Source organism: Amycolatopsis sp. QT-25 (genome assembly GCF_029369745.1).
Lineage (GTDB): Bacteria > Actinomycetota > Actinomycetes > Mycobacteriales > Pseudonocardiaceae > Amycolatopsis.
The window spans coordinates 4,403,566-4,459,318 of sequence record NZ_CP120210.1; the positions used below are offsets into that span (position 1 = coordinate 4,403,566).

58 protein-coding genes (2 of these 58 running past the window's edge) are annotated in these 55,753 nt (G+C 68.7%); 32 read left to right on the top strand and 26 right to left on the bottom strand.

Annotated features, from left to right (window positions below; translation table 11 throughout):
* Positions 1-122: the 3' portion of a hypothetical protein gene (locus P3102_RS20280; RefSeq protein ID WP_276360880.1), read on the top strand. The gene continues 100 nt to the left of window position 1, outside the view; only the last 122 of its 222 coding nucleotides appear in the window; its start codon lies off the left edge, out of view; it ends in the stop codon at positions 120-122.
* A gap of 3 nt (positions 123-125) precedes the next feature.
* Here the strand turns inward: P3102_RS20280 and P3102_RS20285 are convergent, their stop codons facing one another.
* Both P3102_RS20285 and P3102_RS20290 read right to left on the bottom strand, forming a co-directional pair.
* Entirely contained in the window at positions 126-1,061 is a 936-nt protein-coding gene (locus tag P3102_RS20285) for an alpha/beta hydrolase (protein ID WP_276360881.1), read from the bottom strand.
* A 127-nt stretch (positions 1,062-1,188) separates the two neighbouring features.
* Complete coding sequence (locus P3102_RS20290) at positions 1,189-1,542, bottom strand: WGxxGxxG family protein (RefSeq protein ID WP_276360883.1); 354 nt, start codon at positions 1,540-1,542, stop codon at positions 1,189-1,191.
* A gap of 187 nt (positions 1,543-1,729) precedes the next feature.
* Here P3102_RS20290 and P3102_RS20295 point away from each other — a divergent pair, with 187 nt between their 5' ends.
* The 7 genes from P3102_RS20295 to P3102_RS20325 all read left to right on the top strand — a co-directional run bounded on the left by P3102_RS20295 (position 1,730) and on the right by P3102_RS20325 (position 10,396).
* Complete coding sequence (locus P3102_RS20295; protein ID WP_276360885.1) at positions 1,730-2,560, top strand: hypothetical protein; 831 nt, start codon at positions 1,730-1,732, stop codon at positions 2,558-2,560.
* Positions 2,561-2,825: 265 nt separating this feature from the next.
* Complete coding sequence (locus P3102_RS20300; protein ID WP_276360886.1) at positions 2,826-5,708, top strand: type 2 lanthipeptide synthetase LanM family protein; 2,883 nt, start codon at positions 2,826-2,828, stop codon at positions 5,706-5,708.
* A 13-nt stretch (positions 5,709-5,721) separates the two neighbouring features.
* A complete protein-coding gene (locus tag P3102_RS20305) occupies positions 5,722-5,916 on the top strand; it encodes a hypothetical protein (protein ID WP_276360887.1) in 195 nt (64 codons plus the stop codon).
* A 91-nt stretch (positions 5,917-6,007) separates the two neighbouring features.
* A complete protein-coding gene (locus tag P3102_RS20310; RefSeq protein WP_276360889.1) occupies positions 6,008-8,899 on the top strand; it encodes a LuxR family transcriptional regulator in 2,892 nt (963 codons plus the stop codon).
* A gap of 3 nt (positions 8,900-8,902) precedes the next feature.
* Positions 8,903-9,142: a glutaredoxin domain-containing protein gene (locus tag P3102_RS20315; protein WP_276360890.1), complete on the top strand. Its 240-nt coding sequence runs from the start codon at positions 8,903-8,905 to the stop codon at positions 9,140-9,142.
* Entirely contained in the window at positions 9,139-9,351 is a 213-nt protein-coding gene (locus tag P3102_RS20320; RefSeq protein WP_276360892.1) for a ferrous iron transport protein A, read from the top strand. Before P3102_RS20315 ends, P3102_RS20320 begins: the two co-directional genes overlap by 4 nt.
* 58 nt (positions 9,352-9,409) lie before the next feature.
* A complete protein-coding gene (locus tag P3102_RS20325; protein ID WP_276360894.1) occupies positions 9,410-10,396 on the top strand; it encodes a YihY/virulence factor BrkB family protein in 987 nt (328 codons plus the stop codon).
* A gap of 542 nt (positions 10,397-10,938) precedes the next feature.
* On the opposite strand, the gene P3102_RS20330 is transcribed toward P3102_RS20325, so the two are convergent.
* Both P3102_RS20330 and P3102_RS20335 read right to left on the bottom strand, forming a co-directional pair.
* The gene (locus P3102_RS20330) at positions 10,939-11,820 is read right to left on the bottom strand and encodes a manganese catalase family protein (protein ID WP_276360895.1); all 882 of its coding nucleotides are present in this window, start codon (positions 11,818-11,820) and stop codon (positions 10,939-10,941) included.
* Between the two features lie 36 nt (positions 11,821-11,856).
* Complete coding sequence (locus P3102_RS20335; RefSeq protein WP_276360897.1) at positions 11,857-12,312, bottom strand: DUF4383 domain-containing protein; 456 nt, start codon at positions 12,310-12,312, stop codon at positions 11,857-11,859.
* A gap of 173 nt (positions 12,313-12,485) precedes the next feature.
* On the opposite strand from P3102_RS20335, the gene P3102_RS20340 reads away from it, so the two are divergent.
* A complete protein-coding gene (locus P3102_RS20340) occupies positions 12,486-13,166 on the top strand; it encodes a hypothetical protein (RefSeq protein ID WP_276360898.1) in 681 nt (226 codons plus the stop codon).
* On the opposite strand, the gene P3102_RS20345 is transcribed toward P3102_RS20340, so the two are convergent.
* Positions 13,167-14,525, bottom strand: coding sequence for an aldehyde dehydrogenase family protein (locus P3102_RS20345; protein WP_276371266.1), 1,359 nt, complete (start codon positions 14,523-14,525; stop codon positions 13,167-13,169). It lies immediately after the preceding gene.
* A gap of 116 nt (positions 14,526-14,641) precedes the next feature.
* Here P3102_RS20345 and P3102_RS20350 point away from each other — a divergent pair, with 116 nt between their 5' ends.
* Entirely contained in the window at positions 14,642-14,800 is a 159-nt protein-coding gene (locus P3102_RS20350) for a hypothetical protein (protein ID WP_276360900.1), read from the top strand.
* On the opposite strand, the gene P3102_RS20355 is transcribed toward P3102_RS20350, so the two are convergent.
* Positions 14,779-15,234 (bottom strand): hypothetical protein, encoded by a 456-nt coding sequence (locus P3102_RS20355; protein ID WP_276360901.1) that lies wholly within the window; start codon positions 15,232-15,234, stop codon positions 14,779-14,781. The genes P3102_RS20350 and P3102_RS20355 overlap by 22 nt on opposite strands.
* A gap of 163 nt (positions 15,235-15,397) precedes the next feature.
* On the opposite strand from P3102_RS20355, the gene P3102_RS20360 reads away from it, so the two are divergent.
* The 3 genes from P3102_RS20360 to P3102_RS20370 all read left to right on the top strand — a co-directional run bounded on the left by P3102_RS20360 (position 15,398) and on the right by P3102_RS20370 (position 17,802).
* Positions 15,398-16,228, top strand: coding sequence for a peptidoglycan-binding protein (locus tag P3102_RS20360; protein WP_276360903.1), 831 nt, complete (start codon positions 15,398-15,400; stop codon positions 16,226-16,228).
* 120 nt (positions 16,229-16,348) lie between these two features.
* Positions 16,349-16,972 carry a cyclodeaminase/cyclohydrolase family protein gene (locus P3102_RS20365; protein ID WP_276360905.1) on the top strand — a complete coding sequence of 208 codons (624 nt, stop codon included), beginning with the start codon at positions 16,349-16,351 and terminating at the stop codon, positions 16,970-16,972.
* Positions 16,969-17,802, top strand: a complete 834-nt coding sequence (locus tag P3102_RS20370; RefSeq protein ID WP_276360906.1) for a bifunctional 5,10-methylenetetrahydrofolate dehydrogenase/5,10-methenyltetrahydrofolate cyclohydrolase — start codon at positions 16,969-16,971, stop codon at positions 17,800-17,802. Before P3102_RS20365 ends, P3102_RS20370 begins: the two co-directional genes overlap by 4 nt.
* A gap of 79 nt (positions 17,803-17,881) precedes the next feature.
* Here the strand turns inward: P3102_RS20370 and P3102_RS20375 are convergent, their stop codons facing one another.
* From P3102_RS20375 to P3102_RS20395, 5 genes are all read right to left on the bottom strand, one after another.
* The gene (locus tag P3102_RS20375; protein WP_276360908.1) at positions 17,882-19,330 is read right to left on the bottom strand and encodes a cellulose binding domain-containing protein; all 1,449 of its coding nucleotides are present in this window, start codon (positions 19,328-19,330) and stop codon (positions 17,882-17,884) included.
* The gene (locus P3102_RS20380; protein ID WP_276360909.1) at positions 19,327-21,636 is read right to left on the bottom strand and encodes a cellulose binding domain-containing protein; all 2,310 of its coding nucleotides are present in this window, start codon (positions 21,634-21,636) and stop codon (positions 19,327-19,329) included. Before P3102_RS20380 ends, P3102_RS20375 begins: the two co-directional genes overlap by 4 nt.
* 128 nt (positions 21,637-21,764) lie before the next feature.
* The gene (locus P3102_RS20385) at positions 21,765-22,130 is read right to left on the bottom strand and encodes a S4 domain-containing protein (protein ID WP_276360911.1); all 366 of its coding nucleotides are present in this window, start codon (positions 22,128-22,130) and stop codon (positions 21,765-21,767) included.
* Positions 22,131-22,375: 245 nt separating this feature from the next.
* On the bottom strand, positions 22,376-22,744 hold the full coding sequence (locus P3102_RS20390; protein WP_276360912.1) for a carboxymuconolactone decarboxylase family protein: 369 nt from the start codon (positions 22,742-22,744) through the stop codon (positions 22,376-22,378).
* A 123-nt stretch (positions 22,745-22,867) separates the two neighbouring features.
* Positions 22,868-23,197 (bottom strand): hypothetical protein, encoded by a 330-nt coding sequence (locus tag P3102_RS20395; protein ID WP_276360914.1) that lies wholly within the window; start codon positions 23,195-23,197, stop codon positions 22,868-22,870.
* Positions 23,198-23,854: 657 nt separating this feature from the next.
* Here P3102_RS20395 and P3102_RS20400 point away from each other — a divergent pair.
* Positions 23,855-25,000: a Cmx/CmrA family chloramphenicol efflux MFS transporter gene (locus P3102_RS20400; RefSeq protein ID WP_276360916.1), complete on the top strand. Its 1,146-nt coding sequence runs from the start codon at positions 23,855-23,857 to the stop codon at positions 24,998-25,000.
* A gap of 123 nt (positions 25,001-25,123) precedes the next feature.
* Here P3102_RS20400 and P3102_RS20405 read toward each other — a convergent pair whose 3' ends face one another.
* Complete coding sequence (locus tag P3102_RS20405; protein ID WP_276360917.1) at positions 25,124-25,465, bottom strand: hypothetical protein; 342 nt, start codon at positions 25,463-25,465, stop codon at positions 25,124-25,126.
* A gap of 51 nt (positions 25,466-25,516) precedes the next feature.
* Here P3102_RS20405 and P3102_RS20410 point away from each other — a divergent pair, with 51 nt between their 5' ends.
* Both P3102_RS20410 and P3102_RS20415 read left to right on the top strand, forming a co-directional pair.
* Positions 25,517-26,113 carry a formylglycine-generating enzyme family protein gene (locus P3102_RS20410; protein WP_276360919.1) on the top strand — a complete coding sequence of 199 codons (597 nt, stop codon included), beginning with the start codon at positions 25,517-25,519 and terminating at the stop codon, positions 26,111-26,113.
* Between the two features lie 93 nt (positions 26,114-26,206).
* Positions 26,207-26,470, top strand: a complete 264-nt coding sequence (locus P3102_RS20415) for an amphi-Trp domain-containing protein (RefSeq protein WP_276360920.1) — start codon at positions 26,207-26,209, stop codon at positions 26,468-26,470.
* A gap of 197 nt (positions 26,471-26,667) precedes the next feature.
* Here P3102_RS20415 and P3102_RS20420 read toward each other — a convergent pair whose 3' ends face one another.
* Both P3102_RS20420 and P3102_RS20425 read right to left on the bottom strand, forming a co-directional pair.
* Positions 26,668-27,525 carry a fructosamine kinase family protein gene (locus P3102_RS20420; protein ID WP_276360922.1) on the bottom strand — a complete coding sequence of 286 codons (858 nt, stop codon included), beginning with the start codon at positions 27,523-27,525 and terminating at the stop codon, positions 26,668-26,670.
* 113 nt (positions 27,526-27,638) lie between these two features.
* The gene (locus P3102_RS20425; protein ID WP_276360923.1) at positions 27,639-28,463 is read right to left on the bottom strand and encodes a helix-turn-helix domain-containing protein; all 825 of its coding nucleotides are present in this window, start codon (positions 28,461-28,463) and stop codon (positions 27,639-27,641) included.
* Between the two features lie 57 nt (positions 28,464-28,520).
* Here P3102_RS20425 and P3102_RS20430 point away from each other — a divergent pair, with 57 nt between their 5' ends.
* Complete coding sequence (locus P3102_RS20430) at positions 28,521-29,405, top strand: alpha/beta hydrolase (RefSeq protein ID WP_276360925.1); 885 nt, start codon at positions 28,521-28,523, stop codon at positions 29,403-29,405.
* Here P3102_RS20430 and P3102_RS20435 read toward each other — a convergent pair.
* The gene (locus P3102_RS20435; RefSeq protein WP_276360927.1) at positions 29,381-29,758 is read right to left on the bottom strand and encodes a hypothetical protein; all 378 of its coding nucleotides are present in this window, start codon (positions 29,756-29,758) and stop codon (positions 29,381-29,383) included. The two genes, P3102_RS20430 and P3102_RS20435, sit on opposite strands and share 25 nt — an antisense overlap.
* A 161-nt stretch (positions 29,759-29,919) precedes the next feature.
* Here P3102_RS20435 and P3102_RS20440 point away from each other — a divergent pair, with 161 nt between their 5' ends.
* On the top strand, positions 29,920-30,675 hold the full coding sequence (locus tag P3102_RS20440; protein WP_276360929.1) for an alpha/beta fold hydrolase: 756 nt from the start codon (positions 29,920-29,922) through the stop codon (positions 30,673-30,675).
* 138 nt (positions 30,676-30,813) lie between these two features.
* Here P3102_RS20440 and xylA read toward each other — a convergent pair whose 3' ends face one another.
* Positions 30,814-31,983 carry a xylose isomerase gene (xylA, locus tag P3102_RS20445; protein WP_276360931.1) on the bottom strand — a complete coding sequence of 390 codons (1,170 nt, stop codon included), beginning with the start codon at positions 31,981-31,983 and terminating at the stop codon, positions 30,814-30,816.
* 95 nt (positions 31,984-32,078) lie between these two features.
* On the opposite strand from xylA, the gene P3102_RS20450 reads away from it, so the two are divergent.
* Entirely contained in the window at positions 32,079-33,254 is a 1,176-nt protein-coding gene (locus P3102_RS20450; protein WP_276360932.1) for an ROK family transcriptional regulator, read from the top strand.
* Here P3102_RS20450 and P3102_RS20455 read toward each other — a convergent pair.
* The gene (locus tag P3102_RS20455) at positions 33,211-33,672 is read right to left on the bottom strand and encodes a hypothetical protein (RefSeq protein WP_276360934.1); all 462 of its coding nucleotides are present in this window, start codon (positions 33,670-33,672) and stop codon (positions 33,211-33,213) included. The genes P3102_RS20450 and P3102_RS20455 overlap by 44 nt on opposite strands.
* 242 nt (positions 33,673-33,914) lie before the next feature.
* Entirely contained in the window at positions 33,915-34,412 is a 498-nt protein-coding gene (locus tag P3102_RS20460; protein WP_346660197.1) for an Lrp/AsnC family transcriptional regulator, read from the bottom strand.
* Positions 34,413-34,547: 135 nt separating this feature from the next.
* On the opposite strand from P3102_RS20460, the gene pdhA reads away from it, so the two are divergent.
* From pdhA to P3102_RS20500, 8 genes are all read left to right on the top strand, one after another.
* The gene (pdhA, locus tag P3102_RS20465; RefSeq protein WP_276360937.1) at positions 34,548-35,636 is read left to right on the top strand and encodes a pyruvate dehydrogenase (acetyl-transferring) E1 component subunit alpha; all 1,089 of its coding nucleotides are present in this window, start codon (positions 34,548-34,550) and stop codon (positions 35,634-35,636) included.
* Positions 35,636-36,634, top strand: coding sequence for an alpha-ketoacid dehydrogenase subunit beta (locus P3102_RS20470; protein ID WP_276360939.1), 999 nt, complete (start codon positions 35,636-35,638; stop codon positions 36,632-36,634). The genes pdhA and P3102_RS20470 overlap by 1 nt, the downstream gene beginning before the upstream one ends.
* On the top strand, positions 36,627-37,820 hold the full coding sequence (locus tag P3102_RS20475) for a dihydrolipoamide acetyltransferase family protein (RefSeq protein WP_276360941.1): 1,194 nt from the start codon (positions 36,627-36,629) through the stop codon (positions 37,818-37,820). Before P3102_RS20470 ends, P3102_RS20475 begins: the two co-directional genes overlap by 8 nt.
* Before the next feature lie 80 nt (positions 37,821-37,900).
* Positions 37,901-39,289 carry an MFS transporter gene (locus P3102_RS20480; protein WP_276360943.1) on the top strand — a complete coding sequence of 463 codons (1,389 nt, stop codon included), beginning with the start codon at positions 37,901-37,903 and terminating at the stop codon, positions 39,287-39,289.
* Positions 39,195-39,473 carry a VOC family protein gene (locus P3102_RS20485; RefSeq protein ID WP_276360944.1) on the top strand — a complete coding sequence of 93 codons (279 nt, stop codon included), beginning with the start codon at positions 39,195-39,197 and terminating at the stop codon, positions 39,471-39,473. The genes P3102_RS20480 and P3102_RS20485 overlap by 95 nt, the downstream gene beginning before the upstream one ends.
* A 71-nt stretch (positions 39,474-39,544) precedes the next feature.
* Positions 39,545-40,318 carry a PE-PPE domain-containing protein gene (locus P3102_RS20490; protein WP_276360946.1) on the top strand — a complete coding sequence of 258 codons (774 nt, stop codon included), beginning with the start codon at positions 39,545-39,547 and terminating at the stop codon, positions 40,316-40,318.
* Between the two features lie 417 nt (positions 40,319-40,735).
* Positions 40,736-41,755 carry a sigma-70 family RNA polymerase sigma factor gene (locus P3102_RS20495; protein WP_276360948.1) on the top strand — a complete coding sequence of 340 codons (1,020 nt, stop codon included), beginning with the start codon at positions 40,736-40,738 and terminating at the stop codon, positions 41,753-41,755.
* Positions 41,756-41,953: 198 nt separating this feature from the next.
* Positions 41,954-42,091 carry a hypothetical protein gene (locus tag P3102_RS20500; RefSeq protein ID WP_276360949.1) on the top strand — a complete coding sequence of 46 codons (138 nt, stop codon included), beginning with the start codon at positions 41,954-41,956 and terminating at the stop codon, positions 42,089-42,091.
* A gap of 390 nt (positions 42,092-42,481) precedes the next feature.
* On the opposite strand, the gene P3102_RS20505 is transcribed toward P3102_RS20500, so the two are convergent.
* Positions 42,482-43,618: a serine hydrolase domain-containing protein gene (locus P3102_RS20505; RefSeq protein ID WP_276360951.1), complete on the bottom strand. Its 1,137-nt coding sequence runs from the start codon at positions 43,616-43,618 to the stop codon at positions 42,482-42,484.
* Positions 43,619-43,839: 221 nt separating this feature from the next.
* Between P3102_RS20505 and P3102_RS20510 the strand changes: the two genes are divergently transcribed.
* Positions 43,840-44,334, top strand: a complete 495-nt coding sequence (locus P3102_RS20510) for a hypothetical protein (protein WP_276360953.1) — start codon at positions 43,840-43,842, stop codon at positions 44,332-44,334.
* Here the strand turns inward: P3102_RS20510 and P3102_RS20515 are convergent.
* Complete coding sequence (locus tag P3102_RS20515) at positions 44,331-44,465, bottom strand: hypothetical protein (protein ID WP_276360954.1); 135 nt, start codon at positions 44,463-44,465, stop codon at positions 44,331-44,333. The two genes, P3102_RS20510 and P3102_RS20515, sit on opposite strands and share 4 nt — an antisense overlap.
* Before the next feature lie 202 nt (positions 44,466-44,667).
* Here P3102_RS20515 and P3102_RS20520 point away from each other — a divergent pair, with 202 nt between their 5' ends.
* Positions 44,668-45,045 carry a DUF5997 family protein gene (locus tag P3102_RS20520; protein ID WP_276360955.1) on the top strand — a complete coding sequence of 126 codons (378 nt, stop codon included), beginning with the start codon at positions 44,668-44,670 and terminating at the stop codon, positions 45,043-45,045.
* On the opposite strand, the gene P3102_RS20525 is transcribed toward P3102_RS20520, so the two are convergent.
* On the bottom strand, positions 45,042-45,785 hold the full coding sequence (locus P3102_RS20525) for a LysR substrate-binding domain-containing protein (protein WP_276360957.1): 744 nt from the start codon (positions 45,783-45,785) through the stop codon (positions 45,042-45,044). The genes P3102_RS20520 and P3102_RS20525 overlap by 4 nt on opposite strands.
* Positions 45,786-45,951: 166 nt before the next feature.
* Here P3102_RS20525 and P3102_RS20530 point away from each other — a divergent pair, with 166 nt between their 5' ends.
* Positions 45,952-46,176, top strand: coding sequence for a substrate-binding domain-containing protein (locus P3102_RS20530; protein WP_276360958.1), 225 nt, complete (start codon positions 45,952-45,954; stop codon positions 46,174-46,176).
* Positions 46,177-46,355: 179 nt separating this feature from the next.
* Here the strand turns inward: P3102_RS20530 and P3102_RS20535 are convergent, their stop codons facing one another.
* The gene (locus P3102_RS20535) at positions 46,356-46,709 is read right to left on the bottom strand and encodes an antibiotic biosynthesis monooxygenase (RefSeq protein ID WP_276360959.1); all 354 of its coding nucleotides are present in this window, start codon (positions 46,707-46,709) and stop codon (positions 46,356-46,358) included.
* Positions 46,710-46,758: 49 nt separating this feature from the next.
* On the opposite strand from P3102_RS20535, the gene P3102_RS20540 reads away from it, so the two are divergent.
* Together P3102_RS20540 and P3102_RS20545 are read left to right on the top strand one after the other, a co-directional pair.
* Positions 46,759-47,616 carry a DUF1206 domain-containing protein gene (locus P3102_RS20540; protein WP_276360960.1) on the top strand — a complete coding sequence of 286 codons (858 nt, stop codon included), beginning with the start codon at positions 46,759-46,761 and terminating at the stop codon, positions 47,614-47,616.
* 51 nt (positions 47,617-47,667) lie between these two features.
* Complete coding sequence (locus P3102_RS20545) at positions 47,668-49,017, top strand: DUF2252 domain-containing protein (protein WP_276360962.1); 1,350 nt, start codon at positions 47,668-47,670, stop codon at positions 49,015-49,017.
* An 18-nt stretch (positions 49,018-49,035) separates the two neighbouring features.
* On the opposite strand, the gene P3102_RS20550 is transcribed toward P3102_RS20545, so the two are convergent.
* From P3102_RS20550 to P3102_RS20565, 4 genes are all read right to left on the bottom strand, one after another.
* Positions 49,036-51,606, bottom strand: a complete 2,571-nt coding sequence (locus P3102_RS20550; protein WP_276360963.1) for an FtsX family ABC transporter permease — start codon at positions 51,604-51,606, stop codon at positions 49,036-49,038.
* Positions 51,607-51,610: 4 nt separating this feature from the next.
* Complete coding sequence (locus tag P3102_RS20555; protein ID WP_276360964.1) at positions 51,611-52,351, bottom strand: ABC transporter ATP-binding protein; 741 nt, start codon at positions 52,349-52,351, stop codon at positions 51,611-51,613.
* A gap of 948 nt (positions 52,352-53,299) precedes the next feature.
* Positions 53,300-53,707, bottom strand: coding sequence for a hypothetical protein (locus tag P3102_RS20560; RefSeq protein WP_276360965.1), 408 nt, complete (start codon positions 53,705-53,707; stop codon positions 53,300-53,302).
* Between the two features lie 203 nt (positions 53,708-53,910).
* Positions 53,911-55,753 carry the end of a SpvB/TcaC N-terminal domain-containing protein gene (locus tag P3102_RS20565; protein WP_276360966.1) on the bottom strand. The gene runs 6,569 nt beyond the window's last position, so only the last 1,843 of its 8,412 coding nucleotides appear in the window; the start codon falls outside the window, past its right edge; it ends in the stop codon at positions 53,911-53,913.

A 55,753-nucleotide genomic window follows, 5' to 3' on the forward strand; every position in this document is an offset into this window, starting at 1 on the left:
AGGACAGCGGCTTCCTGTGGTTGTGGGCAGCGGTGTGCGTCGGCATCGTCGGATTCAACCTCTGGGCGGCTTTCTCCAAACAAGGCTCCTCGGAGGTCGTCGAGAAGCGGAACGCCGAGTAAGGACTACGAACACACCGAGGCGAGATGGGCGAGTAGCAGGGTGGTCGTGGTCTCGGCGGCCTGTTCGGGGATGTTGTGCCCGATGCCCTCGAGGATTTCCAGCCGGTACGGTCCCGTGACCCAGTTCCTGGTCGCTTCCACCCCCGAGGGAGCGACCATGGGATCGTCCGTGCTCGCGATGAAGAGCGTCGGTACCGCGACTCGCTGTTCGTGACCGGCGAAGTCGTTGGCCCGGTACCAATTCAGTGCCGCGGTCAGGGCACCCGGCTCGGAAAGCCGCCGGAAGTACTCCGCACACTTCTCCGGCGGAACGCCCGGCAGCTCGGGTGGGCCCGAAGCGAGTATCTCGTTCTCGGGGAGCGGAGCGGGCTGCCGGAAGAAGTCCATGTACTTGGACGCCTCCTGCTGAGCGGGATCGGTCCGCAGGGCCTCGGCGAAGGCACCGACATGCGGCACCGAAACAGCGGTCAGCGACCGTACCCGGTGGGCATGCTTCGCCGCGGCGATCCAGGCCACCGCGGCGCCCCAGTCGTGTCCGACCAGGTCGAACCTGTGCCAGCCGAGTGCGTCGGCCACCGCCCGGACGTCCCCGACGGCATGGTCCAACCGGTAGTTCCCGATCCCGGTGGGCCGTACGTCGGGCGAGTAGCCCCGTTGGTCGGGCGCCACCGCGCGGTAACCGGCGGCGGCGAGAGCGCGCAACTGATGCTCCCATTCGATGCCGAATTCGGGAAAGCCGTGCAGTAACAGCACCTTTCGGCCATGCCGCGGCCCGGCGGCGACAGCGTCGAAAGTGCCGGCGGGGGTGGGGATCCGTAGCCGCGTGATCCGTGACGGCTCAGCGGCGGAAGCCGTACCCGCGCTGCCGAGAGAGGTGGCACCGACGACGGCCGTGGCACCCAGCTTGAGGAAAGTACGGCGAGAGGGAGAGGTCCACATTCCGCCAGCCTGTCGGCCAGGCGGCACGAAGGCCATCGGGTGCGCCCCCGTTGTCTTGCGGGGGCCGACCCCACCTGAAGATGAGCCCGAGGGGGACCGAGGAGCGGATCTCCGGTGGCGCGGGTGCTCAGGCGCCCGGCGGGTTACGTCGCGGTTCGGCAGGCGGATAGGTGTTCACCGGCGGCGCCTCGGCACCCGCGGCCGGGTAGCCGTTCATCGCGCCCGGCTTCGGTCCACGACGGGCCAGACCCGCCAAGCCCAATAGCCCGACCAGGCCCAGAAGACCCCACAGACCGTTGTCCCCGTCGGAATCGTTCCCGGCATTCCTGTCGTTCAGGTCGTTGGGGTCGTTGTCGGCCTGGTGCCATGCCTGCGTCGCGACGGCGGGCCCGGGCATGGCGGACGCCGGAACCGCTCCGGTCAGGGCGATGGCGCCGGAAATCACGAACGCGGAGACGACTTTCGCTCCCCTGTGCCGCATTTGATCATCCTTTCCTTCGATGGCAAACGATCATCGGCCTCTGCATACCCGCGTCGAGGATGTCCACACTCGGGTCGCCTCGAAGTCACCCACACGGATGTCTTACGGGTGAAATGACCGCCCACCGGTCACCCAATGACAATCGGCCACTAGGGAAGCGAGGACGACTATGACGGCGTGGTGGGGTTTGACCGGCCTACTCGGCCTGCTGGGGATCTACGGACTCGTCCGGATCCGGCATCGAGCCGAAGTCCGGGCCGAATCGGGGGCCGCGGACGCCTTCGCCCGGTATCCTGCCGCCCAGGGACCCGCGGTGCCCAACGCCGATACCGCGCACACTCCGCTCATGACCCCGGTGGTCACCCCGGAGATGATCAACGGCCCGCGTCGTTGGCGAGCTTCCCGGCCGAGCCGGGTTCGCGCTCAGACCCGGCCCCCGATGCCCCAGCACGGTCTCACCGGAACGCAGGCCGTCGCGGAGCCGATCGTCGATGCCGGCGCTGTTCCGGCCCAAGCGAGCCCGCCGCTACCGGAGACCCAGCCGGTCGCGGTACCGGAAACCCAGCCGGCGGCGGCATCGGGGACCCGGTCGGCGGCGGCGGAGGCCCAGCCGGTCGCGGTACCGGAAACCCGGCCGGCGGCGGAATCGGAGGCCCAGCCGGTCGTGCTACCGGAGACCCAGCCCGTCGCGGCGGTGCCGGAAACCCGGCCCGTCGCGGTACCGGAGACACAGCCGGCGGCGGTACCCGAAACCCACGGAACCCAGTCCGTCGCGGCGGTACCGGAGCCGCGCCCGATGGAGGAAGGCACGCTTACCGGGGAGCTCGTCGCCGACCGGCCCGATCCCGCGGAAGCCCCCAAGAAGGTGGAAGCCCCCAAGAAGGTGGAAGCCAAAGCGGCAGAGGTACCCGAACCGGCGAAACCCGGGGAAACCACGGACCGGTTCCGGCCGCGCCGTGCCCTCGAAACGGCCGTCCGGAAGGCCAAGGAAACCAAGGGGCTCCTGCGGCGGAACTGACCACAGGATTCGAGGGGGCGCGGGCCGGACCCCCAGCACCGGCCCGCGCCCGGCGGTCGCGGCACTTTTCTCGGCCGCCGAGAGACCTGTACCACCTGACCATCGTGCGGCGGGGACGGGTCCCGCGCATGGGTGCAGGGCCCCCATATTCGGCGTGGCGGGTGACCGATCGCGGGAGAGCCGATCGTCACTCTCCGGGCATCTTCGTGCGTGCGCTGAATGTGGGTGTGCCGCCCCCATGTGCGGTCCGTGCCGAACTGAAAGCATGACTGCCGTGACGCCCCAGCCCACGGCGACGTCCCTGCCGCCGAAGTGGTGGGTGCACGGCCGGACCCCGCGCGAACGCACGGCGATGACCAAGCCCGCATGGGCGGACTTCGCCGAACACGCCGTCACCGCGCTTCTGCCGAAGCGTCCCCCAGTCGGTGACTGGCGTGCCGCGTTCGCCGGGGTCTTCAGGTCGTTCGTCGACGCCGCCACTCGTGCAGCGGTCCCGAATGATCTCGCCGGCGCCGACGTCGAAGCACTCCGCCGGGGTTTCGCGGCCCAACTCGACCAGCATCTGCTCAAACTCTCGATCCGTACGCTCGTGCTGGAACTCCACCGCGCCCGCAAGGCCGGGATCCTTCAGGGCGAGACACCCGAAGAGCGCTTCGCGGACTTCGTACGACAACAGTCCACCCCCGCCGGGCTCGTCCGGCTGTTCAGCGAATACCCGGTCCTGGCCCGGCTCCTGGCCCAGGCCTGCCTCCACGCCGCCGAGGCCCACGCCGAAACACTGGCTCGCTTCTCGGCCGACGCCGCCGCATTGCCCTGCTCGGTGGTGGACGGCGAAGTCGGCACGCTGGTCGAGGTCGCGGGCGGGATCGGCGACTCGCACGCACGCGGGCGTTCGGTCAAACTGCTCCGCTTCTCCAGCGGTGCCAAGGTGATCTACAAACCCCGTCCGCTGATCCTGCACGAACGGTTCACCGACGTCGTCGAGCAGCTCAACAAACGACTGCCCGGCCTCCATCTCCGCACCGCCGACGCACTCCAGCGCGACGGGTACGGCTGGCTCCGGTTCGTCGAGCACCGGCCGTGCGCCGACATCGCCGACGTGGACCGCTTCTACCGCCGTCAGGGCATCCTGCTGGCGCTCCTGCACGCGCTCGACGCCACCGACGTCCATTACGAGAACATCATCGCCTGCGGTGACCAGCCGGTGCTGATCGACATCGAGACGCTGTTCCAGCCGTCGCCCCCCGATCCGCCGGCGGGCGACCCGGCCGCGGTGATGCTGGCGCGGTCGGTGCAGCGCACGCTCCTGCTCCCCCAGTTGTTCGCCGGCGAGCACGGCGCCGTCGACATCTCCGGCCTGGCGGGCCGCGGTGGCAAGCTGCCGACCGACCGGGTCGATTGGGCGGATCCGGGCACCGACCACATGCGGCTGATCCGGGTCCCCGGTGAACTCGCGGGCGGGAACAATCTCCCGCGCCTCGACGGCCGCGATGTCACCCCCGCCGAGCACAGCGCGGCGCTGCTGGCCGGGTTCCGGCTCGGCTACGACGCGATCTCCACCGGACGGGACGAACTCGCCGAGCTTCTCCGGCGCTGCGCCGAGGATCCCATCCGGGTGCTCATCCGGCCGACGAACTTCTATTTCCGCCTGCTCGACGAGACCACGCACCCCGACCTCCTGCGGGACGCCGCCGACCGCGACCACGCGTTCGACCTGCTCGAAGAGGACTCGGCGGACGAGGAGAAACTGCTCCGGCTCGTCCCGCACGAGCGGGCCGACCTGTGGGCGGGTGACGTGCCGATGTTCACCTCGAACCCCGGCTCGACGTCGCTGCTGGATTCGCGCGGTGACAGCATCGACGGAGTGGTCGACCGGGCGTCGCTGGACACCGTGCTGGCCAAGATCGCCGACATGGATCCGCTCGACCAGCGCGACCAGGAATGGCTGATCTCGGCCACCCTCGCGATCAGCACGGCGAGCGAGGACCACCACGGCGGCGGCGAGACCGCGGAAACGGCGGTGCCGAACCAGGCACCCGACCCGGAACGCCTGCTGCTCACCGCGTGCGGGATCGCCGACCACATCGTCGCCAACGCCTTCTCCGACGAGCACCGCTCGAACTGGCTCGGGATCGAACTCGTCGACGACCGCTATTGGACCGTGTTGCCGATGGGGGCGGGACTCGGCGAGGGCTATTGCGGGGTCGCGTTGTTCCTCGCCCAGCTCGCCGAGCTGACCGGGATCGCGCGATACCGCGATCTGGCCGCGTACGCGATCAGCCCGCTCCCCGGCCTTTTCTCCACTCTTCGCGCCGATCCCGGACTGACCGCCGCCGCCGGCTGCGGCGGGCTTCTCGGGCTCGGCGGTGTCGCGTACACGATCGCCCGGCTCAGCACCCTGGTCGGCCTTCCCGCTGGCGACCTCATCGAGCAGGCCGTCGACCTGATGCCCGAAGCCACCCCCGAGACGCCGTCCGGTTTCACGACGGGGCTGGCGGGCGGGGTCGCGTCGATGCGCTCGGTGTATGTCCAAACAGGACTGGAGGCGGCACTGAAGCGGGCGGACCGCTACACCGGGCAGCTACTGGAGCGCGACCGTCCACATGAGACGGGTTTCGCCCGCGGTCCGGCCGGGATCGACTGGGTCCTGCGGGCACACGACCGGTCCGGCGAAGAACCACCCCGAAAGGCGGACGTTCGGGCGGAAAGCACCGGCGGCTGGTGCGAAGGTCTCGCGGGTGCGGCGCTCGGCCAGGCCGCCCACCTGGCGGATCCCGGATACGCCCGTGACCTGGACCGGACGATCAACCGGCTGGCCGACGGGGCACCGCTGAAGGATCTCAGCCTCTGCCACGGCGAATCCGGAGTACTGGAAGTGTTGTGCGTGCTGGCGGAGAACGGGCACACTGGCGCCGCAGCCGCGGTACGCCGCCGTACCGGTCATCTGCTCGCCGCCATCGATCAGCGCGGTGCCCGCTGCGGCACCCCGGGCGCGGTCCCCGCGCCAGGGCTGCTGAACGGTCTGGCGGGGATCGGCTACGGCCTGCTGCGGCTGGGCTTCGGCGACCGGGTCCCGTCCGCGCTGCTGCTCCGCCCCGACCGGCCGCATCCCGCGGCCACCGTTGTCCCGCCGGTAAACCGAGTATGAGGAGAAGAACCGAATGTACGAAAGAGATCTGTCCGCCACCGAAGACGTCCTCGGCGCCGTGAACCTGCCCCGCGCCCTCGAGGTCGGCTCGCGCAACCACGCGCTGGCGGGCAGCAAACCGCGGCTGAGCGCCAACCCGCTCGCCACCCTGTCCACGGACCCCGGTTCGCCGTCCGTCGTCAGCCTTCTCGCCGGCGGTTGGATCTGAGGTTCGCCGAAGCTCACGAAGGCGGGTTCGCGCCGCCCGCCTTCGTGATCGCTTCTCCCCGTGACCGCGGAATCCGCTCGCTATAGTCACGATGGTGGGATTCCGTTCGTCGCGGGTGATCGGTCGCGACGCCGAGCTGAACGAGCTTTCCGAAGCTCTCGATCGCGCCATCGCGGGTCGCGGCGGCGCGATCTTCCTCGTCGGCGAAGGCGGCATCGGCAAATCCCGCCTGGCCATCGAAGCCGCCTCCCGAGCGGTCGCCGCCGACATCCCGGTTCTGCAGGGAAGGGCGGGTTCGATCGGTCCGCTCGTCCCGTTCCGGCCGCTGACCCAGGCACTGTTGTCGCACTTCCGCGGCGGCGGCCCGCCGGCGGCAGCCGAACTCGACCCGTTCATCCCGGTACTCGCCCAGCTCGTTCCCGACTGGAGCCAAGGCGACCGGCCACGGGAATCGGGCTCCCTGCTGGTCCTCGCCGAAGCGGTGTTCCGGCTGCTGGCCGTCACCAGCCGTGACCGCGGGGCGCTCCTGGTCCTCGACGACCTCCAGGACGCCGACGCCGAAACGCTGTTCATCCTCGAATACCTCGTCGACAACCTGCCCGCGGCGCAGACCCTGTTCGTCGGCACGCTCCGCAACGAACCCTCCGACGCCCTCCACCTCGCGACCTCCGGTGCCCAGCGAATGAGCTGCACCGTCGTCGAACTCGGCAGGCTCGGTCTCGCCGACACCCGCGCACTCGCCGCGGCCTGTCTGGACACGGAACCGGGGAACCTTCCGTCGCCCGCGGCGGAACTGTTGTGGCGCAACAGCGCCGGCCTGCCGTTCATCGTGGAGGAACTGCTGCACGGTATGGTGAACGAGGGGCTGCTGGTCGAGGGCCGGGACGGCTGGCGGGTCATCGGCGAACTCCGCGCCCGCGTACCCGCCGCCCTGGTCACCAGTATCGGCGTCCGGATGGAGCAACTCGGCGAGCAGGCGGGCGAACTGCTGTCGGTCGCCGCGGTCATCGGCCGCCGTTTCCCGCTGACGGTGGTGCAGACGGTCACCGGCACCAACGACCGGACGCTGCACAACCACTTGAGCGCCGCGGTCTCGGCGAACCTGGTGACCACCGACGAGACGACGCCGGGCTGGTACGCCTTCCGTCATCCGTTGACCGCGGAAGCGTTGCTGGCACGCCAGTCACCGGCCCGGAAGGCGGCGCTCGCCCGTCAAGCCGCCGACGTGGTCGAGAAGCTGTACCCGGGTTTGCCGGGCGATCTGTGCGCGCTCGTCGCGTCGCTCCGGCTGACCGCGATGGACGAACGGGCCGCGGGCCACCTGTTCGCGCGGACCGGCCGTCGCGCCCTCGACGCCGGTGCCGCGGATTCCGCGGTCACGATGCTCACCAAAGCCGTCGACCTGCTCGCCGGGGCCGACGCGGGTGACCGGGCCGAGGTGCTGGAGACACTGTTGTACGCGCTCGGGCAGACCGGCCAATTCGACCGCGCCGTCGAACTTTCGGCGGGCTTCGGCGAGATCGGCACGCTCGAACGGGCAGCCAAACTGCACACTCAGCTCGCCTGGGCCGCCTACATCGCCGGACGGCACGACGAATGCCTCGGTCAGATCGAACGCGCCCGCGCTCCGCTCGGTTCGGCGATCTCGCCCGCTCAGCGGGCCGCGCTCGACGCCGTCGAAGCGAATCTCTGGCTCGACGTCCCCGGCAAGACCGGCACGGCGGAACGGCTCGCGCGTCAGGCGTGGAAGGTGGCCGAGAAGACCGAACAGCCGTTCGTCGTATGTCAGGCACTGCAGGTGCTCGGCATGCTCGCGCTGTCGCGGGACCTCTCCGAATCCGAGCAGTACATGCAGCTCGCGCGGCGAACCGCGGAGGACAACCACCTGCACCACCTCCGCACCCAGGCGCTGGTCCGGCTCGGCGGGCATCGCGTGCTGATGAACGGTGACGAGCAGACCCTGCTGCTCGCCCGCGCGGACGCCCAGCGGACCGGGTCGATCACCCTGCACTGCGCGGTCGATTCGGTGCGCACCATGCACGCGATCCTGCGCTGCGAGTTCGACACCGCGCACGCACTGCTGGAAGAGAATCTCGCCGTGCTCGGCAGGCTCCGGCTGACCGCGTTGCTCCAGTACGCGCATATGACCAGGGCGATGTCGGCCGGGCACCGCGCCGACCGCCCGGCGATGGAGCGGGCACTCGACGACTTCCGGAAGAGCGGTGGCGAGAACGCGCAGGAGATGGTGCTGAGCATCGGGCTGGCACGGGTCTTCTGTTCGCTGCTCGAGGAGGATTTCGAACGGGCTCGCCGCGAACTCGACCAGGTCATCGAACTGGAGGACCGGCGGCCGAGCCGATTCCACCTCGCCGGACAGCACGGGCTCCGGACGCTCGTCGACACCCTCGGCGGTGCTCGCTGTCCGGAGGCGGGCTCCGCCGTGAGCGGGATGCGATGGAACCGGCAGTTCGTCGAGTTCGCGCACGCCGTCGAGCACGGCAGGCGCGGCGACACGGTGGAAGCCGAACGGTCGGTGGCCGCCGCGCTGGAGACGTCGGTGCCCTATCCCCTCGCCCGGCACCTCGGGCTCCGGCTGATCGCCGAACCGGCCGCCGCCGACGGCTGGGGGGATCCGGCAGGCTGGCTCAACGAGGCCGAGCAGTACTTCCACGGCAGGAACATCCAGGCGGTCGCCGCCGCCTGCCGGAGCCTGCTGCGCAAGCTCGGCGCCCCCGTGCGACAGCGCCGGTCCGGGGTCGACCGGGTCCCCGGTGACCTGCGCGCGTCCGGGGTCACCGTCCGCGAATACGAGGTGCTGGTGCTGCTCGCCGAGCGCATGGGCAACAAGGACATCGGCGCCCGGCTGCACATCTCGCCCCGCACGGTCGAGAAGCACGTCGCGAGCCTGCTCGCCAAGACCGGCCTCGCCGATCGTTCGGCCCTCGCCGAACACGTCGCCGGGCCACGACCTGGCATGCTGTGAACCATGAGCGACCTCACCGTCTACGGCGCCGGCTGGTGCCCCGACGTCGAACGCAGCCGTGCCCTGCTGGACGCGAAAGGCATCGAGTACGACTACATCGACGTCGAAGCGAACACCACCGCCGAGGAAACCGTACGAGCGCTGCAAAACGGTGAACGCCGGATCCCGACCATCGTCTGGCCGGACGGCACCCACCTGGTCGAACCGAGCGACCACGAACTCACCACGCACCTGAACCGATGACCCTTCCGGACGTCCCGGTGGGCACGAGGGTCGTCGTGCGACACCGGATCGAAGGCGGATTCACCGACGCGCTCGGCTACCTGCGCTCCCGTGACGACGCGGAATGCACGGTGGAGACCAAACGCGGGCTCGTGACGATCCCGCTGGCGGACATCGTGCTGGCGAAGACCGTTCCTCCTCCCCCGCGACCGCGTCCTCGCCCGGCCTGATCACTGTTTCGTCCCGGCGCTTCCGGGTAAGTGAGGGAATCCCCTTCAGGAGGTCCCCTTGGCTGCCACAACAGAAGACCCGGACGGTCCCACGGAATTGTCCCGCCGATCGTGGTGGGCGGTGCTCAAACGGACGTTCACCCAGTTCAACCACGACAACATGCTGGACTGGGCGGCCGCCCTCACTTATTACGGCGTCCTCTCGCTCTTCCCCGGGCTGCTGGTCCTCACCGCGATCCTCGGTCTACTCGGCCCGTCCGCGACCCAGAGCCTGATCGACAACGTCGGCCGGATCGCCCCCGGCCAGGGCCGGGACATCCTGGTCGGCGCGATCGAGGAGCTGTCCAAGTCCGGCGGACTGGCCGGAACGGCGGCGATCATCGGCTTCGTGGGCGCGTTGTGGTCGGCGTCCGGCTACATCGGCGCGTTCATGCGTGCGTCCAACGTCATCTACTCGATGCCCGAAGGCCGCCCGATCTGGAAGACCGTGCCCTTGCGGGTCGGACTCACCATCGCCGTCCTGATCGTCCTCGCCCTGTGTGCCGCCGGCGTGGTGGCGACCGGCGGGGTCGCACGCTACCTCGGAGATCTGATCGGCCTCGGTTCGACCGGTGTCCTGGTCTGGGACATCGCGAAATGGCCGGTGATCGCTTTGCTGGCGGGCTTGGCGTTCGCGATGCTCTACTGGGTGAGCCCCAACGTGCGGCAGCCGAAGTTCCGCTGGCTGACGCCGGGCGGGCTCGTGGCCGTGGTGCTCTGGGCCGCCGCCACCGCCGGATTCGCCTTCTACGTGAGCAATTTCGGCTCGTACAACAAGGTCTACGGTTCGCTCGCCGGGGTCATCGTGTTCCTGATCTGGCTGTGGATCTCGAACATCGCCGTCCTCCTCGGCGCCGAGCTGGACGCCGAACTCACGCGGGGCAAGGAGCGTGCCTCCGGACGCCCCGCCGAAAGCGAGCCGTTCCTCCCGCCGCGTGACACCAGGGCGATGGACGACGACGAAGCGGCCGCCGTCGCCGAAGCCGAAGCGAAGGCCGCCGACTGATTCCTTCGGCCGACACCGCACATGTCGAGGGCAAGGCAACCGTGTCCGGACGTCGAAGCCTTGCCTGGCGTGATCGCCACCGGGATCGAGTGCTTTGCGTAGCCTCGCGCCGGGGTCGTGAGGGTGAGGACGGCTAGGGCCAAGAGTGTCTCGGATACCTACTGCATTCGAGCTTCGGCTGATCGCAGATCTGTGAGGGCCTCCTTCCCCGGCTGAAAGCCCGGGAAGGAAGCCCTCACGTACTTCAACAGGGTGTGGGTCGGGTTTCGTCGGCCGTGCCGGTGCGCCTGAGGTACATGAAGGCCCCCTTCCTTGCGCCCAGCGCAAGGAAGGGGGCCTTCATGTACCTCCGTGAGAGAGAACCACGACGGCGGCATAGCGGGTGCGGGGGCGTGATGTTCCTTGTGGATTGTTGAAAGCCACGCAAGGCCCTTCAGCGATTTCGCGCCTGCTTCCGACTTCAGTACGCCAAGTTCGCCTTACCCCTCAATAAGAGGAGCCCTTCCCCGGCAATACTGGGGAAGGGCTCCGTCAGTTCTCTACTAGCTCTTGCTCGACTTCGTGGCCTTCTTCTTCGCGTCCTTGACCTTACCCTTTACCGTCCCGATCGCGTCCTGGATCGGCGCGTAGGTGCCATAGAGCGCGGGGTCGGGCTTCGGAGCGGTGCCGGGGCCGCCGAGGGCCTCGGGCTCCATCAGATACTCGATCCCGTCCTCGCCGAAGCTCCAGCCACCCTTCGCACCGTCCGGGCCGTCGGAGAGATGCCAGATGGTGTTGTTGTGCTCCTGGTTCTCCTCGTCGAACAACGCCGTCGGCGCGATGTCGCTTTCCAGGCCGTCGGCCTTGAGCTCCTCGATCGCGGCGAGCCACTGCTTCTGGTGGACCGTGTCCCGCGCGAGGTTGAACTGCAGCATGGCCTTCACGCCCGGGTCGTCGGTCATGTTGTACAACCTGGCCGTCTGCAACCGGCCCTGCGCCTCGGCCGCGACGTTCGCCCGGAAATCGGCCAGCAGGTTGCCCGACGCCACGACGTAGCGACCGTTCCAGGGATAGCCCTGGCTGTCGCTCGGCGTGGCGCCACCACCGGAGATGATCGCCTGCTGGGGATCCATCCCGCCCAGGATCGCCGCGGTGGCCGGATCCTTCGCGGCCTCGGCCACCGTGGTGGCGGGAGCACCTTCGAGCAGCCGGGCGACCATCGTCGCGAGCATTTCGACGTGACCGATCTCCTCGGTCGCCGTGTCCATGATCAGGTCCTTGTACTTGCCCTCGATGCGGCAATTCCAGCCCTGGAACAGGTACTGCATGGTGACGGTCATTTCACCGTAGGCGCCACCGATGAGCTCCTGCAGCTTGCGCGCGTACAGGGCGTCGGGCTTTTCCGGCTTGGCCTCGAACTGGAGCGATTTGGTATGACGGAACACTGAGAAACCTCCGAAGAATTCAAGAATAAACAGGTACTAGCGCGAGTCGGCGATCGGCGCCTTCGAACTGGAGAGCGGGATGAGCCCGAGGGCGAGCATCCCGACGGCGAGCCCGAGGTGCAGCCAGTTGTCCGCGTTGTTGACCGGCACGAAATTGGCCGCCGAGCCGTGGTCGATCAGCAACCCGTACAGCCAGAGCACGAGGTAGATCACCCCGCCACCGACGAGGAACGCCTTCGCGCCGCTCACCGTCCGGGCCAACAGGATCCCCGCGACGCCGAACGCCAAGTGGACGATGTTGTGCAGAATCGACACCTGGAACACGCCCAGCAGCAACGCGCCGGACTCGTGACCGGCGCCGCTCAGCTGTTCGTAGTTCGTCGTGATGCCGGGGATGAAACCGAGGATGCCGACGAGCAGGAAGACCGCGCCCACGCCGAGGGCGATGAGTTGACGCGGAGCCCGCCGAACCGTGGCCGGCGATGCAGTCATGTTTTCCTCCGATCCAGGTGAATGGGGAACTGTGCGAACATCGTGTCGAGTACCCGGACGAAGGCCGTTCACACCGGAGATCCGGCTTTAGTGATTTCGTGCGAATTCCCGTGTAACCCGGCCGGACGGGGGTAGCCAGCGCGGAGCACGTACGTCACAAGGAGGTCGGAATCGTGGCTGAGGACGCCGCAACGCAGGCCGGGCTCGGCGGCAAGCTCTTCCGTGCCGGATTCCGCGCTCTCGCGGCCCTGCGCGGGGCGCGAGCCTTCCACCCGGATGGGCTACTGCTTACAGGCGAATTTCGCGGCCTGAATTGTGACGACCTCGTCCTGCCGGAGGAGCCGGTGGCCGTCATCGTACGGATGTCCAAAGGGGTGGGTCTTCCGGGACGGGTGCCGGACGCGCTGGGACTGGCGGTGCGGATCCCCTCCATCGACGGTCTTCCCTGGGATCTGACGCTGACCACCTCGGGCACCGGACTGGTCGGCCGCGTTCTGCCGCGGCCGGCGCGGGCCTGGACCACCGGGCGATACAGCACGCTGCTGCCCTATCGCACGGAAGGCGAACTGGTCTGGCTTTCGGCCCGCGCGGAGACGTCACGGCACGCCGAAGCGTCCTTGGACGCCTTGAGGCGCCTGGTGGTGGAAGAGCCGGTGACCTATCTCTTCGAGACCGTCCGCGCGAACGGGCGCCGGAAGCCTTGTGCGACGCTGACCCTGCACGAGGTGGCCGAAGACTCGGCCCGCCTCGCTTTCGATCCGATGCTGCACCATCCGCGAGGGTGGGAGCCGCGGCCCGGCTGGCTCACCGGGCTTCGCGAGCGGGCCTACGAAGGCAGCCGTGAGGGCCGCTGATCAGCCGGCGAGGGGCTTGTCCAGCACGGCCTTCACGTGGCTGAAGTTGTCGATGGAGTAGCGGCCGTGATAGCGGCCCATCCCGCTCTCGCCCACCCCGCCGAACGGCAACTCCGGCGCCGCGAGGTGGATGATCGCCGCGCCGAACACCAAGCCACCTGAGGACGTCTCCGCCTCGATCCTGCGCTTGGTTTCGGCCGATTCGGTGAAGGCGTACAACGCCAGCGGCTTGTCCCGTTCGTTGACGAACGCCAGCGCCGCGTCGACGTCGGGCACCTCGATGATCGGCAGGATCGGGCCGAAGATCTCGTCACGCATCACCGGGGCATCCGGGGAAACACCGGTGAGCACGGTGGGGGCGATGTACTTCTCGTCGCGGTCGGCCTGACCGCCGACGACCGCGGTTCCGTCGCCCAGCAACGCGGTGAGCCGGTCGTGATGTCGTGTGGAGATGATGCGGCCGTAGGAGTCGCTGGTGGCGGGGTCCTCGCCGAACATCGCTTCGACGGTCGCGGCCAGCTGCTCGGCGAGTTTCGGGCCGGTGTCACCGATCGCGAGGACGTAGTCGGGCGCGACGCAGGTCTGGCCGGCGTTGGCGAACTTGCCGTACGCGAGCCGTTGCGCGGTCACCGCGAGATCCGCGCCCGGCTCGACGATCGCCGGACTCTTCCCGCCCAGTTCCAGCGTGACCGGCGTGAGATGCTTCGCGGCCGCGGCCATGACGATCCGGCCGACCGTCCCGTTCCCGGTGTAGAAGATGATGTCGAACTTCTGCTCCAGCAGCGCCGTCGTCTCCGGGATCGCACCCTCGACGACCCGGACGCCCTCGACGTAGTCCGGCAGATGCTCGGCGATCGCGGCCGACGTGTTCGGGGACAGCTCACTCGGCTTCACGACCGCGCAGTTCCCCGCCGCCAGTGCTCCGACCAGCGGCGCGAGCGCCAGCTGCAGCGGATAGTTCCACGGACCGATGATCAACGCGACCCCGAGCGGTTCACGTACGACGCGGCCGCTCCCCGGCCGCAGCGGATACGGCAGCTCGGCGGGCTCCGGCGCCAGCCAGGAGTCGAGGTGCTCCAGCGTGTGGTCGATCTCATTGCGCACCAGTGCGATCTCCGCGCGCTTCGCTTCGGCGGTGTTCTTGCGCAGATCGGCATAGAGCGCTTCGAGGAACACGTCGGCCCGCTCGGACAGGAGCTTCCGCAGGCCCATGAGCTGCGTTCGGCGCCAATCCATCGGTTTCGTGGCGCCGGAACGGAAGAAGTCACGTAGTTCTTCGACTACGGCGGAGGCATCACTGCTGGTCATGGATCCGAGCCTAGCGACGTCGTGAAGAAGCTGTTCGACGCCGAGCGGTATAGGGCGTTATACACAAGCGACTGAAGAGCGCTTTCCCCGCGAGACATGCGGGGAAAGCGCCTGAGATGTGGGCAAAGTCCCCTTCAGCCCTCCGGCGTCACGGCTAGCTCACCACGTTGCTCGGAGCCGTCCCCGGTGGCGTCACCGCCCCGGTGGCGTCGATGACGTGGGTGATGGCCCCCCTGTGGTTCGGCGAGACCGTCACCATGTTGTGGAACCGGACGCCGGAGCGGTTCGGCACCTCGGGTGCCGGTCAGCGGTCCGGGACGACGTAGAGCGTCGAAGCTTCCCCGCCGTGCATGGCGGCCAGGCTGGTCCGGCAGGCCATGAGCACCTCGCGGTTCGCGGCCGTGTCCGGCGGGACGCCGCAGCCGTCACAGAAGAGCTCGACCGAGCCCGGGAAGGTCTCGTCGACCTCGACGTCCACCGTGCGATCGCAGCGACGGCACCACCGGTGCCCGGTGACGACGAGGATGTGCATCGGATCGGAGATGCATTGGTGCACCCAGCGGCGGTGGACGTAACAGGTCGTCCGGACGTGCGCGCTCAGCCCGTGTTCCTCCGCCACGTCTTCCGCGGCGAGGATCGCGGCCAGCCGTCGGTCGGCGAGCTCGCCGTACCGGTCCCGCCGACGGCCTGGCGGGGACGCGTCCGCCGCCGCGAGCAGCCTGAGATGAGCCTTCGAGGGTGGCGGGGTACGTAGCACCATGTGGGTCTCGACCTTTCGGCGTCCACCGGAAGTCTTATCAGGTCATCCCCGATTTCGCCGGAGTGACACCCGACCGGGTGACAAGCCGCTGGTCGTTTGTACGGCCCTTGTATTCGCGCCGCCCATGCTGACCGGACGACCGAATCCGTTCAGGAGGCAGGAATTGTTGACCAAGGTAGCCGTGCTCGCGACAGCGACCGCGCTCTCCTTCGGCGTGGCCGCACCGGCCGGCGCCGAAGTGGCTGTGACCGCGTTGCCCGCGGCCGGCATGGAAGCGGTGCTGAAGGCCGCGCAGATCGACCCGCGCCGCGCTGACAGCGCAGTGACCCCGGGCGCCAAGGACAGCGTGCTGCTGGTGGAACAGGCGCTGGCAGCCAAGGGACTGCTCGATCAGCAGTATGTCGACGGCCACTTCGGCACGTCGACGATCAACGCGTACTCCAGCTATCAGAAGTCGCTGGGATACACGGGGATCGACGCCTCCGGCCTGCCGGGCAAGACCTCGCTCGAGAAGCTGGGCGAGGGCCGGTACACCGTCACCGCGGTGGTCTCCGCGGGAAGCCGCCTGACCTACCACGGCAAGACGATGAACACCCGGACCAAGGCGATGCTGGTGAAGGCCGAGGCGCTGCTCGGCAGGCAGCTCACCATCACGCAGGGCTCGTACAACCCCGGCGGCGTCGGTGCTTCGGCCGGGACGCACGACGGTGGCGGCGCGCTCGACATCGGCGTCGAGGGCATGTCCTCGGCCACGCGGACCGACGTCGCGCGGAAGCTGCGTCAGGTGGGCTTCGCGGCTTGGGTCCGGACCCCGGCCCAGGGCTTCGCTTACCACATCCACGCCATCGCCCTGTCCGATCCGGACCTGTCCTCCGGTGCGCAGCACCAGGCCGGTGACTACTACCTCGGCTACAACGGCCTCGCCGGCCGCGGTGCCGACGACGGCCCCGCCGTCTCGCCGAAGCTCACTTGGGAGGAGTACCAGCGGGCGTGATCCCGCCGGCCGAAGGTCACCTTCGCCGAGGCCGATCGCCGCGAAGGTGGCCTCGGACTGTCCCGGAACCCCCAGGTAGGCTTCCCCGCGACGGCAAAACCAGCGGGAAGGGAACATCGCGTGGAGGCTCAACCGGTCGGTCAGTGGCTCGACGAGCTGGCTTCGAAGGCCTCGACGCCCGGTGGTGGAGCGGGTGCCGCGATGAACGCCGCGGTCGGTGCCGCCCTGGTCTCCATGGTGTGCAACCTGACCATCGGCAAGCCGAAGTACGCCGAGCACGAGGCCGCCATGACCGAGGCGCTGGGCAAGGCCGAGGACCTCCGCCGCCGCGCGCTCGGGCTCGCCGCCGACGACGCCGCCGCCTTCGACGCCGTCGTCTCGGCCTACAAGCTCCCGAAGGTCACCGACGAGGAGAAGCAGGCCCGCTCGGCCGCGATCCAGGCCGCGCTGGTCGGCGCCGCCGACGTCCCGCTGCGCACCGCCGCCCTCGCCGCCGACGTCATCGACGTCGCCGCCTCGATCCTCGACGGTGCCAACACGAACGTCATCTCCGACATCGCGGTCGCCGCATCGTCCGCCAAATCCGCGCTCGAATCGGGCGTGGTCAACGTCGAGGTCAACCTCGCGTCCATGTCGGACGAGCAACTCCGCGAGCAGACCGAGGCCCGGCTCACCGAATACACCCCCGCCGCCGGCCGCGCCGACGCCCTCATCGCCCAGGTACGCGAAAGGCTCGCCCGATGACGCTGATCGACGGGCGCGCGATCGCCGCCGCCATCACCGCCGAGGTCACCGAGACCGCCGCCGGACTACGCGAATCGGGCACCGTCCCGACGCTGGCCGTGCTCGTGCCGACCGACGACGACGCCACCGCCTGGTACGTGCGCTCGATCGAACGCGCGGCGAAGAAGGTCGGCGTCGGCTGCCGGGTGGTCCAGCTCGAAAAGCCGACCGGCGAGGACGTCACCCGCGAACTCGACAAGCTCTCCGCGGACCCGTCGGTCCACGGCATCATCTGCCAGACCCCGCTGCCCGAAGGCGTGACGCTCGACGACGTCGGCGCGCACATCGATCCGCGCAAGGACGTCGACGGCGCCAACCCGGTCAGTCTCGGCAGGCTCACCGCGGGCCTCCCGACCTACGCTCCCGCCACCGCCGCGGCAGTGCTGGAGATCCTGAAGCGCGAGCAGGTCGCCCTGTCCGGTGCCCAGGTCGCCGTCGTCGGCCGCTCCACCGTGGTCGGCAAACCCGCCGCGCTGCTGCTGCTCGCCGAGAACGCGACGGTCACCGTCTGCCACTCGCGCACCAAGGATCTCGCGTCGGTCACCAAGACCGCCGACGTCCTGGTCGTGGCCGTCGGCCGCGCGCACTTCGTCGGCGCGGACCACGTCAAGCCCGGTGCCGTGGTCATCGACGTCGGCACGAACCCGACGCCTGAAGGCGGGCTCGTCGGCGACGTCGACCAGGCGGCCGTCGAGGAGATCGCGGGATCGATCACGCCGGTCCCCGGCGGTGTCGGCCCGGTCACGACGTCGCTGCTGCTGCGGCATACCGTCACCGCCGCGCAGTCCTGAGCCACCGGAAGCGGCGGCGAGTCCACTGAGGACTCGCCGCCTTTTCCGGTCGGCAACGCTTTCGTACTCGAGCGAGCAGTCAGGGTGTGACGGGGATGTTGGTCAGCCCCCTCACCGCCCTCGACACGGTGTTGGACGCGCGGACGACGTTGGGCCGGTCCGCGCACTTCGACGTCGACGTGATCTTGATGGCGTACTGGCCGACGCCGCCGAGATCGGACTTGTTGTCCCGCCACACGTTCCCGCAGCCATTCGGGAACGACGGGGTGGTGGCGGGGTTGTGCGTCTCGTAGCCGTTCGCGAACGTTCCTGGCGAAGCGAAGGTGCCGGTGTTGCCTTCGATCACGTACCCGGTTCCCTTGACGTCGACCCAGGAATCGGCCGAGTTCTGCCCGGAAACCCCTTGGCCGTCGAAGATATTGCCCCGGATCACGCCGTCCGCGGTGCCCTCCTTGACATCGATGGCCTCCGCGGCGACGTATGGTCCGATGTGATTGCCGAGCACCTGGATCCGGTCACCGCGGTCGACTCCGCCGGAGTTCCCGTGGCATGCCCAGTTCGAGTTCGCCGAGCCGAGGTAGACGCCCTCGCCGTAACCGGCCTGCCCGAGACCGGTGTGGCTGATCGTCGAGTCGCGGATGACGCTGTCGGCCGAGGAACGGCGGAAGTGCACGGCCTCCTCGTCGATCCGGTGCACCCGCACCCCCTCGATCAGCGTGTGGTGCGAGTTGTCGGCGACGATGCCCTTCTTCGACTCCTGCACGGTGAAACCCTTGAGCTGCCAGTACGGTGCGCCGTAGAGCCAGAACCCGTACCCGGAGTCCCAGCCCGCGGCCGGAGCCGGACAGGAGGGCGCCTCCCCGGACGGGCCGTCGTTGATCAGCACCGCGGTCGACGGTCCGGTCACCGTGATCGGCGCGACCGCCGTCCCCGGTGTCGTGCCGACGAACGAACCCCGGTAAATTCCGGCCGCCAGCCGGATGGTCTGGCCGGGGCTCGCCTCCGCCAGCGCGGCCTGCAACTCGGCCGCGGTGCCCACGTCGACGACGTCACCCGCCGGGACCGTGGTGATGGTCGTCGGCGGTTCGCTCGTGGTCGTGGTGGCCGGCACCGTGGTCGTGCTCGGTGCTCCTCCCCCGCACGGGCTGCCGTCGATCGTGCAGGCGGTCGGCAGGCCCGGTCCGGAGGTGGTGAAGCCGAAGCTCGCCGACCCGCCCGGTTCGATCGTGCCGTTGAAACCCGCGTTGGTGACCTTGTAGTGCTGTCCGGTGCGGGTGAGCACCGAACTCCACGACGTGCTGACCGCGGTGCCTGCGGGAAGATCGAATTCGATCGTCCACCGCGTACTGTTCGCGTCCCCCGCGTTGGTCAGCGTGTACTTGCCGCCGTATCCGCTGTTCCAGACCGAACTCTGGGTGAAGGCGGCGGACAGGCTCGGCGCGGCGGCCTCGGCGGTGACGACGGCGCCGAACAGGACCACCGCCGACGCCGTGGCCGCGAGCGCGGCGAGCAGTCGTTTCCTCGTCATTCCGTGCCTCCGCATTTCGTTCCGGCGATCGTGCACGCGACCGGGAGTCCCTGACCGGCGGCGTTGAAGCCGAACGTCGCCGTGCCACCGGGTTTGACGCTTCCGTTGTGGGTCGCGTTCCCGAATCGGTGGTGCTGCCCGGTCTTGGTCAGCACCGAACTCCAAGAACCGGTGACCGTCGTCCCGGCGGGCAGATCGAACTCGACCGCCCACGAGCCCACCGCGTCGGGGCAGCTGTTGGTGACGGTGAAACCGCCGCCGTAACCACCGCCCCACACCGATTTACGAATGAACGCCGCGTTCAGGCACGCACCGGGAGCCGGACTGGTCGTGGTCGTGGTGGAGGGCTGGCTTGTCGGCGAGGACGGCGGAGTCCCGTCGACGGACTTCAGGAACAGCGACGACGTGGCGTCGGTCCTGGTCGCGTCGACCCCGTGTCCACCGGTGTAGTCCCGTTGCTCGTTCTTCGCCCAGTCGGTGATCGGTGTGCCGTTGACGTCGAGGTGCTTGTACGCGGTGCCGTCCCAGCCGAAGACATGGATACGGTGCCGGTCGGCGTAGAAGTCGTTATACGGTCCGTTGTCCGTGAGCTGCTTGGTCATGGCGTTGTTGAAGAACACGTTGCGGTAGCCGGTGGCACCGGACCATTTGACGGCCTTCTTGCCCGCGCCCCACCAGATCGGGAACCAGTTCGAGTCGTCGGGACCGCCTCCGCCCTCTTCACCGCAGTGGGCCCGGCAGTTCCCCGAACGGTGCGCGTACGGGACCTTGACCGTGTTCAGCTCGAAGAGGTTGTTGCGCTCCCAGCCTCCGTGCAGGTTCAGGTCGGAGTCGAACGAGTTGCCGATCACCACGTTGCCCGAGGCGGACCACTGGAAGGTGAAATGCCGCAACAGGGTCGAGGTGTTGCCGGCATAGAGCGAGTCCCAGACCCGGGAGCCGCGGAAGTAGCCGTTGCCGCCCTTGCCCTTGTTCCACGAGCCGTCGAGTTCGTTGTCGACGATCTGGAGGTTCTTGGCCTCCTCGGTGACGATCGGATGCGAACCGGTCATCTCCGCGCGGATACCGCGGACCCAGGAGTTCGCCGCCCACTTGAACACGATCCCGTGCATCTCCGCGGCGGGCGCCATGTTCCCGTAGTTGTTGTTCGCCTCGGCGGGGTTCAGCCCCGGCATGTCCTGGGTGAAGCCGAAATTCTCGAAGCCGACGCCGACCACCGGGTCGACCAGCGGCGCCGCCTTCGAGTCGTAGACGGCGCCGTCGATCGGGGCCGAGCCGTCCGAAGTGGAGTTCACCGGGACGTCGTACTCGAGTGGCTTGTCCAGGGTGATGGTGCGCGCCGTGGGATCGAGCGCGGCGATCGTGAAGATCTGCTGGCGGATGTGCGTGTTCAGCAACGGGAACGTGGTCGGTGTGGCCTGCTGCTGCTCGTAGAACCTCTGCGAGTTGGCCGCCCGGATGTTGACCAGGTTCCCCGCGGCGAACGAGGTCAGGGCACCGCCGCTCCCCAGGTGGACGACCTTGTCCCCCATCCGCGCGGCGAAGGCGGTGTCACCCGGCTTGCCCCGCAGCTTCACCCCGGCCTTCCAATGGACGTTGATCGTGCCCTCGAAGATGTCCTTGCGGTTCGCGGGCGCCGAAGCGTGATCACTCGCGTAGGAGGTGTGCACTCCCCTGGACTGGACGCGGAACAGCCCGCGCCCCGGCCACAGCCAGCCGCCTTTGCCCGCACCCGAGGTCATCCCGTCCTCGTCCCAGTCGGAACCGTCCGGGGTGAGCGAGTCGTAGAGGGTGTTCGTGTCGGGTCTGTAGACGAACCTGGTGACGTCCTTGCCCGCGCCCCGCAGGATCAGGTAGTCGGCGTCGACGTGGATCTCGTGCGTGACGTCGAACCGGCCAGCCGGGAAGGTGATCGTGCTCAGCTTGGTGTAGCCGCCGGACGGCGAGCACGCGCTCTTGATTCCGTCGATCGCCGCCTGGATCCCGGTGGTGTCGTCGGTGCCGTCGTCGGGCTTGACGTTGTACTGGCTCGCCAGTTCCGCCGCGGTGACCTGACAGGTGGCGTTCGGATTCACTTCACCGGAGCTTGGCAGCGCGGCACCACCCCGGTACCCGGCCTTGGACCAGTCGTAGAGCCCGGCGACCGGCGTGCGGCGCTTGGCGGCGCCGACGTCGAGACCGGTCAGCGAACCGGGCCCCGGCGCCGCGTCCGCCGCGTCCGGCGGTACCTGCAGTAACGCGGCGGTGGCGACCACCGCGGCGAACGCCGGGAGGACGGCACGACGAAGAGGACTTTTTCGGGACACCCGAAACCTCCGTGACGGACTGACGGAAGGTGTTGCGGCGTGTACACCCGGACCCCGTCTTTATAGTTCACGTCACTGTCACCCGTCAATGGATGTGAATCAGGTCCATATATGTGAATGCCGCACGATCACTGTTCTCCTGAGCGGAACCGGTCGAGCACACGGCGTTCCCGCTTGGTCGGACGGCCGGCCCCCCGCTCCCGTCGCGCGACCGGCGTGGCGGCTTCGGGCGGCGGCGGGGGTGTCCGGTCGATGAAACAGGTTGCGGCGTCGGCGGCACCGACCCGTTTCTGGATCACCCGGGTCACCTCCAAGATCCGCGTCGTGTCGCTGACGCGTGCACGGACCTCGTCGCCGGCCACGACCGTGGTCGCGGGTTTGGCCGGTTTGCCGTTCACGCGGACATGGCCGCCACGACACGCCGCCGCGGCGTCCGGACGCGTCTTGGTCAGCCGGACGGCCCACAGCCAGCGATCAACTCGAGTGGACTCCACAGCAGTACATAGTGGCCCATTCGCCGTCGCGATGCCCGCGTGCCCGGCCCAAGCACGCGGGAAGAAGCACCACCTTCGTTGCCACCCGACATAGCCACAGGCATAACCTGTTCTAAGACATCAACGGCGAGGAAGATCAAGTGCGCGACGAAATCATACGGAGAAGCGCTTCTGGTCAGTTGTCCCGCCGCCTCTTATAACTGGAACTGGTTCTATCCTTGGGGCCGCGGCTCTCGGGGGACCGTTTACGCGAGAAGTTCGATCGCCGACGCCGCCCGAATCCCGGCGCTCGTCATCGGTTCCGGATACGGCGGCTGCGTCACCGCGCTCCGGCCGGCCGAGTCGAACGCGTCGGTGGTGCGCCATTCGGTCACCGCGTCGATGGACTCCGCCTCGACCTTCACACCGTCGCGTTCGGTCCGCCAGTCCAAGCAGAAGACGCAACCGTTGAGCTGCGCGATCCGCAGCCGGGCCGCCTCGAACTCGCGGAGCCCCAGCGTGGTGTGCGAGTAGACCGCCAGGGAGAGATTCGAGGCCGCGACACCGGTACCGGGCACCATCTCGCCCCACACGTAGCCGATCGGGTCCTTGCCCTCGGGAATGCCGATGCTCATCGCGCGCTCCTTCCGAGCTTGCCGGTCGCCGGTCGCAAGGGGACGTCAAGTGCGTCGTAGAGGCGCGGTTCGGCGTCCACGAGCCAATCGATGGCGCCGACCAGCCTGCCGACCACGGTCGCCTTACCGCCGGCGGACCGGTTCTCGCCCTCGTCGGTGGCCTCGACCGAAGACTTCGATCCTGGGGCGGCCTTCGATGATCACCCCGTGCGCCCCGTCGCCACTGGACGGCATCGGCCAGTCCGGCGCGCACGACGTGTGGATGCGGGTGACGTGCTCGATGACGATGCGCGGCTCGCCGCCCATGATCCCCTGTATCTCGAACCGGAACGCGCCCTGCGTGCCCGCTTCGAACTCGCCCATCGCCCGCGTGGTCACGGTCTTCTCGAGCGGACGGCGATCGAGCGGCTCGCGGGTCTCGTCCAGATCGCCCCCGAGGCCGCGGGCGATCACCGCACCTGCCCGCCCCAGACCCTCGTGGGCACCGGGGGGCCGGCATCGGCGGCTGACAGTCCATCGGCCGGCCCACCCCGACCAGACAGCGGACGGAATCCGGCTGGTCGTAAGTGGTGTAGCCGAAGATCTCCTGGCAGCGAACCGCGTCCACGGTGGTGCCGAGCCCGCTGATCAGCAGCGGCAGGATGTCGTTGCCCCATCCGGATGCGCGTCGACGGCCCGGATAGAGGCGCGACCGACGTTGCCTGTGCCCCACACAACCGTGGAAATCATGAAGTCGAGGTTAACCGAATCCAAGTTCGCTCCCAGTACCGAAACGATCACGAAACCGCAGGTCAGAACGCATTAATCCGCATCATTCGAGTGGGCGACGAAAAGCGTTCCGGCACGTGGAACGGGCCCCGTTTTCTTCGGTGACCGGCAAACCGGGTTGAAGCCCGCTGGCGGCCGTGTGTAATGTGCGCTCTCGTGACGAGCCCCGAGTCGGACAGAACCCCGCCGCCGGTCATCCGGCGGCGAGTCGTCGTGTCCGGCCGTTAGGCGTCGGCCCTCTCGCTTCCCGGTGACCGGAGCGCTGTTCCGTGCGTCCGGCCGGGTTTCTCCCTGTCTCGCGCGCGGCTTCCTCCTGCTCACTTTCTCTCTGGGAGTCGTCCGTTGCCCCTGTTCGTTCATGTCCTCGGCCTTGCCGTCTTCGCGCAAGGCACTTCTGAATTCATGGCTTCCGGTCTCGTTCCGGGAATCGCCGGTGAACTGTCCGTCCCAGTGGGCGCGGCCGCCGCGCTGACGTCCGCCTACGCCGTCGGAATGATCGTCGGCGCCCCGGCCATGGCCGTGCTCAGCGCGCGCTGGCCTCGCCGCCGGGCCTTGGCCGGGTTCCTGACCGCCTTCGTCGTGGTGCACGTCATCGGCGCCGTGACGACGAGCTTTCCGCTGCTGTTCGGCACCCGGGTCGTCGCGGCGGTCGTCAACGCGGGTTTCCTCGCCGTGGCCATGCCTGTCGCGGTCGCTCTGGCGCCACAGGGAAAGCAGGCGCGGGCGACCGCTGTCCTGTTGGCGGGGATCACGCTGTCGTGTGTCGCCGGGGTGCCGGCCGGAGCAGTGCTCGGTGAGTTCGCGGGCTGGCGTTCCGCGTTCTGGGCCGTCGCCGCGTTGTGCCTTCCCGCGCTGGTGTTGGTGTTCCGTTCCGCGCCCGCCGACGCGGCAGACCCGCAGGAAGTCTCGATCAGGCGCGAAGCTCGGGAGTTGAGAAGGCCTCCGGTGCGGCAGACGATGGTCCTTGCCGCTTTGGTCAACGGCGCCACCTTCGCGACTTTCGCCTTCCTGGCGGTCATCGCGACGGATGTCGCCCACCTCTCGGCCGGGGCGGTTTCCGGCCTGCTCGCGGCCTTCGGCGTCGGGGCGTTCCTCGGCGTCACCGTGGCGGGCCGTACGGGCGACGGTGAACTCCGGCGCGGCTTGGTACTCGCGTTGGCCGTCCTGCCGGTGGGTTGGGCGGTGTTGGCGGCGACCGGCGCGCAGCCCGTCGCCTTGTTCGTCCTGACGACCGTCCAAGGTGGACTTTCGTTCGGCTGCGGTTCCGCACTCGTGGCGCGGGTGATGCACGTGACTCCCGGGGCGCCGACGCTCGGTGGTTCGTTCGCGACGGTCGCGCTCAACGCCGGCGCGTTCCTCGGGCCGGTGCTCGCCGGTTTCGTCACGGGGCCGACCGGGGACTATCGGCACGCCATCTGGATCAGCGCGGCGATCGCTCTGGTCCCGCTTCCGGTCGTCCTGCGGAGAAAGGTGCTGATTCGCCCCTGAGCCGCGCGTGCGGGTGGGGCGTCGTGCCACCCGTCCGCGTGCGACGCGGCAAAGAGGTGGCGTTCGCGGTGGAACGCAGGAGGAACAACCGGTGCGGCCGGACGATTTCGAACGCCCACCGCGTCAACGCCGCCACCGCGCCTTCCGCGATTCCCGCACCGCGGAAGGCTGGCAGACCCAGCAGGACAGTTGTGCGGAAGCCTCGAAAAGCGAGAGCGCGCGAAGACCGACCTGCCCGACCGGCCGGTCTTCGCGCGCTTCGACCACCGCCCAGCTCGCGTCCGCTCCGTCGACACGACGGACGTGCCGACGCTGGATGACGGGACAGGCGAAGGCGGCTTCGACGTCCTTCGCGTCGTCAACGCACCACGGTCGCGGCACCAGCCTGTCGCCGACGATCAGGCACGATTGCCGTGGCGATCGGAACGTATCGGCGGACAGGGCGGGCTCGATGAGCAGGGGCACGCGCCCATCATGGCGTGCCGACGGCCTGACCTGGGTAACATCGGCCGGACCATGAAGATGATCACCGTGCCGGCGGGCGAAGTAACGCTTTCGGACCGGCGCACACGGCGGAGCTGGGCGGTCGAGGTCGCCTCGTTCCTGCTCGCCCCGGTTCCGGTCACCCACGAGCCCGGCCGGTTCCCCCTCGTCGACGTCTCGTGGCCGAACGCCCTCCGTATCTGCAACACCTTGTCGGAACGCGAAGGTCTCACTCCCGCTTACGAGCCGGATTCGCCGACCTGGGACCGGTCCGCGAACGGCTACCGCCTCCCCACCGAGGCGGAATGGGAACACGCCTGTCGCGCCGGCACGACCGGTCCTCGCTACGGACCACTCGACGAGATCGCCTGGTACCGCGAGAACTCGGCGGAGTCCGTGCACGAGGTCGGCGGGAAGGTGCCCAACGCGTGGGGCCTGCACGACATGCTGGGCAACGTCTGGGAATGGTGCTGGGACGTGTACGACGCCGAGGTGTACGGCGAGTACCGGGTCCTTCGGGGCGGTGGCTGGTTCGACGAGCACTGGAGCTGCCGGGCTTCGGTGCGGCGTCGTAGTCACCCGACCTTCCGTGTCGACGACGTCGGCTTCCGTCTCGCCCGGTCACTGTGACCCCGCCGACGACCCCGCCGACCGGACGCGATGATCACACGATTGAATGACGCCACGGACACCCGGCCAGGGTGTCGGACCTTGGAGGACACCGTGACCGGAACCGCTCCCCGAGACGTCGAACGCGTTTACTCCACCGCCGACGTCGTCGCGAAACTTCGCCGCCTCGCCGACGCTCTCGAGTCCGAAACCTCGTTCCGCATCCAGATCGCCGGGGAACGGTTCCGGGTCCCCGCCCACGCGCAGTTCTCGATCGAGCACGAGCGCGGCGACGGTGAGGAAGAGGTCGAGTTCCAGCTGAAGTGGAAGATCGAAGAAACCGACTCCGACGACGACACCGAAGGCACCGTCGTCTGATCTTCTGTCCACAAAGGATTGATGCGGGCCCGCGTTTCGCTGGCGGGCCCGCCTCGTCGTTACGGTTCGCCAGTGACCCAACGCTACGACCGGCGCGCTTTCGTTCTCGCATACCTCGCGGCCCAGGCTGAGTATTCGCACGGGTTAGCTGCTCACGCTCTCCGGTCTCGAACTGACCTGGGACGGCGCCTCCGGAACTACCGGCCGACCGCCCTCGCCGCCGCGACCGCCTGCCCGGCATAGGACCGTCCGAAAAGGACGGTGTGGACGAGAAGGGGGAACAGTTGGTGCGCGCCGACCCGGCCGGTCCAGCCGTCGGTGAGCGGAGCGACTTCCTGATAGGCGGCCAGCACCCGGTCGAGCAGCGGACAGCCGAACAACCGCAGCATGGCCAGATCGGTCTCGCGATGACCGCCGTGCGCGGCCGGGTCGATGAGCGAGGCCTCGACGGCACCCCACAGCACGTTGCCGTTCCACAGGTCGCCGTGCAGGCGGGCCGGAGGTTCCGCCGGTCCGGCGACCTCCGGCAGCCGTGCGCAAGCCTGCTCGATGACAGCGGTTTCGTCAGCGTTCAAAGTGCCTTCGTCGACCGCACGGCGGACATAGGGCAGGACACGGTGCTCGGTGTACCACCGCGGCCAGTCCTCCCCTGGCGTGTTCGTCATCGGGGCCAGGCCGATCCACGCGTCGACAGGCCCGTCCGGCGGCGGGGCGCCGAACGCGGGCGCTCCGGCCGCGTGCAACGCCGCGAGCCCCCTGCCCAGCCGCTCCGCCGCGTGATGAGTCGGCCGCCCACCGCCGACCAGCTCCGTGACCAGCCATTCGTCGTCGTGGCCGCGAACCTCCGGCACCCGCACGGCGCCGGGCTCGCCGAGCCATCGCAGTCCCGCCACCTCCGCGGACGTCGCGTTCCGGGCGTGCCCTCGTTTGACGACCACCGTGTCACCGCTGTCCAGCAGCACTTCGGTCACTCCCTTGGCGAGACTCTTCTGCTCTACGACGGCTCGTCCGGTCATCCGCGCGGCAGCCTCGGCAGGCGTCGAAACCAGGGTCATGCCCGCAACCTACCTCCGCCGATCGCGTGAACGCTCGTCGTCCGGAATGCCGGTCCGGAAGAGCCGCGTGCTTTCACTCTTTTCGAGGGGAGAGATCATGCCCCGCGTCCGATTCACGCGCCGTCACGCGGCGGAACGAAGAGCCCGGGTTTCCCGGCCTCCGTCGGGCTGCATCCGGTCAACGCCCGGAACTCACGGACGAGATGCGCCTGGTCGCTGTAGCCGCCCGAATACGCGACCTCCGCCCACGAAAGGGACGGCACCCGGTTCACCAGCGCCAGCACGCGATTGAGCCGGGCGATCCGCCCGATCGTGCGGGGACTCAGTCCGATCTGTTCGCGGAACCGGGCGTTGAGCTGCTGCCTGCTCCAGCCGATCTCGCCGGCGAGGGCGTCGACGCGGACCGGCCCGGCGGACAGCCGGTCCCACGCGTACCGGACAGGTGCCGCCGGCGCCGGACCGTGGGTAAGCCGCCCCGCCAGATGTTCGTCCAGCAGCCGGAACCGCTCCGGCCAGTCCGCGGCCTCGGCCAGTCGCTCGGGCAACGACCCGGCGGGCAGCAGGTCGGCCGTCGCGACCGCCGCGTTCGTCAATTCACGCGATGGGATTCCGAACAACGCGTACGAACCGAGCGGGGTCAGGGTGACGACGATCCCGCGCGAAGCGCCGGCCTGCTCGAGACGCAGCGGCCGGTCCCGCAACCCCAGCACCGGCGAATCCGGGATTTCCGGACCGCGGTCCGGGGCCGCGAAGTCGATCATCCACGTGAGCACGGACAGCGGGGTGACCTGCCAAGAGTTCGAGCCGGAGTCGGGAAGGTCGTGCGCGACATAGCTCGACACGTGGGCGGCGAGCCGGGGATGCGGCCACCGGAGAATCCTCTCGCCGGGCGCGCGAAGCAGATCTTGCCGCGGCACCACGAGAGCCCATCCGCCCATGCCGTCAGCTTACTTTCGTTCAAGACCGGGAAGGCGGCCCTGCCTAACGTTCGGAGCATGAAAAAAATCGGGGGTTTCAGAAATCCGGCGGCCGAGAAGCGCTACTTCGCCGCCTACGACCGCGCGATGGCGGAGTGCCCGGAGCCGCGCCACGTCTTCGACGTCGAGACGCGGCATGGCAGCACGCGGGTCTACCGCTACGGCGGTGGGGGTTCGCCGATCGCCCTCCTGCCGGGGCTGATGGCGACTTCCGCCTGTTACGCGGCACTGCTTCCCGCCTTGGCGGACCGGCACGCGGTCTACGCGATCGACACTCTCGGCGAGGCGGGCAGAAGCGTGCAAAGGCTGCCGTTCAAGGACATCCGCGATCGCGTGAGCGCTCTCGACGACGTTTTCGAAAGTTTGGAGCTGTCTTCGGTGCATCTCGTGGGCGGTTCGACCGGTGGCTGGCATGCGGTCAACCAGGCGATCCACGCGCCCGGCAGGCTGGCGTCCCTCGGCTTGCTGGACGCAACCACCGTTTCGGCACCGTTCGCCCGGAAAGTGTTCCACTACGGTTTGCCCGCGGCAGTACTCGACAACGAGCGCCTGTGGCGGCGTTACGTGAAATGGTCCGCCGGGGAAGACGTCCTCGGCCAGCCCGCCGCCCAGCTGGTGCTGGCGGGAATCCGGTGTTACCGCGCGCGGGTGCCGTTCCAGGTCGTCCCCAGCGAAGCGGCGCTTCGGTCCATCGAAGTCCCCACACTCGCCCTGTTCGGCGGCCGCAGCGTCGTACACGATTCGGCCGCCGCCGCCGCGACACTCGCACGTCTCCTCCCCCATGCCGACGTCGAAATCCTGCCGGACGCCGGGCACTACCTGTATCTCCGTCCGGAAGACCGCGACCTGATCATCGAGCGTGTCCTCGAGTGGGCCGGTCAGGCCGCCCGTGCGCCGGAGTGACGGCGAGCGGCGGCCAGGCTGGCCCGGCACGCGACGATCAGTTTGGCCGAGGCGGCGCTTTCGCCATGGCCGCAGCCAGGGCAGGACATCGTGACGTCGCCGGACAGCTCGTCGACGGAAACGGTCAACGCGGTCGCACACGAACGGCACCAGCGGTGCCGGGTGATCGGGTTGACGTGCAGGGGCGACGCGACGCACTGGTGGATCCAGCGGCCGTGCACGTGACAGGTCAGGCGGTCGTCCGGGGCCAGGCGGCCGACGTCCTCCGCGTCGTCCTCCATCGCCAGCAGCACCGGCAGGGTGCGGCCCACCGGTTCGAGCCGCGTGGCCGAGGTCTGAGTTTTGGTGTTCATCGCTTTCTCCTTCCGGCTCTTGACAGGACGTCGAACGGGGAACGCCAGATACGACACGGCCGAGCGGTCTTCTCGAAGCGGGCTCCCCCTGGCGGGTGAAATGATCTTGGTCGAGCGCAGATCGGCACCCGTCCGGGACTTCGGCGCGTATCTTGCGGATCATGAAGGCCGCACTCATCCGACTGTCCACATCAGACAGTCGCGACCCCGGCCACCTGCTGTTTCCGCCCGCCGGCGGCACGCTCGAGACCTTCGGCCCGCTCGCCGGGGCGGCAGGCGCGGACGTCTGGGGCGTCGAGTATCCCGGACACGGGCATCGGCTCGCGGAGACGCCTGCGTCCTCCCTCGAAGAACTCGCCGCCCTCGTGGCCGACGCGACACCGAAGGTCTGGTTTTCCCGCTCCGTGATCATCGCTTTCGGCATGGGCGCCTTTGTCGCACTGGAAACGGCTCAACGGCTGGGCGTCGCTCCTGGCGCGCTGATCGTCGTGGACGCGTGTGCGCCGCAGCGGCGCTCGCCGGAAAAGACCGCCAAGGCGGGCGCGTCCGCCATCGGCCGGGTGTTCGGGCGCACCGGGCTCACGCCGGTCGCGGGCTATCGCGACTCCCCCGAAAGCTGGGAATACGCCCTGGACCTGCTACTGGGCGACCTCGAGTTGCTGAACGCCTACCGGGGGCCGGCCAGGACACTGCTCTCGTGCCCGATCGCGGCGATACGCGGGACCGACGACGTCGCGTCCGCCTCCGGTGACGACGCGACGGGCGGCTGGCGGGTGTGGACTTCCGGTCCGTTCATCGGCCGTGTCGTCCCCGGCGGGTATCTCGGTGTTCTCGAATCCGGCCGGGAAACCGAGTTCTGGGCCCGGGTCCGCAGGCTGCGAGCGGCCTTCTCCGGCGTCGAACCCGAAGTCGCTTAGTCGGAGGACGTACAACGGTGACGTCGTCCGACGGTCGCCATCCCTTCCTCCACACCCCTGATGTCGTCTCGTACCAGCGTTTCGCCGGAGGAATCAGGATGCTCAGCAGGAGAAGGCCGTCCTCGACGTCGACCGGTTCTAGCGCGCGCCGGTGAGGTGTTCGAGGGCCAGCTGGGACAGGCGGATGAAGCCGTAACCGCGCTCCGCCGCCTTGTCCGGGTCGAACTCCTCGAACGCCGATCGGTCCGCCAGCAGATCCGCCGCCGTCTCGCCGTCGTCGAGGGTCGGCGTCGCCAGCTGCGGGACGAGCGCGGCGTCGAGCGCGGCCCGCACCTCGGGATCGACACGGAACGCACGGGCACGTTCGGCGAGCAGCAGGTAGGCGGCCATGTTGGCCTCGGCGCTGGCCCAGACGCCGTCCATGTTCTCCGTGCGCAGCGGCTTGTAGTCGAAGTGGCGCGGCCCGTCGTAGCCGCCGTGTTCCAGCAGGTCCACCAGGAAGAACGACGACAGCACGTCGCCGTGGCCGAACACGAGGTCCTGGTCGAACCGCGGGCCACGCTGGCCGTTGAGGTCGATGTGGAACAGCTTGCCCTGCCACAGGGCCTGCCCGATGCCGTGGACGATGTTGAGCCCGGCCATCTGCTCGTGCCCGACTTCGGGGTTCACGCCGACGATCTCGTGGTTGTCGAGGGTGGCGATGAACGCGAGCGCGTGCCCGATGGTCGGCAGCAGGATGTCGCCGCGAGGTTCGTTCGGCTTCGGCTCCAGCGCGAGCCGAAGGCCGTAACCCTGGTCGATGACGTACTGGGCGAGGAAGTCGATGCCCTCGCGATAGCGGTCCATCGCCGCTCGGACGTCCTTCGACGCGTCGGTCTCGCTGCCCTCGCGGCCACCCCAGAGCACGAACGTCGACGCGCCCAGTTCGGCGGCGAGGTCGAGGTTCCGCAGCACCTTGCGCAGGGCGTAGCGGCGGACGTCGCGATCGTTGCTGGTCAGGCCGCCGTCCTTGAAGACCGGGTGGCCGAACAGGTTCGTGGTCACCATCGGGACGACGAGTCCGGTCTCGTCGAGCGCGCCTTGGAAGCGCTTCAGCTGCCGCGTGCGCTCCGCGTCGGCCGAGCCGAACGGCACGAGGTCGTCGTCGTGGAAGGTGATCCCCCAGGCGCCGAGGTCCGAGAGACGGTGCACGGCTTCGACCGGATCGAGCGGGGCCCTGCTCGCCGGGCCGAACATGTCGTTCGCCTGCCAGCCCACGGTCCACAACCCGAAGCTGAACTTGTCCTCGCGCGTCGGTGCCGGAACCATCTCGCCTCCACCAATAAGTTCGATGCCTGAACTTATCGACGGACATCCAGCGGGTCAAGGCTTTCGTTCAGGCATCGAACGAATACAATCGCGCGATGATCGGCACGCGTCCGGCGGGACAGCACACCGTGCGGCAGCACAACACCGCCCTCGTCCTCGGCGCGATCGCGGACGGCCCCGGCACTTCGCGGGCAGGCCTTGCCGCCGCCACCGGACTCACGAAGGCCACGGTGTCGATCGTGGTCGATCGCTTGCTCGCGGCCGATCTCGTGGCCGAGGGCGAGCCGGAACGCCGGACAGGCCCCGGCCGGCGCGGCACCGTCGTGTCGCTCTCCCCCACCGGCCCGCACGGACTCGGCGTCGAGATCGGCGTCGACTACCTGGCTTTCTGCCTCGTCGACCTCAACGGCACCGTCCGGGTGGAGGAGGTCCGATACGAGGACAACCGGACCCCCCACGTCTTCCAGCGCGTGTCCGCGTTCCTGCGCGAGGCGCGAAAGCAAGCGGAGGCGCTGGGGGTTCCGGTCGGCGGCGTCGGCATCGCCGTTCCGGGGCTGGTCGAAGCCGGCCTCGTGCGGCTGGCCCCCAACCTGGGCTGGCGCGACGTCGACCTCGCGGACCGGCTCGGGGAGACGGTCACCGTCGCCAACGAAGCCAACTTCGCGGCGCTCGCCGAACTCTGGCACGGCTCGGCGTTGCCGGATTTCGTCCACGTGTCCGGCGAGATCGGGATCGGTGCGGGAATCGTGCTGGGCCGCGCTCTGTTCGAGGGTGTCCGCGGCGCGGGCGGCGAGATCGGCCATCTCCCCGTGGCACCCGACGGCCCGCCGTGTTCCTGCGGCGCGAACGGCTGCCTGGAACGGATGGCCGGCCAGGAGGAGATCCTACGGCTCGCGGGCGCGGAGACGGTCGACGAGCTGGTCTCCGCGCTGGAATCCGGCGACGGCGCGGCCCTTTCCGCGGTCGCCATCGCCGCCGGGCATCTCGGCATCGGACTGTCCACCGTGGTCAATCTGATGGACGTCCCGACGGTGGTGCTGGGCGGGACCTACGCGCGGCTCGAACCGTGGCTGCGTGAGCCACTCCTCGCCGAAGTGGAACGCCGCGTACCGAGTACGGCGTGGTCGCCGGTGCGCGTCATCCGGTCGTCGCTCGGCACGGGAGCCGCCGTACGCGGCGCCGCCGCCTCGGTGATCCGAGGCGTTCTCGCGGATCCGGAGCACTATCTCACGACTCACTGGCCAGCCGATCAGGACGCTCGGGGCCGCTGACCCCGGGCAGCAACGGCTCGATCGCCTGCGCCCGCCGCTCGATGTCGGGCCGCTGGGCACGCCGCGCGTACTCGATGAGGGCTTCGCGGTCGTCTCGCGGAAGCCAACCCTGCTCGCTCCCGGTCTCCAGCCGCACGAGATACCGCACCAGCTCCACGGACTCGGCGCCGAAATCCCGCATGCGGCGTGTCAGCAGTTCCGCCGCGCCGAGGTAACCGTTGTTCCAAGCGTGGACCGCCAGCAACTGCGCCGTCGCCGCCAGGATGTCGCCGAGGTGGAACCCGCCCTCCGCGGCGAGATGCCCGGCGAGCCGGAAACTACGTCTGCCCTCGCCGACCGGCCCCTCCTCGCGAATCGCCGCGAGCAGAGCCCCGAGCTGCCGTGTCAGGTAGTCCTGACCCGCGTCCTCCACCGTCACCGCATTCCTCCACCCGGTCGCCGCGATCGCAGGAAGGTGTCAAGGGGGCGCCTGCCAGATACAGCGAATGCCGAACCGTTATCACCCGAATGGCCTGTGCGCCATCGAACCCGCCTGTATTCGGCGCGAGGCCGGACGGCGTTACACGCCCTCCCGGTACATGAAGGACCCCATCCTTGCGCCCAGATACAGGAAGGGGCCTTCATGTACTTCGGCGTGGCATCACGACGGCTGGACGGAGGTCAACCGCAGCCAGAGGACTGAACGCGTGGGGCGGCGCCCGGCTGCTCCTCGAAGATCAGCCAGGTTCGCGTGGACCGCACGCCGTCCAGTGCTTGCAACCGCTCCAGCACGACGTCCCGCAGTGACGCGTTGTCCGGCGTTCGCACCAGCAGCAGGATGTCGAAGTCGCCGCCGACGAGCGATACGTGTTCCACGAACGGGATCTGCCGCAACTCGGCCGACATCGTGCGCCATGAGGTCTGTTCGACGGTGATCAGGATGTACGCGCTCGTCCCGAGCCCGGCGCGCCGTGGGTCGATCCGGGCACCGAAGCCGGTGATGACGCCTTCGGAGATCAGGCGGTCCAGTCTCGCGTAGGCGTTGGTGCGCGAGATGTGCAGTCGTTCCGCCAGCGCGCGGACGGCGAGCCTGCCGTCGGCGGACAGTTCGGCGAGGATCGCGCGATCGATGTCGTCGAGGGCAAGGACCGTTCGTCCCGGATCCCGGCCGTGAGCCACACCACTACTGGACGGATGGCCGGGCTGAACCGATTCCGGGGACAGTTTGTCGCTCATCTCGCCTGGGCCTTGAACACTCGGACTCCGGAAACCACCATCTCAGCATCATATGTCTGTGAAAGGTGGTGCTGCGCCATGTCGCGGGAGACCTCTGCCGCCGCGTTGCTGCCGTCCGGTGTCCCGGTGCGGTTCCTCGCCGAGGACGGCACACGCGTCGACGAACACGGTCACTACTCCGAGCCGCCGTCCGAGCGGCTCGTCGAGGCCTACCGGCTGATGGTGCTCGGCCGCCGGTTCGACGCGCAGGCGACCGCGCTGACCAAACAGGGCCGTCTCGCGGTCTACCCGTCGAGTGCCGGCCAAGAGGCCTGCCAGGTCGCGAGCGCGCTCGCCCTCACCGACGCCGACTGGCTCTTCCCCACCTACCGCGACTCCGTCGCGCTGGTCGCCCGCGGGCTCGAACCGGGTGAGATCCTGACACTCCTTCGCGGCGACGCGCACTGTGGCTACGATCCCGCCGAGACCCGTGTCGCTCCCCAATGCACGCCGCTGGCCACCCAGACTCTCCACGCGGCCGGGCTCGCCCACGCCATGCAGCGCCGCGGCGAGGACAGCGTGGCCTTCGCGCTCATCGGTGACGGTGCCACCAGCGAAGGCGACTTCCACGAGGCGCTCAACTTCGCGGCCGTGTTCGAGGCTCCCGTGGTGTTCTTCGTGCAGAACAACAGGTTCGCGATCTCGGTGCCGTTCGAGAAGCAAAGCGCCGCCCCCGCGCTGGCCTACAAGGGTGTCGGCTACGGCGTGCGCTCCGAGCAGGTCGACGGCAACGACGCCGTCGCGGTCCTGTCGGTGCTGGAGGACGCCGTCGCGCACGCGCGGTCCGGCGGCGGGCCGGTGCTGGTGGAGGCGCACACCTACCGGATCGACGCGCACACCAACGCCGACGACGCGACCCGCTATCGCGACCGGGCCGAGGTCGAGAGGTGGCGCGCGGCCGACCCGGTCCGCCGTCTCGAAACCTACCTGACCACCGAGAACCTTTTGTCCGCCGACGATGTCGAGCGATTCCGGGCCGAGGCGGAGACGTTCGCCGCGGGAGTGCGCGACACCCTCAACGCCGACGTCGAGCCGGATCCCCTGTCGCTGTTCGAGCACGTGTACGCCGTTCCGACCCGTCAGCTGGCCGCCCAGCGGGCGCTGGTCGCGGCCGAAGTGGAGGCCTGATGACCGAGATCTCGATGGCACAAGCCCTCAACGCCGCCTTGCGTGACGCGGTCAAGGACGACGACCGCGTGCTGATCTTCGGTGAGGACGTCGGCCCGCTCGGCGGGGTGTTCCGGGTGACCGATGGCATCACCGCCGACTTCGGCGAGGAACGCTGTTTCGACACGCCGCTGGCCGAATCCGGCATCGTCGGTTTCGCGGTCGGGATGGCGATGGGCGGGTTCCGTCCGGTGGTCGAGATGCAGTTCGACGCCTTCGCGTACCCCGCGTTCGAGCAGATCACCTCGCATGTCGCGAAACTGCGGAACCGGACCCGCGGCGCGCTGTCGCTGCCGATGGTCATCCGGATCCCCTACGCGGGCGGGATCGGTGGCGTCGAGCACCACTGCGACTCGAGCGAGGCCTACTACACCCACACGCCCGGCCTGCGTGTCGTCACGCCGGGTACTCCCCAGGACGCCTACGACCTCTTGCGCGATTCGATCGACTCACCGGACCCGGTGATCTTCCTCGAACCCAAGTGCCGCTACTGGTCGAAAGAGCCCGTGTCCTTCACCAGGGAAGGCGCGGCGATGGACCGCGCGGTCGTCCGCCGCGCGGGCGAGGACGTCACGCTGATCGCGTACGGCCCGATGGTCGCCACCGCGCTGGAGACCGCGGCGGCGGCGACCGCCGAGGGCTGGGACGTCGAGGTGGTGGACCTCCGGTCGCTGAGCCCGTTCGACGACGAGACCGTCACCGCTTCGGTGCGCCGCACCGGGCGCGCGGTGGTCGTCCACGAGGCGGCCGGGTTCGGCGGCTACGGCGCCGAGGTGGTCGCCAGGGTCACCGAGCAGTGCTTCCACCAGCTGCACGCCCCCGTCCTGCGGGTGACCGGACTCGACATCCCCTATCCGCCACCGAAACTGGAGCGTCATCAGCTTCCGGACGTCGACCGGATCCTGGACACCGTCGCCCGGTTGCAGTGGCACGACGAACCGGTGGTGGCCGGTGCCTGACTTCCTGCTCCCGGACCTCGGTGAGGGGCTGACCGAAGGCACCATCGTCACCTGGCTCGTCGCGGAAGGCGACACCGTCGGCGTCGACCAGCCTGTCGTCGAAGTGGAGACGGCGAAGGCCGCGGTCGAGGTGCCGGTGCCGTTCGCCGGTGTCGTCACCCGCCTCCACGGTGAACCCGGTCAGTCGCTGCCGGTCGGCGCTCCCCTGCTCACCATCGGATCCGGTTTCACCGAACCCGGTGTGACGACGGCGAGCGAAGGCAGCGGCAACGTCCTCATCGGCTACGGCACGACCACCACGACGAGGCGCCGGCGGACGCGCACCGTCGTCGCCGCTCCCGAGAAGCCGTCGAAGACGCCGAGGGTGATCTCGCCGTTCGTCCGCAAGATGGCCGCGGACCACAAGATCGACCTGTCGAAACTGACCGGCAGCGGGCCGGGTGGCATCATCCGGCGCGCCGACGTCGAAGCGGCCCTCGCCGTGCCCGAATCGAGGGACGGCGAGAAGCGGATCCCGCTGACCGGGGTCCGGAAGGCGGTCGCCGACAAGCTGACGACTTCACGACGGCAGATCCCCGAAGCCACGGTCTGGGTCGACGTCGACGCGACCGAACTCGTCACCGCGCGCAAAGCGCTCAACGCTTCGGCACCGGACCGCCCGGTGAGCCTCCTCGGTCTCGTCGCCCGGTTCACCGTCGCGGGCCTGCGGAAGTATCCCGAACTGAACTCACGCGTCGAAGGCGACGAGATCGTCCAGTTGCGGGACATCAACCTCGGCTTCGCCGCGCAGACCGACCGCGGGCTCGTCGTCCCGGTCGTCCGCGACGCGGGCTCACTGTCCACAAGGGAGCTTTCGGCGGCGATCGGCGACCGGACCGCGCAAGCCAGGGAAGGGAAACTCGGTCCTGCCGGCCTCACCGGAGGAACCTTCACGGTGAACAACTACGGGGTGTTCGGCGTCGACGGCTCCGCCGCGATCATCAATCATCCGGAGGCGGCGATCCTCGGCATCGGCCGGATCATCGACCGTGCCTGGGTCGTCGGCGGCGCGCTGGTGGCGAGGAAGATCTGTGAGCTGACCCTGGCGTTCGACCACCGGGTGTGCGACGGCGGGAGCGCCGGCGGATTCCTCCGGTTCGTGGCCGACTGCGTCGAATCACCGGTCACCGCGCTCGGCGATCTCTGAGCGGGTCGTACAACCGACGGTTGTGACCCGCCAACGACCCGTTGTTCGACTTACCCGTCCCGGCTTGCTTTGCTCTCGCGGTGGGTGGGAGATCGCTGGGGCGACGGTTCGGCTGGTTGTGGGCGGCGTACGCGGCGAGCGCGTTCGGAACCAGGTTCGCGTTCGACGCGTTCAGCCTGATCGCGATCACGGCGCTGGGCGCGGGCACGACCGAGGTCTCGTTCCTGGCGGCCGCCGGGCTCGTCGCCGGCGCCGTGGTCGCACTGCCGCTCGGCCCCTGGGTCGAGTTCCGCCGGAAACGGCCGGTGATGATCGCGATGGATCTCGTCCGCTGCACGGCGCTGCTGACCGTCCCGGTGGCCTACGCGGTCGGGTTGCTCGGCTTCGGCCAGCTTCTCGCCGTGTCGGTCGTCGTCGCCGCGGCGGACATCACGTTCTCGGCGGCCGGCGGGGCTTTCCTGAAGACTCTGCTGCCGCCGGAAGATCTGCTGGTCGCGAACGCCCGGTTCGAATCGACGACCTGGACGGCGACCGTGCTCGGCCCGCCGCTCGGCGGTTTCGCCGTCGGCCTGTTCGGACCGGTGATCACGATCGCCGCCGACGCGGTCAGCTACCTGCTTTCGGCACTCGGCATCCGGGCGATCGGCGGTTCGGAACCGCCACCCGCGAGGCGGGAAGGTCCCCGGCTGACCCGTCGCGACCTGTGGGAAGGCTGGCGGTTCATCCTCAGCCACCCGGTGCTGCGGCCCCTGTTCGTCAACACGATCATGGTCAACGGCCTGATCATGGCGACCGCACCGCTGATGGCCGTCCTGATGCTCGGGCAGCTCGGTTTCGCGCCTTGGGAGTACGCGGTGGCGTTCGCCGTGCCCTGCCTCGGCGGGCTGATCGGATCGAGGCTCTCCCGAAGCGTGGTCGCCCGGTACGGCCGGGACAAGGTTCTCTTCGTCGCCGGTTGGCTGCGGGTCTGCTGGCCCGTCGGGCTCGTCTTCGTCCAGCCCGGCGTGCCCGGGCTGATCCTGGTGATCGTCGTCGAGTTCTGCCTGATCACCTGCATCGGCGTGTTCAATCCGGTGCTCGCCACCAGCAGGCTCGAAACGGTGCCCCTCGACCGCGCGGCGCGCACGCTGTCGGCGTGGTCGATCGCCGGCAAACTCACCACCGCGGCCCTGACCGCGCTGTGGGGGCTGCTCGCCGCGTTGACCGGTCCGCGTGCCGCGGTCGGCATCGCCGGGGCGCTCATGCTCGCGACGCCGCTCCTGCTCCCTCGAAACCGTCGGAGGGCTGTGCCAGTATCTGCGCATGTCGATCAAAAGAGTGGTGGCCGACCTCGAGACCAAGTCACTCGAGCAGGCGAAAGCCTTCTACGAACGGGTGCTCGGCTTCGAAGTGGTGATGGATCACGGCTGGATCGTGACCCTGGCCGATCCGGACCGTCCGGAGGTGCAGTTGAGTCTCATGACCCATGACGAGACGGCGCCCGTCGTCCCCGCCGTCTCGATCCAGGTGGACGACGTCGACGCGGCGTACGAGGAGGCGAAGGCGTCCGGTGCCGAGATCGTGCACGCGCTGACCGACGAGCCGTGGGGCGTCCGGCGATTCTTCGTCCGCGATCCCGGTGGCCACGTGGTCAACGTGCTGTCGCATCGCTGAAGTCGTTTCATCAGAATTTCATGACGCCTCCCTAACGTTCGAACACGCACCGTAGTCGAACGGAAGGGACGATGAATGTGAAGAAACTCAGGGGGATCCTGGTGGCGGCCGCGCTGGCCGCCGGGCTGATCGGCGTCACCGCGCCGTCTGCCCAGGCCGACCAGGCGCGGTACTACATCCTCGTCGGCGGCACCTGCGACGGCGCCGCGACCGTCTACGACGACGCCTGGTTGCGGGGCGGGATCCGGAAGGTGGTCCACTACCCGGCAGGGGCAGCCGGAGCACCGAACTGCGACCAGACGCCGATGGACCAAAGCGTCGCGCGCGGGCACGAAGAAGCCCGTCGTGTCGTCCAGAGCTCCTTCGACGAGAACCCCGGCGCGGAATTCACCGTCGTCGGCTACTCGCAGGGCGCGCTGGTCGCCAACCTGGTGCTGAACGACATCGCCGACGGGAGGCTGGCCGTGGACCGGTCACGGTTCAGGGCGAAGATCTTCGCCGACCCGATGCAGCCCGTCGGTCCGCCGGGACGCGGGATCAGCGCGGTGCTCCCGCCGGGCACCGGGGCGCCGTCGCCGTTCGGCGGCTACGTGTCCTTCGGGCCCGGCCGCACCGATTTCGGCGGTATCCCGTTCATCCGCTACTGCATCGAGACCGACGGCGTCTGCCACTTCGACACCATCGAAGCGCCAGGCGGCTACTTCGCCCAGCACCTGTGCTACCAGTGGGCGCGGCCGACCGATCACCGCTCGATCATGGAGGACACCATCGCGGACGGCGTGTACACCAACGGCTCGCACGCGTTGCCGCGGCAGAACTGCCGTCCGCCGTGGCCGGTGGCGTGATCGGCTGAAGACGGCTGCCGCCCGGCGCCCGATCGCCGGGTGACAGCGGTCCAGGTGATGGCCCGCCCACGATGTCGTGGGCGGGCCATCGTCGATCCGTTCGGTGAGGGTGGTGTTGCCCGCGTCGACATGGGCGAGAATGCCCAGACTGCGGACGGTGGGCAGGGGGCGGTGATCTCCGGAGCTCGGACTGCGCGATTCGGGCGAACGCTTTCGCCGTTGCGGGGCGACGGGAGGGAGACGCGAAAAGTCAGGCGTTCGGCAACGGGTCGGTGCCAACCGCGCGGCAGCCACCGGAGACGCGGCCCGGGAACCGGTTTTCCGCGGATTCGGAGGAAACCGGGCGAGGACCGACCAGTTTCCCGCGGCGCCGGTGTCCATCCTTTCGGAGGACACCACAGGAGGAAGGAACCGGGCATGGGGGCGGACGAGCTGCTGAGCTTGGCGAGGACCGGTGACGGCGAGGCGTTCCGAGAACTCGTCGCGCCGCACCGCCGTGAGCTGCAGGTGCACTGCTACCGCATCTTGGGCTCCGTGCAGGACGCCGAGGATCTGCTGCAGGAGACGTTGCTGGCCGCGTGGCGCGGGATCGGCGCGTACGAGGAACGCGCGTCCGTGCGCACCTGGCTCTACCGGATCGCGACCAACCGCTGCCTCAACGCGCTGCGGGCAGGCGACCGCCGCCCGTACGACCACGCGGCCTACCGGCCGGAGGTCCCGTTGCCCGAGCCGTCGCGCCGCCGCCCGGAACCCAGCTGGCTGGAGCCTTACCCCGACGTCCTGCTCGACGGGATCGCCGATCAGATGCCTGGCCCGGAGGCGCGCTACGAGGCCAGGGAGTCGATCTCGCTCGCGTTCCTGGCGGCACTCCAGCAACTTCCGCCGAAGCAGCGGGCCGTGCTGGTGCTCCGGGACGTCCTCGGGTTCCGCCCCGCCGAGGTGGCGGGGATCCTCGACACCACCGAGAACGCCGTGACCAGCGCGCTGAACCGGGCGCGTTCGGCGCTGGCCAGAGAAATGCCGGATGACCGCCGTGAGACCGCTCCCCTGCCGGATTCGCCGCGGGAACGCCGGATCGTCGACGAGTTCGCCCGCGCCTTCGAGGCCGGTGACGTCGAGGCCATCGTGGCGCTGCTGACCGACGACGCGTGGCTGACCATGCCCCCGCTTCCCCTGGAGTACCAGGGTCCGGACGCCGTCGGGCACTTCCTGGCGACCGTCGCGCTCCGCGACGACCGGCGGTACTCGCTGATCCCGACCCGCGCGAACGGTCAACCCGCCTTCGGCTGTTACCTCCGTGATCCGAGGACGCCGATCGGGCACGCGCACGGGGTGCTCGTGCTGGAACTGGCGGGCGACCGGGTCACCGCGGTGACCCGGTTCCTCGACAACTCACTGCTCGCCGCTTTCGGGCTTCCCCGCTCGCTGCGCGGCTGACTCCCGCACTTCCGTGGCCACGCCCCGCCGGGCGCGTGCCCGGTCACGCCCGAAAACACCTCCCGCCGAGGAGAAATCTCGACACCCGAACAGACGTGGGTTCTGGGGCTCGCGTCACTGGCGTCGTTCATGATGGCGCTGGACAGCCAGGTCGTGACGACGGCGCTGGGATCTGACCGCGTCGATCGAGCAACTCGAATGGACCGTCAACGCCTACAACCTCAGCTTCGCCGTCTGGCCGCGCTCCGGGAACTCGGCGTGGCACGGGTGTCGTATGGCCCGCGGTTCTATCGCGCGGCGCTGGAGGGTTTCCGGACGACCATCGGGAAGCTGTAGCCCTGAAGGCCCGGGCCGGGGTGGTCGTGAGTGGCGATTCGGGTCGTCGAGAGGTAGGACGAACTTGGCGTACTGAAGTCGGAGGCAGACGAGAAATCGCCGAAGGGGCCTGGCGTGACTTCAACAGTCCACAAGGGACGTCACGACCCCCAGTGCCCGCTATACCGACGCCGTGGATTTCTCTCGCGGAGGTACTTGAAGGCCTCCTTTCTTGCGCCTAGCGCAGGAAGGAGGCCTTCAGGTACCTCACGGTCGCCCCAGGCGCACCGGCGCAGCCACACCCCTGCCCGAAGTACGTGAAGGCCCGAGATCAGCCCAAGCCGGAATGCGATAGGTACCCAAGACACTCTCGGCCCTGGCGTCCTCACCACTCACGCACCCCCGCACCCGTCACTTGCAGAATGCGGTGTCCACAGTGGCCATGACCGCATTGGCACCCTTCTCCGTGTCGCCGAAGGTGCCCGGCATCGCGGTCACCGCGAGTCCCACGGTGCGGCCGTCTTCCGTTGCCCCACCGCGGGTTTCGAAGCCGTGGATGTCCCCGCCGTGCCCCCAGTACACGCCGCCGCAGCTGAGCGGGTTGCTCATCAGGCCGAGGCCGTATTTCGTTCCCGGGAACAGGGGCGCGTCGACCGTCTTCCGCATTTCGGCCAGCTGAGGGGCGGGCAGCAGCCTGCCTTCGAGCAGTACCCGGAAGAACTTGCCGAGATCACTGGGCGTCGAGATCAGCTGCCCGGCGGCGCCGCCCCAGGACGGGTCCAGCTCGGTCGCGTCGATCACCTTGCCGGTGGCGGCGTTGCCGATGGCGTAACCCTGCGGATGCCGTCCCTGGATGGTCTGATCGCCGACCTGCGGCCAATAGGTGTGCTTCAGACCGGCCTTCTTGATCACGCGTTCGGTGATCTGCTCGTGGAGCGGGCGTCCGGTCACCTTCTCGATCAGCATGCCCGCCAGCAGATAGCCGGTGTTGCTGTACTCCCACTTGGTGCCCGGGGCGAACTTCGCCGGATGACTCAAGGCCGCGGCGAGCAGTTCGTGGTTCGGCACGTACCGGTGCTGCACCTGCTCGAAGTTCTCCAGCCCGAGGTACTCGGTGTAGTTCGGCAACCCGCTGGTGTGCTGCAACAGCTGCCGGACGGTGATCTTGGTGGCGTCGATGCCCTCACCGCGCACGATCCCGGGAAGGTACTTCTCGATCGGCGTGTCCAGCTCCACCTTGCCCTCGGCCACCAGTTGCAGGACGGCGACCGCCGTGAACGTCTTGGTGTTGCTGCCCGCCCGCACGGTGCCGTCCCGTGGCACGGGCACCTGGCGATCGATCCGCGAGGAACCCGCGACCAGCGACGCCGTACGTCTTCCATCGGCCACGTAGGCGAGGGCAGCCGGGAACTTCTCCTGACGCACCAACGAGTCGAGGCCTTTCTGCAGCTCGGGCCCCTTGGCCGGGGCCGCGTCCGCCGCCGTGGTCCACGCGGCGCCCATCAGCCCCGCCACCGTCAGGACCACGACACCCTTGCGTACTGTCATGCGCACTCCTTGCTCGACCGGATCGACGCCTACGATCGTGGTCGAATCGGGTGTGAAGATCAGCAGTGCAGGCTGCCGAATCAGGGGTAGCGCTGGCGCTACCCCTGGTCTTCCGTGAATATTTTTCCACCAGAATTCGTCCCACCATTGTCCGCGCGTCCGGTAGCTGGCTAAGGTCAGTTCGGTAAGTGGACTAGACCACCCGAGGCCGGGAGGCGACGATGCCCCTCGACGAACAGCAGACCTGGGCAATGCTGCGAGAGCTGGACGAACCCGGCCACTGGGAGGTGCCGCACGACTTCGACGGACCGGCCGAACGGGCTCGATTCGAGCGACTGGCCGAACGGTTCGGCCGCCGATTCGGCTGCGTCTGCGCTGTCGAGCGCCACGTCCAGGACGCCAGTCACCTCGGCAGGATCGTGATCCCGGCGAGCGCGACCGCCGCCCGGGACCAGGTGACCGTCACGATCAGCAATTTCGGCGGTCTCGTCGCGGTGACACTGGGAGATCCGGGCAGCTACGACGAAGACGAGGAACGGGAGTTCTTCCCGGCGCCGGTCCGAAGACAGGTGGAAGACGAGCTGGAGGCGCTCGGCTACCTGCCCGTCTCCGAACACCCGTTGTGGACCAAGTACACGGGAATCAGCGGATTCGACGCCCTCTACCCCCCGGACCGGCCGCCGTCGTGGTGGGACCGGTTCTTCGACTACCTCTAGGCGTCGCCCGGCGCGAGCGCGCCGGCGAGTCCCGCCGCGTTCGGCACGCTGACGAGCACCTCGTCGAACGGGAGCCCGGCCACGAGCCGGGGACCCGGTTCGGGCAACGCGACGACGATCGCTACTGGCACGTCGCCGGAATGGTCCACCTGAACCGGAACGACCCCGCGCTCTTGGTGCACCGGCGGGCCGGGACCTACTGACGCTCGATCTCGGACGTCCGGTGAGCCGGGTGCTCGTCGCCGCGATCACGATGTTCGGAGTGCTCCCCGGGCTCGGCATCGGCACGTTGCCCGAGAAGGGCGCCTGATCACAGGGCGTTACCCTGAAGCCATGACGTCGCAGAAAACCCCTCAAACGATGAAGCCCGCGACAGCGGCGAAGAAGCTGGGTGTGTACCTGGAGGCAACCCCGGCGGAGTTCCAGGAGGGGGTCGTCTCCCGCGACGAACTGAACACGCTGCAGGCCGAACCGCCCGAGTGGCTGCGGGAGCTCCGCCGCACGGGGCCGCACCCGCGGCCGGTCATCGCGGCGAAGCTGGGCATCTCCATCAGCGGCCTGGCGCGCGGCGGGATCACCGAGGCCCTCACCACCGAGCAGATCGACGAGATCAAGACCGCCGCCCCGGATTGGCTGAAGCGGGAGCGCGAGACCCACGCCGAGGTCCGCAAGGAAGAGGCGCGGGTCAAGGCCGCCCGTAGCGAAAGCTAGCCCCGGCGGCGGCGCTTGCCGCCCTTGGCCGCTCCGCGCTGTCCAGGCTGCGGTCTCCGGCCGGCGGTCTGCGGGCGCTTGCTCTTCGCCGGCGCCTTCTTTTCCGGTGTCTGCTTCTCCGGGGCCGGCTGCCGACCCCGGGTGCTGTTGACGGTCCGGCCGCGGACGATCCCGATGAACTGTTCCATCAGGTCGGAGGTCTCTTCGTCCGGCCAGGACAACGCGACGCCGGATTCGGGGGTGCCGGAGATCGGACGGTAGGTCAGGTCACGCCGGTGGTGCAGCCGGGCTAGCGACTGCGGGACGACCAGGACCCCGACACCGGCGGCGACCAGCTCGACGGCGTCCGCCGTGGTGGCGGGGCGTTCCAGCGCGGGTTTCCCCGCCGGCCGCTCCCAGTCCAGCGTGTCGTCGAGCGGGTGCAGCACGACGTCGTCGGCGATGTCGTCGACGGAGACCTCGTCCGCGGCGGCGACCAGGTGATCCTTGGGGACGACCACGACGGTCGTCTCGGTGTAGAGCGGGATCGCGTGCAGTCCCTCGCGCTCGATCGGCAGCCTCAGCAGGACGGCGTCCACCTCGCGCTCCCGCACCAGCGTGGCGGCCTCGGCCGCGGTCGTCTGGACGAGCTCGAGCGGGACGTCGGGCGACCGCTCGTTCCAGATCCGGACCCACTTCGAGGGCGTCACGCCGGGGACGTACGCGAGCTTGAAGGAGACGGGTGTGTCCGGGCCGGTCATGGGGGCAAGGTTACCGGGCGTGAGGTGACCGGTCGCAGGCACGCGCGACGCGCACCCCATCGGTCCGTGAAGGACTCCTTGAGGGACTCTGGGTCCCTCAAGGAGTCCTTCACGGGCTTGGCGGGCCGCTCACGACGAGCCTGCCGCGGAGTCCGGGGCGCGGCGGATGGGCAAGGACATGGCGATCGTCGGCTTCGACAACGACGAGGAAAGCGCGTACAGCCTGCCCTCTCTCACGACCATCGCGCCGGACAGGGCGGCGATCGCGCGGACCGCGGCCCATCTGCTGCGGCGGCGTATCGCGGGCGGGAGCGACCTCGAACCGGAAGACGGCCCAACGTCGTTCTCGCTGGAGATCCGGAACAGCACGATCGTCCGACACCGCAACTAGGTGACTAATTGCGGAGTTTCGCGGCGCGTTTCGGGGGATCGCCACCTTCGTCACCTCGTCGCCGGGCTGGTCTACGCGGCGATCGCGGTCATCGGCTTCCCTTGAGGGTGGACGGTCACCCTCCGGTCGATCGGGCCGGCCGCCCTCGGGCTGCTCGCCGCCTTCGGGATCCGCGCCCTTTACCGTCGCGGGCCAGGCTTGGTCTCCCGGACGACGCGGTAGCGCGGATTCGCGCTCACCCGTGACTCGACCTCGCCGGGCAGGCCGTCGAGTGCCGCTTGGATGGCCGCGAGCCTGCCCGCGGTGTCCGACGTCTCCTCGAAATGCCGGTAGTCCGCCTCGCTGGCCCAGCTGACGACGTTGACGACCCGCGTCCCGTCCACGCTCGCGTGGAACCGCGCCGAGACGTAGCCGGGGTGGAACCGGACCCAGCGGTCCTGGATCTCGGCGAAGGCCTCCACCAGCGCCGCCTGGGTCTCCGGTCCGTCCACGGCGTACTCGATGATCGAGTAGAAACCCTTGTCCTCGCTCATATTCGCTCCTCGAAGTTGTTGGTCAACCCAGGTTTCACCCTCGACCTCGGTGGAGATCAAGAGTGATCTGCCCGACACAACGGACATATTGCTCCGGCCGGACCTGGTGGAAAGCGGTCCCCTCGGCAAGGATCGCCCGATGCGCGACAGCAAGACGTTCGACCTGATCGCCCGAGGCGGGCTCATCTGCTACGCGGTCGTGCACCTCCTCGTCGCATGGCTCGCGGCGCAGGTCGCACTCGGCGACAAGGCGAAGGCGGACAAGGCGGGCGCGCTGCAGATGGTGGTCGCCGAGGGCGGCGCGTGGCTGCTCTGGCTGATCGCGGCCGGGCTGGCCGTGCTGGCGTTGTGGCAGCTCAGCGAGGCGATCATCGGCCACCGGCACGTGGAGGCGAGGCGGCGGACGGTGCGCCGGATCGTCAGCGGGATCGAAGTCGTGCTGTACGGTCTCGTGTCCTACAGCGCGGTGAAGATCGCCGTCGCGGGCGCGGACGACGGGCAGGGCTCGTTCGTCGCCGGGCTCCTCGCGAAGTCGTACGGACAGGTTCTGGTCACCTGCGCCGGGGTGGCCGTGGTCGCGGTGGCGGTCTTCCTCGCCCAGCGCGGATTCCGGAAGACCTTCGTTCGCGAGCTCGACTTCGGCGGCGCCTCCCGGTCCGCCCGGACCACGACGATCCGGCTCGGGCAGATCGGCTGGATCGCGCTCTCCGCCGCGTACGGCACCATCGGCGTGCTGACGATCATCGCCGCGGTCACCTTCGACCCGGCCAAGGCGAGCGGCCTCGACGCCGCACTGAAGACGCTCGCCGCCCAGCCGTACGGTGGCCCGATGCTCCTCGTGCTCGCGTCCGGGATCGCCGCGTTCGGCGCGTTCGCGCTGCTGGACGCGCGTTTCCGCAAGATCTGAGCTGCCCGGCGAACCGACCTGTGGCACCGTGTCAGACGTCTGGAGGTCGTGATGGCAGGTGTGGTCGAGCGGATCCGTGAGCGCGGCGAGGACGATCGGCAGACGCGGATCGTCGAAGTGCTGGTGGAGGCCTTCGAAGACCTCATGCACGCGGACGCCGACGCGTTCCGCCGCAAGTTCCGGAAGATGGCGGCCGCCCCGTTCGCCTTCTACCGGGGTTCGGCGTGCCTGTTCTACGCGGACATGGCACACGAGCACGATCCGTGGGCGAACGAGAAGACCGGCCGGGTGTGGATCCAGGGCGATCTGCACGCCGAGAACTTCGGCAGCTACATGGATTCGTCCGGAACGCTGGTGTTCGACGTCAACGATTTCGACGAGGCTTACCTCGGATGCTTCACCTGGGACCTCAAACGGCTGGCCGCCAGTGTCGCACTGCTGGCGTGGAGCAAGGCGATCTCCGACGACGACATCGAGACACTGATCGGCACTTATCTGCGCGCCTACGTCAAGCAGGTCCGCGAGTACGCCGAGCGGCCCGGCGACGAACTCGTCCGGCTCCAGCTCGACAGCACCGAGGGCGTCCTGCACGACATCCTGCTCAGAGCCCGCCTCAAGACCCGGATCGGTCTGCTCGACGAGCTGACCAGCGTGGAGGACTACGACCGCCGGTTCCGGCACGGGCCGGGCGTGCGGGTGCTCGAGCGGGCCGAACACGACGTCGCGACCACGGCGTTCGAGTCCTATCTGGACACGATCCCGGAGCACAAGCGGTTCGGCAGCATCACCTATCGCGTGAAGGACATCGTCGGCCGGACCGGCTTCGGCATCGGCTCGGCCGGGTTGCCCGCGTACAACATCCTCGTCGAAGGCCGGACACAGGCACTCGAAAACGACGTCGTCCTGTCGATGAAACAAGGGAACGTGGCGGCGCCCAGCCGGATCGTGGCCGAGAAGAGCATCCGCGAGTACTTCGCCAACGAGGGGCACCGCACCGCCGTGTCCCAGCGCGCGTTGCAGGCGCACGCCGATCCTTGGCTCGGGTACACGGAGATCGACGGGACGGGGTTTGTCGTCTCGGAGTTGTCGCCCTACGTCGACGACCTGGACTGGTCGGAGCTGACCGAGCCGTCGGAGATGGGGCCGGTGCTCGGCCATCTCGGCCGGGCCACCGCGAAGATGCACTGTGTGTCCGATGCGGACTCCGAGCAGACACTGGTCGATTTCCAGAGCGAAGAGGCCATCGCCGGGGCCATCGGTGATCGCGAGGACGAGTTCGTCCGCGAGCTGACCGAATTCGGGATGGGCTACGCCGAGCAGTCGCGGGAGGATCACCGGTTGTTCGTGGACGCCTTCCGCGGTGGGAAGATCCCCGCCGTCCGGCCCGCCGCGGAGGGCTGACCGGACGGCCAGGGCCCGTTATTCGCGGAGGCCGATCGCCTCGATCGGCTTCGCCCGCAGCGCCACGCGGGTGGCGAGGCCGAGCGAGACCAGCCCGAGCAGGATCGCCCCGGCGATGACCCCGCCGAAGACGGTCACCGTTCCGGACGGCAGCGGCGTTCCGCGCAGGCCGAGGTTCAGCAGCACCAGGGGAATCCCCGCCACCACGGTCCCCAGCAGTGCCGCGACCCCCACCGTGGCCAGTGCTTCGAACCGCATCATCCGGATGACCTGTCGCTTCGTGGTGCCGATCAGCCTCAGGAGCGCGAACTCCCGCGAGCGCTGCGCCGTGCTCATCACCAGCGTGTTGGCCACCGAGATCACGACGTAGCCGAGGATCACGCCGACCGCGACCAGGTTCACGTAGAACTGGGCCTGCTGCTGCCCGCCGTCGGGCGCGGCCACCGCCGACCCCGGCGTCACGACCAGCCCCGGATAACGGTTCGCGAGGTCGTTCAGGGCGGCGGTCACGGTCGCGGAATCCGCGTCGGGCTGCTCCCGCACGAGCACCGAATCGTCCATCCGGTCACCGGTGTGCGCCCTGGCCAGCTCCGCGGGCAGCACGTAGCGACCGAAGGCCTGGTCGCGGGTGTAGGTGGCGACCAGCCGCAGCTTCGCCGGAGCGCCGTCTCCGTGGTAGAACTCGACCTCGTCGCCGATCTTCTTGTCGTACCAGTCGGCTTCCGCTTCGCTCATCGCCACGGTGTTCCCGGTCAGGTCGGTGATCTTGCCCGAGACGATGCCCAGATCCAGATTGCCGCGCACCTGGTCGCCGTCCAGTCCGTGCGCCGCGTACCGCTCGACGCGCAGGCTTTCCTGCTCCTGCACCGTGTTGATCACCTCGGTGCGCACCACCGGGGTCGCGGCGGCGACCCCGGGGATCCGCCGTGCCGCCTCGGCGACCTCCGGCGAGAGCCCGCCCGTGCCACTGGCGAGCACGTGGTCCGCGGTGGTCGACTCGACCGTCTCCTCCTGCCGCGCGGCGGCCGCGGAGGTCTGGCTGTAGAACATCGTCAGCGCGAACGAGACCGCCAGCATCACCGGCGTCACCGCGGCGGCGAGGCGGCGCGAGTTGGCCTGGTTGTTCGCGGCGGCGAGGTAGCCGCTGATCCGCGACGTCCGGTTGAGCACCGGGGCGATCAGCCTGGTCATGACGGCGACCACCTTCGGGCTGACCACGGCCAGCCCGATCACGATGAGCAGCGACGAACCCCCGGAAGCCGCGAGCCCCGCGTCACCGCGGACGAAGATCGGGACCATCGAACCGCCGAAACCGGCCACCACGAGCGCGAGCCCGACGACGACCCGCACGCGGCCGAGTTCACGCCGTTCCACCGCGGCTTCGCCGAGTGCCTCCACCGGGCGGATCGACGACGGGCGCCGCGAGGCCGACCACGCGGCCAGCCGGGCCGTGCCGAGGCCGAGCACGAACGCGGCGACGAGCGGGATCGGGCTGATCGCCAGTTCGAAGTCGGGCGGGATCACGCCGATGGCCCCGAAGGCGTTCCTCAGCCCGAAGCCCACCGCCACGCCGAGGCCGCTGCCCAACACCCCGGCGACCACCGCGACCAGCATCGTCTCGGCGCCGATGAGCTTGCGGATCTGCTGGGGAGTCGCCGCGACCGCCCGCAGCAACGCGAACTCCCGGCGACGCTGGTTGATGACCAGCGCCAGGGTGCTGGCCACGACGAACACCGCGATGAGGAGCGCGAAGCCACCGAACGAGCCCGCGAGCGCCATCAACAGCATCCGGGTCTGGCTGACGTCGAGGAACTCGACCGTGCTGCGCTCGACCCCGGTCGTCACCGTCACCGTGTCGGTGCCGACCGCTTCGCGGATCCGGTCGGCGAGGTCACCCGGCGTCACACCCGGGTCCGCCAGCACCCCGATCGCGTGCGCCTGGCCGGGTGCTCCGGCGAGTTCGACGGCCTTCTCCGGTGAGAAGAACACCGCGGACTGCCGGCTGAAGCCGTCTCCCGACTTCGGGGCGGCGATCCCCGAGACCCGGAACTCCACCGGGGTCGAGCGGATGGCGACCTTCACGGGCCGCCCGACCGACGCCCCGCCCCGGGCGGCCAGCTCGGCGTCCAGGACCACCTCGTCGGCCCCGGCGGGCGCACGGCCCTCACGCAGCGAGAACGGCGCCAGCGCGGCGGCGTCCCAGTTGTGGCCCAAGGACCGGCCGCCTTCCGGCCCGTTGAGCGCCGTGCCATCGGCCGCCACCACGTTGGCCGGGAAGCTCTGTTCCGTCACCACGCCGCGGACCCCCGGCAGCGCGGAGATCTTCCCGGCGAGCGTCACCGGCACCGAAGCCTGCTCGGCGACCTGCTGGGTCTCGAGCGGACCGGTGCCGGGCGGGTCGACCGCCTGCTTGCCGCCCACGACGACCGCCGCGTCGGCGTACCGCTGGGTCGGGACACCCGCCCGCAGACCGGATTCCATCAGGACACCGCAGCCGGCGACCAGCGCCGTCCCGCAGAGGATCGCGATGAACGCGCCGACGAAGCCGCTCAGGCGGGTCTTGATCGTCTGCCATGCCAAATGCCACATGACGTCACCACTCCCCGAGGTGGGTCATGCGCTCGGCGACCCGTTCGGGTGTCGGCCCCTGAAGGTGGCCCGCCAGCTTGCCGTCGGCGAGGAACAGCACGCCGTGCGCCGCCGAGGCCGCGACCGGGTCGTGGGTGACCATCAGCACTGTCTGCCCCATGCCGTCTACAATGGAGCGAAGTAGATCGAGCACTTGGCGTGCGGTGCGGGTGTCCAGCGCGCCGGTCGGCTCGTCGGCGAGGACGACCTCCGGCCGGGTGACCAGCGCGCGGGCGATCGCGACCCGCTGCTGCTGGCCGCCGGACAGCTCCGACGGGCGGTGTTCGAGCCGCTTCGCGATCCCGACTCCCTCGACGATTTCGCGCAGCCACCGCGGGTCCGGCTTCTTCCCCGCCAGCCGCATCGGCAAGGTGATGTTCTGCACCACGTTCAACGACGGCAACAGGTTGTAGGCCTGGAAGATGAACCCGACGCGGGTCCTCCGCAGCTCGGTGAGCGCTTTCTCGCGCATCCGGCTCAGCTCCGTGTCCCCCAGCAGCACCCGGCCCGAACTCGGCTTGTCCAGCCCTGCCGCGCAGTGCAGGAAGGTGCTCTTGCCCGAACCCGACGGCCCCATCACCGCGGTGAACGTCCCTCTGCGCACCTCGACGGTCACCCCGTTCAACGCCGTGACCGCGCCGTCACCGGATCCGTAGACCTTGCTCACGGATTCCAGCTTCAAGGCGCTCGCGCCCCCTGCATTCATTGCTTCCCCTTAACGGTGGTGATCTGTCTCGTCACAACCTATGGTTGACGAGGGCCGGGATCGACCCCGCACGGGGGAAGACTCCTGGTAGAGCAGGCACCACCATGGGCCGTGGCCGGCAGGGCAATCGCCCAGCCCAGTCAGGTCGAGCCGAGGGGCAACACCGCAATCCATGCGAAACCCATGTCTTTGGAGATGACGAATGGCACGCAAGCCCCTCCCACTCGGTACCCTGAACCGTCACGGGTTGGGGGCCGCTTCCTTTTATGAGGATGATGGTCACTATGTCTAAGCGTTACCCGCCCGAGGCCCGTGAGAAGGCCGTCCGTCTGGCCCTTGACCGCCTCGATGGCTGGACCGCAACGAGCACGAAAACGACCACGCTGGTGTCCAAGGCGCTGAACATGGCGCTGTGGAGACGCGATCACCACGGACACCCAGTCGCGCCAGGACTGATCCACCACTCCGATGCAGGGTCTCGGTACACATCGGTGTCCTTCACCGATTCCCCTGCCCTGCAAGGCTTATCAGCTCCATCGGCTCGGTCGGCGACGCCTACGACAACGCACTGGCAGAATCGATCACCGGGTTGTTCACAACCGAGGTCGTCAACCGGCATGCCCCGTTCATAAACCTGGCCGAGCCCGAGTACGCGGTGATGGAATAGGTCGATTGGTACAACAACTCCCGCCTGGACTACCTCACCCCGACCGAGTACGAGACCACCTATTACGCTCAACACCTGCCACGCCGACCGGCGCTGGTCTGACAACGAAGCCGGTCCCTTACCCGTGACGGTTCAGTTCTCCACTATGCGCAGACGTTGTCCACGGTCGCGGAGGGCGAGTTCCTTCGCTTCAAGAAGGTGACCGCCGACGGCCGGGAGTACGACCGGGCTCCAGCCGCGACGCCACCACGGATCCTTGCGATCTGGATGCCCGGTGGCACTCAGCCGCTGTATGAGTCGTACTCGAAGTATTCGCCGAGGTCGTCGTTCGCCCAGTAGGCGTCCGCCCACCGCCCGCCATGCTCCAGGGAGCCCTCGTACACGTCCTCCAAGCAACTTCCGTTGTCATGGCCGGGTACGGAGAGCCGTTCGTTCCTGCTGTACAGAAACAGCGTGGCGCTCGTGTCGTACTTCGCATCGTCGATCTGCTGCCCACCGAGGACTCCTTCCCAGCAGAGCTGAAAATCCCGGCCGCGTGGAGGTGAACTGCGGATGAAGCAACAGAAGGCGTCCTCGATGAAGCATTCTTCGAGTGGCCCCGCGATCAGGACCGGCTCCTGCAAGTACTCACTCAGCTCTTCGACAAGCCTGGTGAGCCATCGATGCCGCGGATCGCTTTCCTCGGCCATCTGCGATCCTCACTACCAAATTTCGACGCGCCTATAGGCGTGATCCATGAAAACGTGGTCCGAATCGAGCGTGCTTTCCCGAACGATAGACCGCCGACCGCCGCTCGGCCCGCACTTCCTGCACTGCGGACCGAGCGGCGGCAACGCCTCCCCGCGCGAGGCGGTCACGACAGAGGGGCCGTTATGCTACGTACACATGTCCTCTAGGCCACCGGCCCGGATGCTTGATCGGGCGGCAGGTGGAATGTGAACGGACTGGATCTTCCGAACACATTGAAATTCTGCGCAAGCCCGGCACGATGCAGTTCGTTGAGATGAGATGGATGCAACTTCGAGTCCGTATCAGCGGTTTCGAAGTTGTAGTAGTCGTAGATACCGACCTGAACGGTGATATCCCAGCCGCCGTCACTGGTCGGGGTAGCAACACCGCTTATCTGGAAGTCGAACTTGCCGAGCGCGGTATGCCAGTCCGGGTCAGCCCAATCCGTTTCAAACAAATGCCAGTCGGTATTGAAGGCGAATTGCTCACGAACGCCGGGCGGGTAATTCTTGATATGCGACCTGACATACGATTTGGCATACATTTCGACGTCGGCCCGGAATCCGACGATCTCCTTCAGCATCGAGTCCACACTGACACCCCGGTAGTCGTCCCCGGAGTTTTGAAGGAAATGCTTCATCAGCGCTGAAGCATTCGCGCCGAGGACAGCCCTGGCACCCTGGGACATCGCTACCGCTCCAGTCGCAATTCCCCCCAACCATATATTGTCCGACGCACTACGATTCTTCCACTCATCGTAGTCGGCCGGGCCCGATCCGTTCGCATTGGCTCGCTGATGATTCCTTTCAATCGGCGCCGGCGGCGGTGACGGAATGGCAACCATGGGCGACTTACCGGTGGGGTCGGTCAGGATGACCGGATTGTTGTGGGCATAGGTGTAGGCGGCCAGGTTGCGAGCATTGGTGATACCGCCCGCGGCCTTGGAGCCGGACATGAACTCGCCGAGAGCCGGATCCGCGCTCGCCCAAAGCTGCGTTCTCGGGTTGTAATAGCGAGCGCCGTGGTAGTAAAGACCGGTTTCCTCGTCGAGTTCCTTACCGGTGAACTTGTAGGGCGTACCGCTTTCCCCCGCCTTCTCTTCGACCCAGGTCTCCCCGAACGGCATGTACTCGAGGTGCTCGGTGACGTTGCCTTGCCTGTCGGTGACGTAGCCGGACGAGCCGAGGTGGTCGGCGTGGAAGTAGGACTGGGTGTTCTCGGGACCGTCGGCGGCGACGGTCTTGGTGGTGAGGCGGCTGTCGCCGATGAAGATGTGCTTGAACCCGGTCCCGTTACGTTCGCTGTAGCCGCGGTTGGGGTAGAGGGACAGGCCGTCGCCCTGTTTGATGACGCGTTCACCGGCCACGTCGTAGGTGTATCCGACGGTGGCTCCCTGGCAGCCTGCCGGGGTTTGCGGGACCGTCGTGGTGGCGGTGTCCTGGTTGCAGGCGAGGCGGTTCTCCTCGTCCCACACGTACTGGCGGCGTTTGGTCTCGCCCGCCGCGGTGTTCACGGTGTCGGTGAGGTTGCCGTTCGTGTCGTAGGCCTGCGTGATCGGGCCGACCTTGCTGGGTGCGTGCGGTTTTCCACTGCCGTAGTCGTACTTGTAGTCGTAGCTGGTGGCGTCCTGCCCCGCGACGGGCTCGATCGGTCCGGTCGTCAGCGGGCCCAGCGACGCCGGGCTCCCTCCGCCGCCCCCGGCCGGTGACGCCGCGCCCTGCTCGCGGCGGTTGAGCGACGCCGCTTGCGTGGAGGTGCCGGTGATCTCGTGGTGCTGGGTTTTGGTGGTGGTGTTGTGGATGGAGTCGTAGCCCAGCGCCAGGGTGTACTTGTCCTGCTGGTTGTTCTTGGTGGTGTACTGACCGCTGGCGGAGGTGAGCTGGTAGAGGTCGTCGTAGCCGAAGGTCTGGCTGCTCGGACCCCCGATCGTCGGATTCTGTGCCGTGGCATTGGTCAGTTCGGTGATGTTGCCGACCTCGTCGTAGGTGTAGCCGAGGTTCTGGAAC

Coding starts and splice junctions, on each gene's coding strand:
- P3102_RS20335 (WP_276360897.1), bottom strand. CDS start 12,312: ATGACTGCATCGCCGGCCACGGTTCGGCGGGCTCCGCGTCAACTCATC.
- P3102_RS20305 (WP_276360887.1), top strand. CDS start 5,722: ATGTACGAAAGAGATCTGTCCGCCACCGAAGACGTCCTCGGCGCCGTG.
- P3102_RS20390 (WP_276360912.1), bottom strand. CDS start 22,744: ATGAGCATCGGCATTCCCGAGGGCAAGGACCCGATCGGCTACGTGTGG.
- P3102_RS20545 (WP_276360962.1), top strand. CDS start 47,668: ATGGCAGGTGTGGTCGAGCGGATCCGTGAGCGCGGCGAGGACGATCGG.
- xylA (WP_276360931.1), bottom strand. CDS start 31,983: ATGGTTCCGGCACCGACGCGCGAGGACAAGTTCAGCTTCGGGTTGTGG.
- P3102_RS20370 (WP_276360906.1), top strand. CDS start 16,969: ATGACGCTGATCGACGGGCGCGCGATCGCCGCCGCCATCACCGCCGAG.
- P3102_RS20505 (WP_276360951.1), bottom strand. CDS start 43,618: ATGACAGTACGCAAGGGTGTCGTGGTCCTGACGGTGGCGGGGCTGATG.
- pdhA (WP_276360937.1), top strand. CDS start 34,548: ATGTCGCGGGAGACCTCTGCCGCCGCGTTGCTGCCGTCCGGTGTCCCG.
- P3102_RS20300 (WP_276360886.1), top strand. CDS start 2,826: ATGACTGCCGTGACGCCCCAGCCCACGGCGACGTCCCTGCCGCCGAAG.
- P3102_RS20490 (WP_276360946.1), top strand. CDS start 39,545: ATGAATGTGAAGAAACTCAGGGGGATCCTGGTGGCGGCCGCGCTGGCC.
- P3102_RS20430 (WP_276360925.1), top strand. CDS start 28,521: ATGAAAAAAATCGGGGGTTTCAGAAATCCGGCGGCCGAGAAGCGCTAC.
- P3102_RS20555 (WP_276360964.1), bottom strand. CDS start 52,351: ATGAATGCAGGGGGCGCGAGCGCCTTGAAGCTGGAATCCGTGAGCAAG.
- P3102_RS20440 (WP_276360929.1), top strand. CDS start 29,920: ATGAAGGCCGCACTCATCCGACTGTCCACATCAGACAGTCGCGACCCC.
- P3102_RS20495 (WP_276360948.1), top strand. CDS start 40,736: ATGGGGGCGGACGAGCTGCTGAGCTTGGCGAGGACCGGTGACGGCGAG.
- P3102_RS20435 (WP_276360927.1), bottom strand. CDS start 29,758: ATGAACACCAAAACTCAGACCTCGGCCACGCGGCTCGAACCGGTGGGC.
- P3102_RS20500 (WP_276360949.1), top strand. CDS start 41,954: ATGGACCGTCAACGCCTACAACCTCAGCTTCGCCGTCTGGCCGCGCTC.
- P3102_RS20320 (WP_276360892.1), top strand. CDS start 9,139: ATGACCCTTCCGGACGTCCCGGTGGGCACGAGGGTCGTCGTGCGACAC.
- P3102_RS20550 (WP_276360963.1), bottom strand. CDS start 51,606: ATGTGGCATTTGGCATGGCAGACGATCAAGACCCGCCTGAGCGGCTTC.
- P3102_RS20520 (WP_276360955.1), top strand. CDS start 44,668: ATGACGTCGCAGAAAACCCCTCAAACGATGAAGCCCGCGACAGCGGCG.
- P3102_RS20560 (WP_276360965.1), bottom strand. CDS start 53,707: ATGGCCGAGGAAAGCGATCCGCGGCATCGATGGCTCACCAGGCTTGTC.
- P3102_RS20290 (WP_276360883.1), bottom strand. CDS start 1,542: ATGCGGCACAGGGGAGCGAAAGTCGTCTCCGCGTTCGTGATTTCCGGC.
- P3102_RS20530 (WP_276360958.1), top strand. CDS start 45,952: ATGGGCAAGGACATGGCGATCGTCGGCTTCGACAACGACGAGGAAAGC.
- P3102_RS20420 (WP_276360922.1), bottom strand. CDS start 27,525: ATGACCCTGGTTTCGACGCCTGCCGAGGCTGCCGCGCGGATGACCGGA.
- P3102_RS20450 (WP_276360932.1), top strand. CDS start 32,079: ATGATCGGCACGCGTCCGGCGGGACAGCACACCGTGCGGCAGCACAAC.
- P3102_RS20285 (WP_276360881.1), bottom strand. CDS start 1,061: ATGTGGACCTCTCCCTCTCGCCGTACTTTCCTCAAGCTGGGTGCCACG.
- P3102_RS20315 (WP_276360890.1), top strand. CDS start 8,903: ATGAGCGACCTCACCGTCTACGGCGCCGGCTGGTGCCCCGACGTCGAA.
- P3102_RS20535 (WP_276360959.1), bottom strand. CDS start 46,709: ATGAGCGAGGACAAGGGTTTCTACTCGATCATCGAGTACGCCGTGGAC.
- P3102_RS20470 (WP_276360939.1), top strand. CDS start 35,636: ATGACCGAGATCTCGATGGCACAAGCCCTCAACGCCGCCTTGCGTGAC.
- P3102_RS20355 (WP_276360901.1), bottom strand. CDS start 15,234: ATGGTGCTACGTACCCCGCCACCCTCGAAGGCTCATCTCAGGCTGCTC.
- P3102_RS20525 (WP_276360957.1), bottom strand. CDS start 45,785: ATGACCGGCCCGGACACACCCGTCTCCTTCAAGCTCGCGTACGTCCCC.
- P3102_RS20375 (WP_276360908.1), bottom strand. CDS start 19,330: ATGACGAGGAAACGACTGCTCGCCGCGCTCGCGGCCACGGCGTCGGCG.
- P3102_RS20310 (WP_276360889.1), top strand. CDS start 6,008: ATGGTGGGATTCCGTTCGTCGCGGGTGATCGGTCGCGACGCCGAGCTG.
- P3102_RS20510 (WP_276360953.1), top strand. CDS start 43,840: ATGCCCCTCGACGAACAGCAGACCTGGGCAATGCTGCGAGAGCTGGAC.
- P3102_RS20410 (WP_276360919.1), top strand. CDS start 25,517: ATGAAGATGATCACCGTGCCGGCGGGCGAAGTAACGCTTTCGGACCGG.
- P3102_RS20425 (WP_276360923.1), bottom strand. CDS start 28,463: ATGGGCGGATGGGCTCTCGTGGTGCCGCGGCAAGATCTGCTTCGCGCG.